General features: G+C 58.8%; 53 protein-coding genes and 4 pseudogenes. 23 read left to right on the forward strand and 34 right to left on the reverse strand.

Annotated elements, in window-relative coordinates:
* Positions 1-194, forward strand: a pseudogene (locus tag DYI20_RS08755) (IS256 family transposase); the annotation flags it as partial.
* Between the two features lie 35 nt (positions 195-229).
* Here DYI20_RS08755 and DYI20_RS08760 read toward each other — a convergent pair.
* The 3 genes and pseudogenes from DYI20_RS08760 to panC all read right to left on the reverse strand — a co-directional run.
* A pseudogene (locus tag DYI20_RS08760) lies at positions 230-445 on the reverse strand (DDE-type integrase/transposase/recombinase); the annotation flags it as partial.
* A 276-nt stretch (positions 446-721) separates the two neighbouring features.
* Positions 722-2,641, reverse strand: coding sequence for a M13 family metallopeptidase (locus DYI20_RS08765; protein ID WP_122549327.1), 1,920 nt, complete (start codon positions 2,639-2,641; stop codon positions 722-724).
* Positions 2,634-3,524 (reverse strand): pantoate--beta-alanine ligase, encoded by an 891-nt coding sequence (gene panC, locus DYI20_RS08770; RefSeq protein WP_110101589.1) that lies wholly within the window; start codon positions 3,522-3,524, stop codon positions 2,634-2,636. Before panC ends, DYI20_RS08765 begins: the two co-directional genes overlap by 8 nt.
* A 205-nt stretch (positions 3,525-3,729) precedes the next feature.
* On the opposite strand from panC, the gene DYI20_RS08775 reads away from it, so the two are divergent.
* Positions 3,730-5,403 carry an amidohydrolase gene (locus tag DYI20_RS08775; protein ID WP_183145621.1) on the forward strand — a complete coding sequence of 558 codons (1,674 nt, stop codon included), beginning with the start codon at positions 3,730-3,732 and terminating at the stop codon, positions 5,401-5,403.
* Here the strand turns inward: DYI20_RS08775 and DYI20_RS08780 are convergent.
* Positions 5,400-6,482: a thiamine pyrophosphate-dependent enzyme gene (locus DYI20_RS08780; protein WP_244924676.1), complete on the reverse strand. Its 1,083-nt coding sequence runs from the start codon at positions 6,480-6,482 to the stop codon at positions 5,400-5,402. The two genes, DYI20_RS08775 and DYI20_RS08780, sit on opposite strands and share 4 nt — an antisense overlap.
* 216 nt (positions 6,483-6,698) lie before the next feature.
* A pseudogene (locus DYI20_RS12625) lies at positions 6,699-7,034 on the reverse strand (thiamine pyrophosphate-binding protein); the annotation flags it as partial.
* A gap of 172 nt (positions 7,035-7,206) precedes the next feature.
* Between DYI20_RS12625 and DYI20_RS08785 the strand changes: the two are divergent.
* Positions 7,207-8,361, forward strand: coding sequence for a helix-turn-helix domain-containing protein (locus DYI20_RS08785; RefSeq protein WP_166769942.1), 1,155 nt, complete (start codon positions 7,207-7,209; stop codon positions 8,359-8,361).
* Between the two features lie 4 nt (positions 8,362-8,365).
* Here DYI20_RS08785 and DYI20_RS08790 read toward each other — a convergent pair whose 3' ends face one another.
* Complete coding sequence (locus DYI20_RS08790; protein ID WP_166769941.1) at positions 8,366-9,319, reverse strand: C-terminal binding protein; 954 nt, start codon at positions 9,317-9,319, stop codon at positions 8,366-8,368.
* Positions 9,320-9,507: 188 nt separating this feature from the next.
* On the opposite strand from DYI20_RS08790, the gene DYI20_RS08795 reads away from it, so the two are divergent.
* Positions 9,508-10,854 carry an MFS transporter gene (locus DYI20_RS08795; protein WP_122549332.1) on the forward strand — a complete coding sequence of 449 codons (1,347 nt, stop codon included), beginning with the start codon at positions 9,508-9,510 and terminating at the stop codon, positions 10,852-10,854.
* A gap of 94 nt (positions 10,855-10,948) precedes the next feature.
* A complete protein-coding gene (locus DYI20_RS08800; RefSeq protein ID WP_122549333.1) occupies positions 10,949-12,193 on the forward strand; it encodes a M20 family metallo-hydrolase in 1,245 nt (414 codons plus the stop codon).
* Positions 12,194-12,388: 195 nt separating this feature from the next.
* On the opposite strand, the gene DYI20_RS08805 is transcribed toward DYI20_RS08800, so the two are convergent.
* The 14 genes from DYI20_RS08805 to DYI20_RS08870 form a co-directional block, all read right to left on the reverse strand.
* Positions 12,389-13,819: an APC family permease gene (locus DYI20_RS08805; RefSeq protein WP_122549354.1), complete on the reverse strand. Its 1,431-nt coding sequence runs from the start codon at positions 13,817-13,819 to the stop codon at positions 12,389-12,391.
* A gap of 98 nt (positions 13,820-13,917) precedes the next feature.
* The gene (locus DYI20_RS08810) at positions 13,918-14,838 is read right to left on the reverse strand and encodes a Rossmann-like and DUF2520 domain-containing protein (protein WP_110101594.1); all 921 of its coding nucleotides are present in this window, start codon (positions 14,836-14,838) and stop codon (positions 13,918-13,920) included.
* Positions 14,835-16,394, reverse strand: a complete 1,560-nt coding sequence (locus tag DYI20_RS08815; RefSeq protein WP_147472548.1) for a PH domain-containing protein — start codon at positions 16,392-16,394, stop codon at positions 14,835-14,837. The genes DYI20_RS08810 and DYI20_RS08815 overlap by 4 nt, the downstream gene beginning before the upstream one ends.
* 7 nt (positions 16,395-16,401) lie before the next feature.
* Positions 16,402-17,166, reverse strand: a complete 765-nt coding sequence (locus tag DYI20_RS08820) for a PH domain-containing protein (protein ID WP_122549335.1) — start codon at positions 17,164-17,166, stop codon at positions 16,402-16,404.
* A 63-nt stretch (positions 17,167-17,229) separates the two neighbouring features.
* A complete protein-coding gene (locus DYI20_RS08825; RefSeq protein WP_110099268.1) occupies positions 17,230-17,736 on the reverse strand; it encodes a DUF3180 domain-containing protein in 507 nt (168 codons plus the stop codon).
* Complete coding sequence (gene folK, locus DYI20_RS08830; RefSeq protein WP_110101597.1) at positions 17,733-18,215, reverse strand: 2-amino-4-hydroxy-6-hydroxymethyldihydropteridine diphosphokinase; 483 nt, start codon at positions 18,213-18,215, stop codon at positions 17,733-17,735. The genes DYI20_RS08825 and folK overlap by 4 nt, the downstream gene beginning before the upstream one ends.
* Positions 18,203-18,595 (reverse strand): dihydroneopterin aldolase, encoded by a 393-nt coding sequence (folB, locus tag DYI20_RS08835; protein ID WP_110099266.1) that lies wholly within the window; start codon positions 18,593-18,595, stop codon positions 18,203-18,205. The genes folK and folB overlap by 13 nt, the downstream gene beginning before the upstream one ends.
* Complete coding sequence (folP, locus tag DYI20_RS08840) at positions 18,592-19,500, reverse strand: dihydropteroate synthase (protein WP_122549336.1); 909 nt, start codon at positions 19,498-19,500, stop codon at positions 18,592-18,594. Before folP ends, folB begins: the two co-directional genes overlap by 4 nt.
* A 28-nt stretch (positions 19,501-19,528) precedes the next feature.
* Positions 19,529-20,089 carry a GTP cyclohydrolase I FolE gene (folE, locus tag DYI20_RS08845; protein ID WP_110099264.1) on the reverse strand — a complete coding sequence of 187 codons (561 nt, stop codon included), beginning with the start codon at positions 20,087-20,089 and terminating at the stop codon, positions 19,529-19,531.
* Positions 20,089-22,116 carry an ATP-dependent zinc metalloprotease FtsH gene (gene ftsH, locus DYI20_RS08850; RefSeq protein WP_221040953.1) on the reverse strand — a complete coding sequence of 676 codons (2,028 nt, stop codon included), beginning with the start codon at positions 22,114-22,116 and terminating at the stop codon, positions 20,089-20,091. Before ftsH ends, folE begins: the two co-directional genes overlap by 1 nt.
* 130 nt (positions 22,117-22,246) lie before the next feature.
* Positions 22,247-22,798: a hypoxanthine phosphoribosyltransferase gene (gene hpt / locus DYI20_RS08855; protein WP_110099263.1), complete on the reverse strand. Its 552-nt coding sequence runs from the start codon at positions 22,796-22,798 to the stop codon at positions 22,247-22,249.
* Position 22,799: 1 nt separating this feature from the next.
* A complete protein-coding gene (gene tilS, locus DYI20_RS08860; protein WP_244924675.1) occupies positions 22,800-23,891 on the reverse strand; it encodes a tRNA lysidine(34) synthetase TilS in 1,092 nt (363 codons plus the stop codon).
* Positions 23,888-24,865 carry a zinc-dependent metalloprotease gene (locus tag DYI20_RS08865; protein ID WP_166769940.1) on the reverse strand — a complete coding sequence of 326 codons (978 nt, stop codon included), beginning with the start codon at positions 24,863-24,865 and terminating at the stop codon, positions 23,888-23,890. The genes tilS and DYI20_RS08865 overlap by 4 nt, the downstream gene beginning before the upstream one ends.
* A 37-nt stretch (positions 24,866-24,902) precedes the next feature.
* Positions 24,903-26,288: a D-alanyl-D-alanine carboxypeptidase/D-alanyl-D-alanine-endopeptidase gene (locus DYI20_RS08870; RefSeq protein WP_122549338.1), complete on the reverse strand. Its 1,386-nt coding sequence runs from the start codon at positions 26,286-26,288 to the stop codon at positions 24,903-24,905.
* A 103-nt stretch (positions 26,289-26,391) separates the two neighbouring features.
* Between DYI20_RS08870 and DYI20_RS08875 the strand changes: the two genes are divergently transcribed.
* The gene (locus DYI20_RS08875; RefSeq protein ID WP_122549339.1) at positions 26,392-26,871 is read left to right on the forward strand and encodes an inorganic diphosphatase; all 480 of its coding nucleotides are present in this window, start codon (positions 26,392-26,394) and stop codon (positions 26,869-26,871) included.
* A 175-nt stretch (positions 26,872-27,046) separates the two neighbouring features.
* Positions 27,047-27,709: a hypothetical protein gene (locus DYI20_RS08880; RefSeq protein ID WP_122549340.1), complete on the forward strand. Its 663-nt coding sequence runs from the start codon at positions 27,047-27,049 to the stop codon at positions 27,707-27,709.
* Here DYI20_RS08880 and DYI20_RS08885 read toward each other — a convergent pair.
* Positions 27,706-28,506 carry an HAD family hydrolase gene (locus DYI20_RS08885; RefSeq protein WP_243857775.1) on the reverse strand — a complete coding sequence of 267 codons (801 nt, stop codon included), beginning with the start codon at positions 28,504-28,506 and terminating at the stop codon, positions 27,706-27,708. The genes DYI20_RS08880 and DYI20_RS08885 overlap by 4 nt on opposite strands.
* Positions 28,507-28,583: 77 nt before the next feature.
* A complete protein-coding gene (serS, locus tag DYI20_RS08890) occupies positions 28,584-29,867 on the reverse strand; it encodes a serine--tRNA ligase (protein WP_122549357.1) in 1,284 nt (427 codons plus the stop codon).
* Positions 29,868-29,932: 65 nt separating this feature from the next.
* Between serS and DYI20_RS08895 the strand changes: the two genes are divergently transcribed.
* Positions 29,933-31,012 carry a diacylglycerol/lipid kinase family protein gene (locus tag DYI20_RS08895; protein ID WP_166769939.1) on the forward strand — a complete coding sequence of 360 codons (1,080 nt, stop codon included), beginning with the start codon at positions 29,933-29,935 and terminating at the stop codon, positions 31,010-31,012.
* Here DYI20_RS08895 and pheA read toward each other — a convergent pair.
* Both pheA and DYI20_RS08905 read right to left on the reverse strand, forming a co-directional pair.
* On the reverse strand, positions 30,992-31,912 hold the full coding sequence (pheA, locus tag DYI20_RS08900; RefSeq protein ID WP_110110850.1) for a prephenate dehydratase: 921 nt from the start codon (positions 31,910-31,912) through the stop codon (positions 30,992-30,994). The two genes, DYI20_RS08895 and pheA, sit on opposite strands and share 21 nt — an antisense overlap.
* A gap of 6 nt (positions 31,913-31,918) precedes the next feature.
* Positions 31,919-32,245, reverse strand: a complete 327-nt coding sequence (locus DYI20_RS08905) for a rhodanese-like domain-containing protein (RefSeq protein ID WP_110099256.1) — start codon at positions 32,243-32,245, stop codon at positions 31,919-31,921.
* 44 nt (positions 32,246-32,289) lie between these two features.
* Between DYI20_RS08905 and DYI20_RS08910 the strand changes: the two genes are divergently transcribed.
* On the forward strand, positions 32,290-33,672 hold the full coding sequence (locus DYI20_RS08910; protein WP_122549342.1) for an amidase: 1,383 nt from the start codon (positions 32,290-32,292) through the stop codon (positions 33,670-33,672).
* Here the strand turns inward: DYI20_RS08910 and DYI20_RS12200 are convergent.
* Positions 33,588-33,989: a hypothetical protein gene (locus DYI20_RS12200; protein WP_147472549.1), complete on the reverse strand. Its 402-nt coding sequence runs from the start codon at positions 33,987-33,989 to the stop codon at positions 33,588-33,590. The genes DYI20_RS08910 and DYI20_RS12200 overlap by 85 nt on opposite strands.
* Before the next feature lie 2 nt (positions 33,990-33,991).
* The gene (locus tag DYI20_RS08915) at positions 33,992-35,386 is read right to left on the reverse strand and encodes an aldehyde dehydrogenase family protein (protein ID WP_243857774.1); all 1,395 of its coding nucleotides are present in this window, start codon (positions 35,384-35,386) and stop codon (positions 33,992-33,994) included.
* Between the two features lie 224 nt (positions 35,387-35,610).
* On the opposite strand from DYI20_RS08915, the gene DYI20_RS08920 reads away from it, so the two are divergent.
* The 11 genes from DYI20_RS08920 (at position 35,611) to DYI20_RS08970 (ending at position 46,446) form a co-directional block, all read left to right on the forward strand.
* On the forward strand, positions 35,611-36,846 hold the full coding sequence (locus tag DYI20_RS08920) for an ABC transporter substrate-binding protein (protein ID WP_166769938.1): 1,236 nt from the start codon (positions 35,611-35,613) through the stop codon (positions 36,844-36,846).
* A gap of 37 nt (positions 36,847-36,883) precedes the next feature.
* Entirely contained in the window at positions 36,884-37,750 is an 867-nt protein-coding gene (locus DYI20_RS08925) for a branched-chain amino acid ABC transporter permease (protein ID WP_110101610.1), read from the forward strand.
* The gene (locus DYI20_RS08930) at positions 37,747-38,766 is read left to right on the forward strand and encodes a branched-chain amino acid ABC transporter permease (protein ID WP_110101611.1); all 1,020 of its coding nucleotides are present in this window, start codon (positions 37,747-37,749) and stop codon (positions 38,764-38,766) included. The genes DYI20_RS08925 and DYI20_RS08930 overlap by 4 nt, the downstream gene beginning before the upstream one ends.
* Entirely contained in the window at positions 38,760-39,560 is an 801-nt protein-coding gene (locus DYI20_RS08935) for an ABC transporter ATP-binding protein (protein WP_122549345.1), read from the forward strand. Before DYI20_RS08930 ends, DYI20_RS08935 begins: the two co-directional genes overlap by 7 nt.
* A gap of 6 nt (positions 39,561-39,566) precedes the next feature.
* Entirely contained in the window at positions 39,567-40,274 is a 708-nt protein-coding gene (locus tag DYI20_RS08940) for an ABC transporter ATP-binding protein (RefSeq protein WP_122549346.1), read from the forward strand.
* A 53-nt stretch (positions 40,275-40,327) separates the two neighbouring features.
* On the forward strand, positions 40,328-41,200 hold the full coding sequence (locus DYI20_RS08945) for an LCP family protein (protein WP_147472550.1): 873 nt from the start codon (positions 40,328-40,330) through the stop codon (positions 41,198-41,200).
* Positions 41,201-41,305: 105 nt separating this feature from the next.
* Positions 41,306-42,310 carry an NADP-dependent oxidoreductase gene (locus DYI20_RS08950; RefSeq protein ID WP_183145622.1) on the forward strand — a complete coding sequence of 335 codons (1,005 nt, stop codon included), beginning with the start codon at positions 41,306-41,308 and terminating at the stop codon, positions 42,308-42,310.
* 24 nt (positions 42,311-42,334) lie between these two features.
* Entirely contained in the window at positions 42,335-43,540 is a 1,206-nt protein-coding gene (locus DYI20_RS08955; protein ID WP_110099246.1) for an acetyl-CoA C-acyltransferase, read from the forward strand.
* On the forward strand, positions 43,537-44,355 hold the full coding sequence (locus tag DYI20_RS08960; protein WP_110099245.1) for an enoyl-CoA hydratase-related protein: 819 nt from the start codon (positions 43,537-43,539) through the stop codon (positions 44,353-44,355). The genes DYI20_RS08955 and DYI20_RS08960 overlap by 4 nt, the downstream gene beginning before the upstream one ends.
* Complete coding sequence (locus tag DYI20_RS08965) at positions 44,355-45,194, forward strand: SDR family oxidoreductase (RefSeq protein ID WP_122549347.1); 840 nt, start codon at positions 44,355-44,357, stop codon at positions 45,192-45,194. Before DYI20_RS08960 ends, DYI20_RS08965 begins: the two co-directional genes overlap by 1 nt.
* A gap of 22 nt (positions 45,195-45,216) precedes the next feature.
* Complete coding sequence (locus DYI20_RS08970) at positions 45,217-46,446, forward strand: acyl-CoA dehydrogenase family protein (protein ID WP_110099243.1); 1,230 nt, start codon at positions 45,217-45,219, stop codon at positions 46,444-46,446.
* A gap of 148 nt (positions 46,447-46,594) precedes the next feature.
* Here DYI20_RS08970 and DYI20_RS08975 read toward each other — a convergent pair whose 3' ends face one another.
* From DYI20_RS08975 to DYI20_RS08990, 4 genes are all read right to left on the reverse strand, one after another.
* Positions 46,595-47,224, reverse strand: coding sequence for a TetR/AcrR family transcriptional regulator (locus tag DYI20_RS08975; protein WP_110099242.1), 630 nt, complete (start codon positions 47,222-47,224; stop codon positions 46,595-46,597).
* A gap of 72 nt (positions 47,225-47,296) precedes the next feature.
* Complete coding sequence (locus DYI20_RS08980; protein ID WP_122549348.1) at positions 47,297-48,367, reverse strand: acyl-CoA dehydrogenase family protein; 1,071 nt, start codon at positions 48,365-48,367, stop codon at positions 47,297-47,299.
* Positions 48,364-49,539: an acyl-CoA dehydrogenase family protein gene (locus DYI20_RS08985; protein ID WP_122549349.1), complete on the reverse strand. Its 1,176-nt coding sequence runs from the start codon at positions 49,537-49,539 to the stop codon at positions 48,364-48,366. The genes DYI20_RS08980 and DYI20_RS08985 overlap by 4 nt, the downstream gene beginning before the upstream one ends.
* Positions 49,540-49,612: 73 nt before the next feature.
* Positions 49,613-51,163 (reverse strand): class I adenylate-forming enzyme family protein, encoded by a 1,551-nt coding sequence (locus DYI20_RS08990; protein WP_110101618.1) that lies wholly within the window; start codon positions 51,161-51,163, stop codon positions 49,613-49,615.
* A gap of 168 nt (positions 51,164-51,331) precedes the next feature.
* On the opposite strand from DYI20_RS08990, the gene DYI20_RS08995 reads away from it, so the two are divergent.
* A complete protein-coding gene (locus tag DYI20_RS08995; protein ID WP_122549350.1) occupies positions 51,332-51,796 on the forward strand; it encodes a MaoC family dehydratase in 465 nt (154 codons plus the stop codon).
* On the opposite strand, the gene DYI20_RS09000 is transcribed toward DYI20_RS08995, so the two are convergent.
* The 4 genes from DYI20_RS09000 to DYI20_RS09015 are packed head-to-tail and all read right to left on the reverse strand — an operon-like array spanning position 51,784 to position 54,738.
* The gene (locus DYI20_RS09000; protein WP_208392270.1) at positions 51,784-52,449 is read right to left on the reverse strand and encodes an HAD family hydrolase; all 666 of its coding nucleotides are present in this window, start codon (positions 52,447-52,449) and stop codon (positions 51,784-51,786) included. The genes DYI20_RS08995 and DYI20_RS09000 overlap by 13 nt on opposite strands.
* Entirely contained in the window at positions 52,442-53,203 is a 762-nt protein-coding gene (gene fabG / locus DYI20_RS09005; RefSeq protein WP_110099236.1) for a 3-oxoacyl-ACP reductase FabG, read from the reverse strand. The genes DYI20_RS09000 and fabG overlap by 8 nt, the downstream gene beginning before the upstream one ends.
* A gap of 54 nt (positions 53,204-53,257) precedes the next feature.
* Positions 53,258-53,779, reverse strand: coding sequence for a thioesterase family protein (locus tag DYI20_RS09010; RefSeq protein WP_110099235.1), 522 nt, complete (start codon positions 53,777-53,779; stop codon positions 53,258-53,260).
* Complete coding sequence (locus tag DYI20_RS09015; protein WP_122549352.1) at positions 53,776-54,738, reverse strand: NADPH:quinone oxidoreductase family protein; 963 nt, start codon at positions 54,736-54,738, stop codon at positions 53,776-53,778. The genes DYI20_RS09010 and DYI20_RS09015 overlap by 4 nt, the downstream gene beginning before the upstream one ends.
* 85 nt (positions 54,739-54,823) lie before the next feature.
* On the opposite strand from DYI20_RS09015, the gene DYI20_RS09020 reads away from it, so the two are divergent.
* Positions 54,824-55,144 (forward strand): transposase, encoded by a 321-nt coding sequence (locus tag DYI20_RS09020; RefSeq protein ID WP_122549353.1) that lies wholly within the window; start codon positions 54,824-54,826, stop codon positions 55,142-55,144.
* A pseudogene (locus DYI20_RS12465) lies at positions 55,141-55,363 on the forward strand (IS3-like element IS3501 family transposase); the annotation flags it as partial. The gene DYI20_RS09020 and the pseudogene DYI20_RS12465, both read left to right, overlap by 4 nt.

Consider the following 55,363-nt stretch of genomic DNA (forward strand, 5'->3'; position numbering starts at 1 on the left):
TGAAACTCTTGTGGCTAGCGATCTGCACGATCGAGGACAAACGCGCACGCCAACGAGCCAAGGAACGCGGCAAACCCGCCAGCCAGCGCAAAGCCGCCGGCAGACTCGTCGAAGGACAAGTCACCACAAACTGGAAACAGGCACTAGCCCAACTCGCGGCAGCCTACCCCGACCGAATGAACCCATACCTGTAAACCCAACCCCCGTACACAACAGAATTGACAACCTCGGGTTTTGAGGTCATCGACGAACCCCGATCCGCGTGCACCACCTTGGGAATCCCATAGACGCCAAACACGGTTTGCATAAATTCCTCCCCCAGACCAGCAGATTCGCGGGCATGAACGACACAGCCAACAATCATCCGAGAGAAGATATCCAGCATCACATAGGCGTCGTAGTAGATGCCCTTGACTGGGCCCGCCAACTTCGTGATGTCCCAGGTGATATGCCGACATCCGCATATCTCGTGTTATGCCGAGGTGTGGGTTATGCCGATACCTGTGACAGATCGCCGGATTCATGCGGGTGTTGGGCAGAAACTATCGGCATAATCATTGGACCGTGTTGGACTTGTACTCCATTCATTTTGGAGACAAGGAGAGCCAATCATGGTGGTTATAGGAAAATCGAGCCGAGTACAGGTGTCCGGCCCGATGGAAGCATATGTTGCGGGTTTCGAAGCTGAGCTGAAGAGATTAGGATTCACTCATCTAGAGCACTACCAGATGCTCACGCGCTGGTCCTCGTCCAGCCACATGTCATCCCCGGGTTGGGTTCCGAAGGCCCGGTGGAAACTGTCGAGGTTTTTCACCACCTGGTTGCACCGGAATTCATTGGGCGAGTGTGGGTCGGCGCTGATCCGGGTGATCATGGTTTCCCGTCGGGTCAGTTGCCGCCACACGGTGGCCCAGGCGATGAAGAATTCGCGATCGATCTCTTCGGTGGTCTCGCCCAGGTAGAGTTCCAGGGCCTGGTGGGCGATGCCCAGTCCACCCAGATCGCCAATGTTCTCGCCCAGGGTCAGCTCGCCGTTGACCTGGTAGTCGGGGGCTTCGGCCGGGTGGAGCTGATTGTACTGGTCGACCAGCTGTCCGGTGCGTTGTTGGAAGGCTTCCCGGTCGGTTTCGGTCCACCAGTCGTGCAGTGACCCGTCACCGGCGTAACGGGATCCCTGATCGTCAAATCCGTGGCCGATTTCGTGACCGATCACCGCACCAATGCCACCGAAGTTTTCGGCTGCCGAGGCCTGCGGGTCGAAAAACGGCGGTTGCAGGATGGCGGCGGGAAACACGATGGCGTTTTCCACCGGAGAGTAGTAGGCGTTGACCGTTTGCGGGGTCATGTGCCACTCCTCGGGGTCGGGTCCTTCCTCGATCTTGGCCAGGTCACGATCGAAGTGGAAGGCCGAGGCTGAACGCACCGAGCGCATCAGGTCGTCGTGGAAGACCTCCATGGCCGAGTAATCCTCCCACTTCACCGGGTAGCCGACCATCGGGTTGAACTGCTCAAGTTTTTCCAGAGCCCGCTGGCGAGTTTCGGAGCTCATCCAGTCCAGGGAGCTAATGGAGTTGCGGTAGGCCTTCAGCAGGGTGGCCACCAACTCGTCGATGGCTTCTTTATGACCGGCCGGGAAGTGTTTGGCCACATACAGCTGGGCGACATCTTCACCCACGGCACCGTTGACGAAGGAGACCGCACGCTTCCACCGGGCCTTGACCTCTTGGGTGCCGGCCAGCTTCCGGCCGTAGAAATCGAAGTCTTCATTCACCAGGTCGTCACTCAAATACGGCGCCGAAGAAGAGATGACTTGGAATTGGAGCCACAGTTTCCAGGTGTCCAGTGGCTCATCGTGGAGGAGCTGGTTGATGCCGGTGAGAAAGTCCGGTTGCCAGGCCACCACTTCGGAGAAGTCATCGGCACCCAGGGCGGCCAGATAGGTGTTGGCCAGTCCGAAAACCTCGGTCAGATCCTCCCGGGTGAGCAGGTTGTAACGTTTCACCGCATCGCGCACGGCCACCACATCCCAGTGGTAGCCGGCGATCTTTTTCTCCAGATCGACCACGGCCGCGGCTGCGTCGCCGGTTTGGAGGTTGTCTCCCCCGATTCCGGTCAGGGAGAACATCGCGGCAATGTGGTCCTGATAAGCCTGCAGGATCTCGGCGAATTTCTCATCGCGGTAATAGGACTCATCGGGAAGGCCGATCCCGCCCTGGATCAGGTGGAGCAACATCCGTCGCGGGTCCCCGGCGTCCTGCATCGACCCGGCCGCGATCAGCCCCGAGATGCCCTGGCGCTGCAGCTGGGCCGAGAGGGCCACAAACTCTTCGGGGGTGGAGACGTTTTCGATCTGGCCCAGTTCGCCGGCAATGGGTTCCAGCCCCCGGGCTTCAATGGCCTCGGTGTCCATAAAGGCCCGGTACAGCGCTGCGATGCGGGCGGTGGGTTGATCAGCGGGGAACCGGGTGGCACTGGTGTCCAGCTCGGCGTCTTTCAGGATCTCGTGCACGGCCTCTTCGGCCTCGTCGCGCAGTTCCATAAAGGCCCCGTAGGCACCCTGGTCGGCAGGGATCTCGTGGGTGTTCAGCCAATCACCGTTGACGTGGCGGTAGAGGTCTTGGCGGGCGGATATCTCAGTCACGGGGTCTCCTTTGCGGGGGTTCTAACATCATGTTGTCGATCAAGCGCACCGGTGGCACCCAGGCGGCCACCAGGGCCAGGGCCGGGGTGGCCAGGGGTGCGGAGAGGTCTTCGAGGGGTTGTAGCGTGGCCGGGTCAACGACCTCGAGGTAGTCGAGGGTGACCTGTTCCTCGGCAGCCACTAACTCACGAGCGCGGTCCAGATCCAGGCGGTGGCCGGCTTCGGCTTGCTCGCGCAGAAAATTCAGTCCCTGGGAGAGTCCGCGAGCACGTTCGCGACCTGATTCATCCAGGCGTTGGTTGCGCGAGGACAGCGCCAACCCGGAGGGCGCCCGCACCAGATCCACGGGCACGATCTCGACCGGGATATTCAGTTCCTCGGCCATCCGGGTGAGAATCGCTAGTTGTTGGGCGTCTTTGCGACCGAAATAGCTACGGAAGGCGGTGCCGGGCTCGGGGCGGAGGATATTCCACAGTTTGGTCACCACGGTGCAGACTCCGTCGAAGTGTCCCGGTCGGGAGGCACCTTCGAAAATCCGTCCCATCTCTCCGGCTGAGACGCTGACCATCGGTGGCAGGATCGGATACATCTCCTCCACCGACGGCGCAAACATCACATCGGCCCCGTAGCGGGTGACCAGCTCAGCGTCACCGGCTAGATCGCGGGGATAGTTTTGGTAGTCCTCGTCCCGGTCAAACTGCAGTGGGTTGACGAAGTTCGAGACCACCACCAGCTCGTTCTCGGCCCGGGCGCGTTCGAGCAGGGCCCCGTGGCCATCGTGCAGCGCGCCCATAGTGGGCACCAGACCCACCGAGGCCACGCCGGTGATGGCGGCGCGAGCCTGGTCAATAGTCTTCACAACGGTGACACTCACGCCTACCATGCTAGTGGTTAGTGCGACTCCCTCACGGTGACGTCGTCGCATTAATATGGCTAAATTCTAGGCTGATGCATAACTCAAAGTTCTAGCGCCCTTGCACTTGAATATTGCGTTCAAGGTCATGACTGAGTTGACTATTGTCAACTGTCATCGAGCTCCACGTGTCAAGTTCGTCTTGACCGTGGATATATTGCCAGGAGGCATAATCGTGTTTTCCCCAGTAGTCCTGTATAACGCAAACATTTTGACCCAAAATGCAGAGCGCCCGGTAGCAAACCGTATGGCATGGTGGAATGGCAACATCATCGGTGTTGACGAAGAGATCGATTTCCTGTTCGATGGCACCCCTGCCTCGCTTTCGACCGTGGAAAAGATCAATGCCAAAGGAGCAACAGTCCTTCCCGGCTTCAATGATGTCCACGCCCATTCAGTGTGGTACGGACAAACCCTCATCGAAGTAGATTTGGCTTCTTGCTATGACGCAGGTGATGTATACGCAAAGATTCGTGATCATGCTAAATCTTTGCAAGAAACAGACTGGGTTATTTGCTCTAATTACAACCCCTATCAGCTGTCTGGGGAACGCCCGAGCGTCGATGCTCTCGATCAAGCCAGTGAGTACCGCCCGGTTGTTCTAAAACACGCTTCAGGACACGCGTTAACCGTGAGCTTGGAGGCTCTCAAACGAGCTGGCATTGAAGAGTTCCCTAAAAGCCAGCCAACTGGCGGAGAGATTGTAACCGATCGGGAAGGCCGAGTCACCGGCCTGCTCGACGAGAACGCGATGAGGTATATCAATGATCTCCTCCTACCTGACCCGGATGCAACGCTTGCAGATGCTTTAGGCGCGGCTTCAGAACAATATGTCGCGGAAGGAATCACCTCCGTGACCGATGCCGGTATTGCTGGGGGCTGGATCGGCCATTCGCCCAGAGAGTTTGGTGCCTACCATCAAGCCTTGGAATCAAACAGGCTGCTACATAACAGGCTGCTACATAGAACACAAACAATGATTACTATGGATGCACTTCACAGTATCCCCGGAAGCCAATCTGATCCTGACGTGCTTGGACTTGACGCAGGTGTCCGCACGGGTGTTGGCAACGAATGGCTTCAGATCGGGCCGGTCAAACTCTTTACTGATGGCTCTCTCCTAGGGGCGACTGCTGCTATGACAGAGGAGTATGCGCATTGCCCACATAATCATGGGTACCTACAGGACGAGCCGGAGGTCATGCGCAACAAGGCCTTGCAAGCGGCTGCCGGCAAGTGGGCCCTTGCCCTTCATGCGATTGGCGATGCAGCAGTAGATTTCGCGATTGAGACTATTACAGAAGCCCGAGCTCTCTATGGTCCCGCTTGCATGCCAGATCGTATCGAGCATGGTGGCTGCATTCGGCAAGATCAAATCGAGAAGATGGCGCAACAAGGAATTGTCCTCGTTCCCCAAGCCCATTTTGTCGCCACATACGGTGACACTATGACGAAGAACCTTGGTACCGCAAGAAGTCAACTATCTTACCCGGGAAAGTCACTGTTAAACGCAGGGATGGTGCTTCCTGGCAGTTCAGACCGTCCAGTAGCGCACGGAGCACCAATGTCAGTTATCCAGTCGTTCGTTGAGCGCCTTACGGAAACCGGGAAACCGTACGGTCCAGCTGAAAGAGTCAGCGTCGAAGAAGCACTAAAGGTCTACACTCGGGGATCCGCCTGGGCAACTGGTTGGAACGGGCGCAAAGGAGTTATCTCTACAAATTATTTGGCAGATTTTGTTCTCCTAGAGGAAGACCCCCGTATCGTCGACAGTAGCCAGATCTCTCAAGTCGGTATCAAAGCAACCGTGGTTGGCGGTAAAACCGTGTACGGAAATTTATCTGCCTAGTACTCAGCTCCACTTGGAGACATCATTTCAGGATCTTGAACAAGATGGATTAGAACAGGGCCATCTTGTCCTAGAGCCTTGGCTATCTCCTCGTCCAAATTCGAGTTATCGCTGATACGAACACCGTATCCTCCATAACTACGCATCAGTTCTGCAAAATTGGGATTGGTCATCCCCGTGCCAGAAGGACGGTTTGGGTACCAACGTTGTTGGTGCTCAACGATAGTGGCGAAAACAGAGTTATCCACGACGACGAAAATAGCTTTGGATTTCTGGGCTACAAGCGTGGCAATTTCTTGGCCATTCATCATGAAATCGCCATCTCCGCAAACTGCCAGAACAGTTGCATCTGGTTTGATAAGAGACGACGCAACAGCAGCAGGCACTGCCATTCCCATGGCCCCATTTCTCGAAGCCACTAAAGAATTGGGTACCGTGTGCGAAAGCAGTCTATGCCCCCAAATAGTGGCGTTACCGGCCCCGTATGTAATGACTCGATCTTGAGGAAGGCCCTCTTCTAGTTTCTTGAACGCTCTCTCAATGTCAACCCCAACAGAAGGAACCGGTTGCCCTGTTTCTGAGCTAAAACGTTCATGCGACCTTCTGAGGTCTTGGGTTCGTTCCGGCCCTCGATTCCCACTAATCCCGTCAAGCCCTTCCACGCAGTCAATAAACTCCTTAGGACTCAAATGGATCAGCTGGTCCACGCGTCCTGCGTGTTGGAGCACATCAGCATCAGAGTTAATGAGGACAGTCGTGGCACCAAAGCCCACCGTGTAACCCTCAGACATCACATCAGACCGAACGGCACCGACGCCAATCATCAGATCGCACTCTCTTAGCGCCTCAACTACGCTCTGACGACGTCCATAGCCCAGCCAGCCAACATAGGCAGGATGGTCATTTGGAATGGCATCATAGTTACGCCAATCCGCCACCACCGGAATGTGTTGCTCAAGACTCCAATCAGCCAATCGCTGACCGGTGTCACCAAAGAAATTATCGCCTCCAACAACGACCAAGGGGCGAGCTGAAGCACGTACTTTCTGAGAGAACTCTTGAATCGCGCTGTCGCTCATAATTGAGTCTGAGGAGGCTCTTCTAGGAGCCGGTTCTCTCTCCACGACTTCGCGAAGTAGGTTCTCCGGGAGGCCAACGACGACGGGCCCCGGGCGCCCAGACTCAGCGATCTGGAATGCCTGGCTGACTATTTCTCCCGCCTGGTCGGGATCTTCAATGGTAAAAACTCGCTTCACCGTTGACCCGAACCAATTGTCAATACTGAACTCTTGAAATGACTCTCGTCGCCGATCCGAAATTGGGACAAGCCCGATGAAGCAGACAAGTGGCGTCGCATCCTGGTATGCACAATGAGCCGCAATGAAGAAATTCGCAGCACCGGGCCCACGCGTGACCATAACTACGCCAGCTCGACCTGTAAGGCGTCCCTCAGCAATGGCCATGAACCCGGCCCCGCCTTCCTGACGGCAAACGACGTTGTTTACCCCCGAATCAAACAAGCCATCTAGCACATCTAGGTAGCTCTCACCGGGAACCGAATAGACTCGCTCCACTCCATGTTCTACCAGCGTCTCGACTATCAAATGCCCTGCAGAACGTCCAGAAGTCATAGCATCCACCTACTAAAATAGTGCGTGAATCATTTCACACAATGAATAGTCTGCTTGATACGTCATCATGCCAGTCGTTCCGGCCACAAGCATCAAGCATTCGAATACTCGTATCTATTCTGCGTTGTGTGGTTGCACAATCTATCGTCCGCACTTGAAGATCAGGAAAGTTATGACCAATGAGAACTTGCTCAGCACGCCCATCCCGTCAGACACCCAGCGTTGGAATAACCTACTCGAGCAATTGAACGTTGACCGCCTGACGAAGGCATTCTTAGACAAGCTGCGCACGGTTCCTGAATATCAAGAGGGAAGACTGTCGAATACAGAAATAGCTAAGACTGCGAAGAGCACTTTCTACGCACTCATTCAACATATGCAGGGGCAGGGCAACTCTGCGAATCTTGACGTGAAAGCTTTTGATCTAGGAGTCCTCCGTGCTCGTGTGGGTATACCCTCCTCGGCAATGATGAGCGCCATTCGCTTCGACTATACGATTTTGTGGAACGCCATAATTAGCCTGGCGCATGCCGATGACGCTTTGTTATTACTTCGCCACGCAAACTATGTTTGGCAAGTCGTCGACGTTTATGCCCAAAAAGCAAGAGAAGGTCACGCTGCAGAAAAGGAACAGAGGGAGCATCACACTCGGCTTAACCAACAAGCACTTGTGACGGAACTGCTCGAAGGTTCGGGAACCAACAACAAACGCACTCAGGAAATCTTAACCGAACTAAATCTTCCCACGGAAGGTGAACTGATACTGATGAGCGCGTCAGGGCATGAAACGTCTTCGCTCAAGAAATATGCCATCGATAATGCACATCTCAGAGATTCGGCCATCCCATTCAACCGGGGAGCTACCTTTCTGCTACTCATTCCCGGGTATCTATGGCACATTCGAACTGGCATACCCCAGCTCCGCGAACAATACCGCTGGGCTTTCTTAAAGATCACCGACACAAGCGAGCTCTCGAAAGCAACAGCACTAGCGACTGAATTGTCAAAAATTCCGCTCAGTAGACCGAACGTCACTCGAACTATAGAGGACTGGGTAGCTCTCGTCCGAGCCCGCCTTCAAGGATCCCCTCTTGAACACGCGCTAGACATAGACCGTGACTTATCGAAAGCCACCGAGGTCGAAAGCTATGCCGTCAAGGAAACCGTCGAGACCTATCTAAGGACAGGTAGCGTCCAAAGGGTAGCTGACTCTATGTACTGCCATAGGAATACGGTAACGAATCGATTGAGGAAATTTTATGACCTCACAGGAATTGATGTAACCGTTCCAAAGAACGCAGCACGAGCTGTCATAGCTTGGCTATGACGCGTTACCCGTTGACCAGAGTGTCTGGCTCTGCTCCGCCTAATACTTTCGCCACATTCTCGGCAGGAATCTCGACATAATCTCGTAACGTAACGCGACTGCGGAAAGCAACGTGTGGCGTAATCAATACCTTCGGGTGAGAAATAAGAATGTTATTTGCAGAGGGTGGTTCCTCTTCTAAAACATCCAAGAACGCCCCCGAAAGGTGTCCCGAGTTCAAGCCGGCCAACAAATCTGGTTCATTCACCAACCCCCCACGGGCCACATTTATCACGTAGGCACCCTCTGGCATAAGACCAATTTTTTCCTCATTCAAGAATCCGCTGGTCTCTTCAGTGAGCGGAGCGTGAATGCTTAGAATATTCGAATTTCTTAGCAACCCATCGAGTGATTCATGACGATGAACTCCATTCAACCAATCCTCAGGCTTGACGTATGGATCGTAGGCATGCACTTCTTTGAAAAAGGGAGCTGCTAGCTCTACAAGCTTCCTTGCGATCGAACCAAGACTGTACACCCCGAGACTCAATTCGCTTAACCTTGGTACGACAGGTAGCCCAGAATATGTCCACTCGCCCTTTTCTACCGTTTCCAATGAAGGCCGCAGGGCACGAGTCATAGCTAATAATCCAGCCATTGCATGCGTAGCAACTTCCTCTCGAGACACAGGAGGCATATTGCAAACCTTGATGCCCTGCGCTGTGGCCTGCTTCAGACTAATTGTGTTGACGCCGACTGAAGTCGTGGCGATACATTGAAGATTTGGAAGCTGTCGAAGTGTATCTTCGCTCAAAGGAATGAAACCGATTATCAACGCTTCGGTGTCCGGCGCGACATCGAGTAATACTTCTGGATCTACCGTATCTACGAAAACAACGTCGTGCCCCTTTGCCCTCAGGAACTCAATAGCTGGCTCGGGGTTTAGCGCCGCAAGGTTTGTAACCGTAACCTTACCCATTGTGCTCTCTTTCCCTAGTTCTATGGCGTGCATCCAGCATGGCAAATTAGACCTTGTGCTTGCGCACAAGAATGACCTAGATCACAAGTGATCACGCCTAGTGCCATCAGTTCCATCAAGGTGCCATCCTCTTAGAAATATCATTTGAAGATTGTCTCCAACTTTGGTGACGTGAAAAGAGGTGCAAGATGGTTGCAGACCAATCTAATGTAGCTTCTCATCGGGCTAACGCAGAATCTGAAACACTTAACGCAATTCCAGAGAAAGAAGCTAAGAAGGCTTCAATTGGGGCGCTCGTAGGAAATGCTCTCGAGTGGTACGACTACTTTCTTTTCAACACCGCAGCCGCCTTGGTGTTCAACGTTCAGTATTTTCACACCGAAGACCCTGCGGCGGCTGCTTTGGCTTCGTTCGCGACGCTAGCGGTAGGTTTCCTCGTGAGACCAGTTGGCGGCTTGCTTTTCGGGTGGCTAGGCGATCGGGCTGGGCGAAAATCTGTACTCATCATCACGGTTACGGGCATCGGTATTGCAACTGGCTTGATCGGGTTCCTGCCAAACTATGTCAGTATAGGTGTTTGGGCGCCGATCATTCTGGTGATCTTAAGAATGCTACAGGGTCTCTTTATCGGTGGAGAATGGTCCGGCGCCATGACCCTTGCCGTGGAAAATGCCCCTCTAAAGTTGCGAGCTAAACTTGCTGCACTACCTCAGCTTGGCTCGCCCATCGCCACCCTTCTTTCTTCAGGAATGTTTTTCGGACTGACCCTGCTTCTCAGTGCAGACAACTTTGATTCCTGGGGATGGAGAATTCCATTTTGGCTAGCGATCCCTCTACTCCTCGTTTCACTCTGGATTCGCTCGTCTATGCACGAGTCTCCCATCTTCAAGAACTTGCAGGAGACTGATCAGAATGCGAAAGCTCCTCTACGCGAAGTCTTCACAAGCGCCTGGCGAAATGTTCTTGTTGGGACCATGGCAGTTTTGCTCGGTACAGCAGGCTTCTATATCGTGACCACCTTCGTGATCAACTACGGAACACGTGTGATGGGGGTCGAACGTGACATAGTTCTTTTCGCCACTTTTATCGGGGCTTTTTTCCAAATTGCCTCCATCTTCCATGCAGGTCGTTTGGGACAAAAGTATGGTGCAACCAAAGTTGTGGTCTGGGCAGGCATAGCCACAACGATCGTGGCGTTTCCCTGCTTCATGCTCATACAGACCGGCAACCCTGTGCTTTTGACAATTGGTGTGATCATCCCGATGTCGAGCCTGACCTATTCGTTCGCGGCCGCAGGACCAATCATGACTGGCCTTTTCCCTGCTCGAGTTCGTCTGTCCGGCGTGGCCGTTGCCTACAACGGCACCCAGATCGTGTCTGGCCTCACGCCGTTTATTTCGACAGCTCTAGTAACCGCAGCTGGGGAACACTGGTGGCCCGCAGTTACTCTGCTCATTGTCCTGTCGTTGTTGAGCGTGGCCGGAGCCGTGCTGGTTCCACGCTTCAGCGAACAATACGAAGGTTACAAACACTAGGGATGTCTCTCCAGGTACCCACCTCAGAAATCAATAACATCGAGATCCGAGCCACCCTGATGGGCGGAACTCAAACCTTCGGTCAGGAGTTGTCATGAGCGAACAACGCGACTTTCTCCGGGATTTTCACACCATGTCATCCTTTGGCGCCACTGCGGGAGGCGGCGTGGATCGACAAGCCGGAACCAGTGAGGATCTCGAAACACGGTCGTGGTTGCGTGAGGTGTTCGCTGAAACGGGACTGACCGAAGTACAGGATCAGATCGGGAACCAATTCGGGGTCGCTGAGTTGATCCCGGGAGCGCCTTACCTACTGGTGGGATCACACCTGGACTCGCAGCCACTGGCTGGTCGGCTCGATGGCGCCTACGGTGTGCTTTGCGCAGTGCACGCAGTGCACAACACCTTGAACCGCTTACGTGCTGAAGGGAAAACCCCTTCAATGAACCTGGCGGTAGTGAACTGGTTCAACGAAGAGGGGTCCCGCTTCACGCCGTCGATGATGGGGTCTTCGGTGTATACCGGGAAAATGGACCTCAGCGATGCCCTGGCCACCAGCGACCGGAACCTGGTCACGGTGAGTGAGGCGTTGCAAGACGAAAAGGTTCAACGTGTCGATCAGGGCCCCGAGGCAGTAGCCTATGCAGAGATCCACATCGAACAAGGCCGCAACTTGGAGAACTCCGGCAACACTATCGGGCTGGTTCATGCGACCTGGGGTGCTAAGAAGTTCCAGGTGACAGTCACGGGCGAACAGGGGCACACTGGATCTACTCTGATGGCAGACCGTCAGGACGCACTCTATGGGGCAGCACTGATGATCACCGCAGCCCACGACGTGACGGAACAGTTCGACGAAGGACTGTTGCATTCTTCGGTAGCTCAGCTCAGCCTTGAACCGAATTCTCCGGTCACCCTGGCTCGTGAAGTGGTAATGAACCTCGACTTGCGCTCACCTGATAGCACCGTCCTCGAACAGGCTCAGCAGTATCTCGAAGAACAGCGCTCAACGATTGAACAGCGCGCCCAGGTCGAGATTGCCATGGAACTGACTCACTCCTGGGATCTCAACCCCTACCCGCCTCAGGGCGTTGAGCTAGCGCGTGAGGTTGCTGAAGGCCTCGAGCTATCGCACCAAGAAGTCATGACCGTGGCCGGACACGACTCCACCAACATGAAGGATTCCGTGCCGACCGTGATGCTCTTCGTCCCCAGCATTGAGGGCATCTCTCACAACGAAAAGGAATCCACCACGGATGAGGACATGGTTGCCGGTGCGCAGATGCTTTCCGAAGTGGTGTATCAGATGGTCACCGGTTCGCTTGCATCCGACGCTTAAGTCCTAAACAAAGCCGATCATGGCGCCGAAACCCAGCGCCAGCGCCTCGACGTTGGTCAGGGTTTTGGCCAGTGACACCTCATCCTGCTGTGAGCTCATCCGTCCTCCAGAGTGTGTGATCCACTACACTCTAGGCGACGGTTCTGAGTTTCGGGAAGTGTGTCGCTGACTAGTTCCGGAGTCTAGTTCCGCAGTCTAGTTGCGAAGTGAGGCAAGCAGGCGCTCTTCGGCGTCGAGGCCGGGTTTGATCCCTCCGGGTACTCGGACGAAGAAGACGAGACCGATCACCCACCAGATACCGAAGATCAGCCACGGTTGCCAGTCCAGTGCCGAGGGCATGCCGGGCAAATAGACGGTGAACAGCGCGCCGGTGAGCACGATGGAGGTCCACCCAATGACTTCGCCTTTCCAGCCACGGCCGATGTTCAATGGCCGGTCCATGGTGGGTTCTTTACGGCGTAGGAGAACGAAAATCACCGAGACCAAGAAATAGGCGATGATGATTGAGGGCCCACCCGAGTCGACCAACCAGTTCAGCATGATTTCCCCGAAGAATGGCGCCAGGAGCGACAGTCCGCCAATAAAATACAATGCATTGGCGGGCGTCTGGTACTTCGGGTGCAACTTCCCAAACCACGCCGGCAGCATCCCGGTGCGCGATAGCGAGTACACCAAGCGTGAAGCACCCATCAGCAGCGAATTCCACGAGGTGAGGATACCGGCGATACCTCCGGCGATCAGAATATTGGCCAGGATTTGGGAATTGAACAGGGTGCCAAAGGCGTCAGCGACGACGATGTCTGCAAGAACAAGATCGTTAACGTTCATGGCTGAGGAGGTGGTCAAGACCACCATGGCATACCACGCCGTCGCCATCAGCACGGAAATCACGACGAGCCAACCGATGCGCCGAGGAGGCACATTAACTTCTTCGGCGGTCTGCGGGATGACATCAAAGCCGATGAAAAGAAATGGCATCGCGATCAGAACTGCAAATATCCCTGCAATTCCAGGCGTAAATAGTGGTTCCATGTTTTCGGCAGATCCACGGGTGACCGACCCGAAGATCATCAGCACGCCCACGGCAACCAGAAAGATCACCGTGAAGTTCTGGGCGATAGAAGCCGGTTTAACTCCTCGCACGTTCAACCAGGTAATGATGATCGCAGCGACAACCCCTAGTAGCGCCCATGATAGATGTACTTTGTCACCGGCGACGTCCCACAGAGGAATCTGAGAGATCTCTGGGATTATATATGCGACGGTCCGGGGAAAGGCGACGGCTTCAAAGGCGACTACGGTCACATATCCTCCGGCAAGCGCCCAGGAAGCGATGAATGCTCCGCGTGGGCCCAAAGCACGTAACCCGTAGTTGTGGATCCCACCGGCTTTAGGCATTGCGCTGGTTAGTTCAGAGTAAACAAGACCTACCACAGCCATAATGGCGCCACCGATCAGCACTGCGATGATCGCGCCCATCGTGCCCGCTTGATCTAACCAACCGCCGGTCAGCACCACCCACCCGAAGCCGATCATGGCGCCGAAGCCCAGGGCTAACGCGTCGAGATTGGTCAGAGTTTTTGCCAGCGATACATCACCGGTTCGTTGCGAGCCCGATCCGGACATCATGCCTCTTTCAGATAAACACCCTCCATGCTAATAGTGACCTATATTACACAGTTGCTCGAATATGTGTGACCGTATTCATATATTGAACGTCCTAGCTACCCCAGGATCTGCTGCAGTGCGGTGAAGGTCTCGGTGCTGATGGCCCCACGGGCGTGGGCACGGCGGGCAGTGGCCAGCGACAGTGAACGGTAGCTGGTTAACACCTCAGCGAGCTCGGGGTGGGCTTCGGCGACGGCACTCAGGGCGTTCACGTGGTCGGCTACGGTGCCCACGTCACCGCGGGCGACCGGGCCGGTGAGCGCCTGATCGCCAGAGCTCAGCGCATTATCCAGAGTGGCGTTCATCAGTTGCCCCAGGACCGCCGAGGTGTCCTCGATACCGATGGATTCCAGGATCTGGGCGGCTTCGGCGGTGAGGGTCACCAAGTGGTTGGAGGCGTGGGAGAGCGCGGCGTGGTAGGTGGCCCGGTGCTGTTCAGGCACCACCACCGGGGTGCCACCGAGTTCGGTCACCAAGGCTTGGGCAATCGGCAGGGTAATGGGATCGGCGGTGATGCCGAAGGCCGTGCGGTGCAGTCGGGCCAGATCCAGGCTGAGTCCGGTGAAGGTCATCGCCGGGTGGATCGCCATCGGGATCGCGCCCTGGCTTCTGATCGGCTCGAGGACCGCTAAGCCGTGACGGCCGGAGGTGTGGACCATCAGGTGTCCGGTTTGCACGTGGCCGGCGGTGACCAGCCCGGCGACCAGCTCCCCTAGCACGTCGTCGGGGACGGCCAAGAGCACCATTTCGGAACGGCGCAGAATATCGGGAATATCGAGGATGGGAACCTCGGGCAACAGTGATTCGGCGCGGGTTCGGGAGGCGTCGGATACGGCGTGTACGCCGGTGATGGCATGGCCGAGGTCGCGCAGGGCTGCCCCGAGCACCGCACCGACTTTTCCGGCGCTGATCACCCCGATGCCGAGTCGGCCCGGTGCGCCCGCGCTGATCCCCGAGGCTGGCTCGTCGACGGTCACTGAGCGTTCTCCAGGGTTTTCTCGGCTTGGTCGGTGGCGTTGTCGAACCGTTGCAGTTCGGTGTCATCCATCCACCGGTCGCGGTCGGAGTAACGTCGGGCGATGGCGGCCACGGATTCTTCGAAGTGGGCCAATTGCACCCCGACGGCCAGGTCCATATGCTTCAGGCCGACGTCCACCGGCCCGGAAGCGGTCGGGAAGGAGATGGAGACCAGTGAGCACCAGCGAGCGCGGATGCCTTGGGCCAGTGAGGTGGACTGGATGCGGTCGTGCGGTAGCAGCGTGAGCGCGCGGTTGAATCGCCCAGAGCGTAGCAACAGCAACGACGGTGTCAGCGCAAAACCGTGCCGACGGAACTGGAAGGGCATCAGCCACCAGGATCGGCGGGGCGCGTTGATGAAACCGCCACGGTTGCCCTTGGAGTCTTTCAAGCCCGCGATCACGACCTGGTCCATTCGATCAACACCGGGGTCCGGGGCCAGGATGGACAGTACCCGGAACACATCGTCCAGACTGCCGACCGGTAGCACTGTGGATTTGACCGAATCACCCGCGGCTAAACCGTAGCCGGCGGTATTGATTTTCAGCTCGTACCAGCCAAAGATGCGCCACAGTAGAGGTTGCCGGATCCCGACGGCCTGCACACGCCCGGGAGGTACGGTCTGGTTGACGGTCTGGACCAGACCGTAGGTGATTTTCAGGCCGTTGACACCGCGCCACACCGTGTAACCGTAGTAGGTGATGGCCGGAGCGATGCCACCGACCGCGGCAAGAAACACGGACAGTGGCAGCAGACTGATCCCGATGACGGTAATGATCCCCAAGATCGCGGGGTCGGTACCGAAGATCACCAGCGCGACAATCATGGCGAGCGCATAGAGGACCACGACCGCGAGGGGGAAGACCAGCGATGCCATGAGCGACGATCCGAAGAGCCTAACGGTGCTGATCCGTAGCATCGGTACCAGATGTTCGTCGTCCAGCATCGGTGCCACCGGTTGACCGGGGTCTGCTGGTTGTCCGCTAGAGGGCTGTGCGGAAGGACTCGAGCCATGCTGGGCGCCAGAGGCTTTGCGCAGAATTTCAGAACGGAGTTGAGTGGCCTCGTCGTTCTTAATGAATTGCAGGGTCAGAGCCGTGGCATCACCATCGGCAGCTTCCACGGTCAGCTCGGCCAGCCCGAAAATCCGTGCCAACAATGGTCGACGAATTTCGACAGCCTGAATCCGGTCCAGCCGCATCCGCCGGCGGGAGACAAAAAGCCATCCCTTGACTCGTTCTACCGCGTCATCGGTAATCCGAAACTTGTGGAACCGCCAGGAGAGGTAGGGGAAGATGATCAAGGCGGCGATCGCCAGCACGATGATCCCCAAGATGATGAACACACCACCCTCCATGTCGCCAACCTCCTGCAAGAACGTCAACACCTGCAAGCCGAGATTGACGATGATGAAGAAGAAAACCACCAGGATAATCGATCCGGCCGAGGCGATCGGTGTCAACGGGTGCATGCGACGCCATGGTGGCTCGGCCCCCGAATGGTGCTGCTGCGACATGGTCACCTCACAATCCAGCCAGGCGGGCCTGGCCACGGGCGGTGAGTTCTTCGCGCAGTCGTTCTGCTTCCTCCAGGGGAACCCCCTCAAGGACGGAGCTCGAGGCCGCGGTGGTCAGGGTCAGGTCGCAAATGTTGAAGTGGCGTTGCAGTGGTCCACTGTTGATGTCCACGTACTGCAGGCGACCGTAGGGGACCGCCATCACCCGACGAATCCATAGTCCGCGCTTGGTCACCACATCGTCCTCACGTTCGGCGTAGCCAATGGCCCGCACCTGACGTGGGATCAGGAAAAACTTGACGATATAGCAGATCAGCACCCCGGCGGGAAGGACCCAGAACAGTGCGAACCAAGACCCGACGTCCTCGAATTCAGCGAGGACAAAGGTCGCCACCACCGCCATGGTCCCGGTAATCGCCAACCAGGCCAGCAGGGAAAAGATCGAGTGGATGTAGCGAACCGTGATCAGCTTGGATGAGACGGGAGTGAAGTCCACCCCGAAATCGAGTTTTTTCTGCCCGGATCGGTCAGCCCGGTCGGGGTCCGAGAATCTCGGTGGTGGGGATTGGGCGAGAACGTGAGCCACCGAGGATTTGGGCGCTTGGGCGACCGGCTGTTTCCGTGCAGGCGCGGGCTGCTGGCGCTGATCGTCGGGCGGGGGCGACGACTGGCCCCCAGGCCGGGGTGGGTACTGTTGGTCTTCAGGAGAGGATGGCGGTGGCGTTTTCGGCCGTTGCGGTGGACGGGGCGGATACTGCTGATGATCAGCCATACTGGTCCGTTCTTTCCGTTCGGTTCTTGTCCGGTGGGTGCTTGCGGTCTTAAGGGGACAACATCAGGGCAGGTTACGACCGGCTTGAGGTAGCCCGGGCGACCTCGGCGGAGGATCGGACCGGTCATCCGATTCATCATCGGGCGGAATCTTACACCATTGCTCGACGACGAGGCCGATCACCGTCACCGCTGCACCGGTGACCACCATCATCATGGCATCTACCGTGGTTTGAGAGCCAATACCGGCCGCGGGGATCCGATCGATGAGAATCCCGATGTGCCATCCGGCGATCACCATTCCGGTGTAGGCGGTGGCTTGGGCGAGCACCACAGTTCGGGCCGCTGCCAGAGGATTCATCCGGGCCGCCGGGGGTTTCTTCCGATCGCGCAACACGCGGATCCCGAGCACCATCAATAACGCCGCCACAGCGGTCAGGGTGATCACCGCGGCAATACCCAGCACCGGCACCGGTAGTCGGTAGGCGGTGGTGAGCAGAGTGCCGATCCAGCCGATCGCGGCAGCGATGACCAGGGTCAGCACCAATAGGCCGGGCCGGGTGGTCTTCATAGACGGTGCACCTCATCGGCATCGGTAGCAGCTTGGATCAGCTCGGTGATCGGTGTGCCATCCAGCGTGGCGTCGGGGTCGATCCAGCTCCAGGGCACCAGCACGAACCCGCGTTCGTGCGCGCGCGGGTGCGGTAACGTCAGCTGAGGATCAGCGCGGTGTTGCTGATCGTAATCGATGACGTCAACGTCCAGGGTCCGCGGGCCCCAACGCACCTCGCGCCGGCGATGGGCGCGCGCTTCCAGATCGTGGCCAAAGGCCAATAACTCCTCGGCACTCAGTGTGGTGGTGATGATGAGGGTTTGGTTGAGAAAGTCGGGTTGTTCCACCGGTCCGACCGGTGTGGTGCGCGCCAGTGGCGAGGCCTGCACCGTCAAGATCTGGGGATGGCCTTTTAGAGCCACGACGGCCTCAGCTAGCTGTCGACGTGGATCGTGGAGGTTAGCCCCCAGCGAGAGCACCGCGGTTACTGGTTCCATGCCCGTCCACGCTCGATAGTGACGCTCACATCGGCAAAATCCGCCGGCACTGGAGCTTGCGGCTTGTGCACCGTGATCTTGACGTGTTCCACCAGTGGCTGTTCTTCCAGCAAGGTGCTGGCGATCTGCACACCCAGCGTTTCGATCAGGTCATAGGCCTGTCCGGAGATCAGTCGCTGGATCGTGGTGGCCACCTCGGCGTAGTCCACCGTGTAGTTGACCTCGTCGTAGGTGGCGGCCACCGACACATCCAGACTCAGCTCGGCGTCGACGATGAAAACCTGACCGGCCTGTTTTTCAGAGTCCAAAACCCCGTGAAAACCGCGGCCACGCACCCCGGTGAGGGTGATCAGATCGTCGTGGTGTTTGTCTTCGCTCATCGAGCATCCGCCCAGGCGGTGGCGACCTTCACGGCGTCCAGATTAGTGGGCACATCGTGGACCCGCACCGCCCAGATCTTACGCTGGGCGACCAAGGCCGTCACGGCGGCGGTGGCAATATCGCGCTCATCCACCGGACGTGGTTCGCCGTGGCGGTTAGCCAGTACAGTGCCCAAGAACCGTTTGCGGGAGGCGCCAACCAACACCGGATAGCCCAGTTGCTCTATAGCCTCCAGCTGGCCCAAGAGCTCCCAGTTGTGCGCGCCCAGCTTGGCGAAGCCTAAGCCCGGATCGACGATCAGCTGGTCGCGACAGACCCCGGCGTTGGTGAAGGCCTCGATGATCTGGCCTAACTCGGCCACGACCTCGGCAGTCAGGTCCTCATACTCTGCTGCATCGTCCATGGTGGTGGCATTCCCACGGTTGTGGGTGAGGATGTACTTGGCCCCGGTTTCGGCGATCAGGTGTGGCATCTCGGGATCGAAGTTCAGTCCGGAGACGTCGTTGATGATGATCTCGCCGTAGTCCATGGCCGCCCGCGCGGTGGCGGCGTGGCGAGTATCGACCGAGACCAGCACGCCGGCCTTGATCAGTGCCTCCACCACCGGCAGAATGCGCTGCTGTTCCTCCTCGGCGGAGACCTCTTGGCGCCCCGGCGCGGTGGATTCGCCACCGACGTCAACCAGGTCGGCACCGGCGTAGTGCATGCGCAACCCGTGATCGATCGCCGACTCCACGGAGAAGTGTTCGCCTCCATCGGAGAAGGAATTATCGGTCACGTTCAGAATTCCCATGACCAGGGTGCGGGAGGTGTCCAACTCGGAGAACGTGGCGCGGTGAACCTTGCGCACCACGCTGAGCGGTCCGGTGGAAGGCCCGGTTCCGGGCACGGCTGCCATACTCATGTTCGTCCTTTCAACGGTCTGCCGGTGGTTACTTTCGCAAGATCAAGCTCATGGCTTCAGAGCGAGTGGAAGCATCGCGCAATTGTCCGCGCACCGCTGAGGTGACGGTCATGGCTCCGGGGGATTTTACGCCCCGCATCGACATGCACAAATGCTCTGCTTCTACTACCACAATAGCCCCGCGCGGGTGCAGATGAGTCATCAGCGCTTCAACCAGCTGATCGGTCAGGCGTTCTTGGACCTGTGGGCGCCGGGCGTAAACATTGACCAGCCGGGCCAGCTTGGACAAACCGGTCACTTTGCCCGACTCCGAGGGGATATAACCAATATGGGCCTGACCGTGGAAGGGCAACAGGTGGTGTTCACAGGTGGAGTAGAAGGCGATGTCCTTGACCAGCACCATCTCGTCGTGGACCAGGTCGAAGGTCTTTTCCAGCACCTCGCCAGGTTCTTGGCCCAGTCCTCCGAACATTTCGGCGTAGCTACGTGCCACGCGCGCCGGGGTTTCCCGTAGCCCGTCGCGGTCGGGATCTTCGCCGATAGCTTCTAGGATCTCACGCACGGCGGCTTCAATGCGCGGCAGGTCCATTAGCACCCCTGCGGACTCTCGCCGGGGCTGTCATTCGGCAATCCGTCGCCAGGTTGGACCAACGGGTTGAGGGTATCGGAGTGCCGTTCCGGATCCTCACCGGCTTGTTGAGCGGCCTTCTTTTCGGCCTCAGTCTGGACCGGTGGAATATCGGAGACCGGACGATCTTCATTGAACAGCCACAGCGGACGCGGGTCGCGTTTGCGCACCGGTGCGAAGATTTCGTCCAACTCGGCTCGGTTCAGGGTCTCCCGGCTGAGCAACTGGGACGCTAACTCATCGAGCACGTCCCGGTTTTCGGTCAGAATCCAGTGGGCCTCGGCGTGTGCATTGTCTAATAGGCCACGGACCTCCTCATCAACCACCGAGGCCAGCTCATCGGAGTAATTGCGGTTGGGCTCTTGTTGGGCGTAGGCATCCTGGTTGGCCGAGCCCAGCTTCACGGTCCCGATCTTGGCCGACATGCCGTAGTCGGTGACCATTTTGCGCGCGGTTTCGGTGGCCTTCTCAATGTCATTGGAGGCACCCGTGGAGGGGTCGTGGAAAATAATCTCTTCGGCCACCCGTCCACCCATGGCATAGGCCAGCTGGTCGAGTAGCTCGTTGCGGGTGACCGAGTACTTATCTTCTTCCGGGATCACCATGGTGTAGCCCAGCGCTTTTCCGCGCGGAAGGATGGTGACCTTGGTGACCGGGGCTGAGTTGCGCAATCCGGCCGCCACCAGCGCGTGCCCGCCCTCGTGGTAAGCGGTGACTTTGCGCTCGTGTTCTTTCATCAACCGGGTGCGTCGTTGCGGACCGGCCATCACGCGATCGACGGCCTCATCCAACGCGCGGTTGTCGATCAACTGCGCGTTAGAGCGGGCGGTGAGTAGCGCGGCCTCATTGAGCACATTGGCCAGATCCGCACCCGAGAAACCCGGGGTTTTCTGAGCCAGGGTCTTCAAGTCCACGTCGTCGGTCATCGGCTTGCCTTGGGCGTGGACGGTCAGGATCTTCAGCCGGCCTTCCAGATCGGGGGCCTCGATGGGAATCTGACGGTCGAAACGACCCGGACGCAACAACGCCTGGTCCAAGACGTCAGGACGGTTGGTCGCAGCGATCAGGATGACGTTGGTGTTGGCGTCGAAACCGTCCATTTCCACCAGTAGCTGATTCAGGGTCTGTTCGCGTTCGTCATTACCGCCACCGATACCGGCGCCACGGTGACGACCCACCGCATCGATCTCGTCGATAAAGACAATCGCCGGGGCGTGATTCTTGGCCTGTTCGAAGAGATCGCGCACGCGGGAGGCACCGACACCGACGAACATTTCCACGAAGTCCGAACCCGAAATCGAGTAGAACGGCGCTTCGGCCTCGCCGGCCACGGCCTTGGCAACCAGGGTTTTACCGGTCCCGGGAGGACCGTAGAGGAGTACACCCTTCGGAATCTTGGCACCCACCGCCTGGAACTTCGCTGGCTCGGTGAGGAATTCTTTGATCTCGTACAGCTCGTCGACTGCCTCGTCGATACCGGCGACGTCTTTGAAGGTCACCTGTGGCATGTCCTTGTCGACCATCTTGGCCTTGGACTTACCGAACTGCATGATCTTGCCGCCACCACCCTGCATGCGGGAGAGAATGAACCAGAACAACAGGGCAATAATGATGAACGGGATCAAGAAGCCCAACATGGACAGGAACCAGTTATTTTGCACCGGTTCGTCGGTGTAGTCCTCCACGTTGGACTCGGCAATGGTGTCCATGACCGTTTCAGCGCGGTCGGTGGAGTAAAAGAAGTAGACGTCAGTGCCGACGTCCTGACCTTCGTGCTCGTAGTTGTCACGCAGGGTCAGATCCACGCGGTGGTCGTTATCGGAGACTTTGGCTTGCTCTGCTTTATCGTCTTTGAGTAGCTGCACACCTTCGGAGGTATCCAGCTGGGTTTGGGTTCCAGAGGTCAGCACTGGAACCACGATTAACAGCATCAGCACAGCGAGCACGATCCAAATGATCGGGCCCTTGAAAATCTTTTTGACGTTCACTCAGTCTCCTTACCCCCGCGCGCAGAACGCGTACTCGCCCTAGCATATCGGCAACGTCAACTTGGGGTGGAGTTTGGTTGACACGCTTTCGCAACAAGTGGACAGCGACGCCAGGGGAATGACAGTCCCCTTAGGAGTACACGTGCGGAGCCAGCGTAGCCACCAGCTCGAGGTTGCGGTATTTCTCCGCGTAATCGAGCCCGTAGCCGACGACGAATTCATTGGGGATATCGGCGCCGACGTATTTAACGTCGATGTCGACCTTCAATGCATCCGGCTTGCGCAACAACGTGCAGATCTCCACCGACGCAGGGCCACGAGATTCCAGATTGGTGCGCAACCACGACAAGGTCAGCCCCGAGTCGATAATGTCTTCCACGATCAGCACGTGCCGACCCATCAGGTCGGTTTCCAGGTCCTTCAGGATTCGGACCACACCGGAGGATTTGGTGCCCGACCCATAGGAAGACACCGCCATGAAGTCCAGGGTGACGTGGGAGGTCATGGCTCGAGACAGATCGGCCATCACCATAATCGCGCCCTTAAGTACGCCGACCATCAGTACGTCTTTATCGTGATAGTCCTCGTCGATCTGGGCTGCCAACCGCGCCACGGTGTCGCGCAATTGCTGTTTGTCCAGTAAGACGTGCAGGAGGTCATCCTCGATGTCTTCTACTTTCATCTCAACTCCGTGACGAGGGGACAGTGAACAGTTCTAGTGTGTCATATTCGCCGGGGTTTTGGCCTCGGTTCCGGCGCGCGGCTACCCCGCCTGCCAGCTGAATAGGCCCGGCCGAGGAACCTGGACGCGCCCGGGCTAGCTCCATCACCGCCAGCGTGCGCTCTCGAGACGGCCGTGTGCCGCCCAGTTCGGTGACTGCCTTGCCGATGACCCGGTGCCCCAGCGCGGCGGGAAGGTCTCGGACGGCCTGCAGGTCAAAGCGGATGGTTACCTTGTCTATCTGGGCCAGCATTCGGTAGCGCCGGTGTGCCTCAGCTTCCAAATACGCGGCGTCTTCGGCAGCAATGGCTGCGGTGGCCAGGAGCCCGGAGCGCACCGTGGGACCCAGCTGTTCCAGCCCGGGTAGCACCTGGTGGCGGATCCGGGCACGTAGGATCCGCGGATCGGTGTTCATCGGATCCTGCCACGGCTCGATTCCTGCCCAGTGACAGATCTGTTCGGTCTCAGCCCGGGAAATCCCTAAGAAAGGGCGCACCACATGCAACGGGTGGTTTAACTCACTATAGGTGGTGGTTTCGGCGATACCGGCCAGCGAGCGCGGACCGGACCCACGCACCAGGCCCAACAGGACTTGTTCGGCCTGATCATCGGCGGTGTGTCCCAGTGCCACGGCCTGGGCCCCGGTGGTGTGAGCACCCTGGGCAAAGGCTTCCAGGCGCCCCAGTCGAGCGGTGGCTTCCAGTCCCCCGGTTCCGGTTTCCGGCAGATCAAGGGCACGGGTGATCACTGGCTCGAGCCCGAGTCTGGTCGCGATTGTCGCCACCGCGGCAGCGACCTCGGCAGTACCCGACTGAAGCTGATGGTCGAGGCTGATCACCCCAAACCGTCGGGTGTGGTCTGCTCTGGTCTGGCATAGCGCCGCGACGACGAGTAAGGCCATGGAGTCGGCCCCACCCGAAACTCCCAGCAGCGTCAGTGACTGGGGAGGGGTAAGTCGTTGCAATTGCGCCAGCCCTCGATGCAACGGTTCTGGCCACCGGCCGGCGGGCGGAAACGCGCCGGTCAACTGCGGGCGGGTCTGCCAGTGGTTCACAGGGCCTCAGTGCGGGCAATCCAGGCCGTAGCGTCGTGCAGTTCCGCCTCGGTGGGCATGTAGCGGGCGTCGGTGAATACGCGGTTGAATCCATCCATCCCGATCTGCGCGACCACCGCCTGCACGAATTGTTGACCGTTTCGATATTGCGCGGCTTTCGCGTCCATGCCAATGAGTTTGCGGAACAGGGCACCCAGCGGACCACCGGGCGGTTTGCGGTCGTTGAACCGGCGCCGAATGGTGTGCTTGGTGGGGACCAGACTGGTCGAGACGGCATCCATGACCACATTGGCGTGGCCTTCCAACAGCGACATCACACCGTTGACCGTCGACATCTGCGCTTTGATGGCATCTCGGCCATTCAGGGCCTGATCGGGGTCGGTCATCATCACCAGCAATGAGGTGACGGCCTGTTGTAAGTACTCGGCCAGCCAGGGTGCTGCGGCAAATTGCACGCGGTGGGTTTGTTCATGCAGGCACACCCAGAGGCGGAAGTCCACCGGATCGAGGTCGAGCTCGCCTCGGATCATCGCGGTATTCGGGGCCACCAACGCCAGCCGACCTCCCCCGGCCGGTCCGGGGACGAAGGGGTCATACTGACCCAGAATCCGGGTGGAGAGATAACCCAGCACGGTGCCGAGCTGCACCGAGGCGGTGGCCCGCGAGGCACCGGCAAAGATTCGGGAGGTGTATAGCGGGTTGCGAGCTTGGACGGCTTCGAAGCCGGGACGGGTCATCTCCACCAGGCCGGTTGCCGTGGAGCGGGCCCAGCCGGGGCGGTCCAACACCAGCACCTGCGAGTCATCCAGACCGCGAGCCACGTCCAACCCGGTGAGCTGTTGCACGGTCTCCACCGAGGTCTTGGCGGCCGCATGTAACCCGGCGACTTCGGCCCGGGCTTGCCGGGGTGAGAGGCGCACTCCGGGCCGGGCAGTGGCGCGCGCGGTGGTGGCCGCCAGGTCTACATCGATCATCTCCATAAGACCATCACAGCACACTCAGCTGAAAGAATCAGCAACCACAACTGGTCAGCGCGGTAGTCAGCTGGTCCAGGTCGCTACGGGCATCCAGGATGCCTCCCCCACCGATGTCTTGCGGCGAGATCAGCACGAAGTACACTGGCCGGCCATCTTGCGTGGTCGTGATTCCCGACAGGGTCACCGAGGCCGCTAGCGTCCCGGTTTTGGCCCGCACGGTGCCTGCGGTGGGCCCCTCGTCCATGCGGGTGGCCAACGTCCCGTCGGATCCGGCCACGGGCAGCCCCTCATCAATCGGGCTCAGTTCCGGGGTGGTGGAGATCGTTTCGACGATCTCCACCAGATCCGAGGCGGTGGTGAGATTATGTGACGACAGCCCGGAGGCATCAGCGATGGTGGTGTTGCTCAGACCGTGTTCGTCGACGGTCTCGGTGATCATCTGTTGGACACCGGTCACGTTGGGTTCAAAACCGCTGGCCATGGCAGCTTGCCGGGCCAAGACTTCCATGATTTGGTTATCGGATTCTTTGATGCCGTAGGCGAGTTGCTCGGCTACGGTGGCCGATTCCGCGCTGGCCAGTTCCTCACCGTCCACGGTCTCGGTGGTCACCGATTGCTCGGCCAGGGTGACGGTGAGATCGGAGTCTTCTGGCAGCGCCTCATCGAGGTGTTGCTGGAAGGTGCTGGCCACAAAGCCGGCCGGATCGTGAACGCGATCGGTCCCGGAGGACTTGTGGGCCCGGGCGCCGAAGGTGGCAATTGGGGTGACCTGGGAGATATTGCCCGAGGTCACCATGCCCTCTTCTTCCCAATCCGGGTGAAGCTGTTGATAGTCGGCCACCTCGACGGCTACCGTGTACTCCCCAGTGGCTTCTCGTGCCTCCAGAGCAGCCAAGGTGTCCTCGGCGAGGGTTTTCAACCCGGCTCGTCCCGCAACGGCCCGGTCATCCGAGTCCTCCACTCCCATCAGCGCGTCACCGCCGGCGTGGATGGTCAGCTGATGATCCGTAACGCTCACGGTGGTGGTGAAACGGTGTGCGGGGTCCAGGTGATCCAAAATGGCCACACCGCTGATGAGTTTCAGGGACGAGGCCGGCGTTCGGATGTCATCGGCGTGCCGGCTGTAGAGCTCGTCGCCGGTGTAGCCATCCACCACCATCATGGCGATGTCTGCTGAGCCGGTGCCGCCCAGCTGGGATTCCAAGGCCTGCGGGTCGATGGCTGAGGTCTCCTCGACCTGTTGGAGATAGTCGGTGAAGGCTACCTCGGCGTGGTTCATCGTCTTTTGTGCGATGGTCAGTTTCGGAGCGCTCAATGCCGGGGTGGGAGTGATCAGGAGCCCGGAGGCCACCGCAACCGTCGTCAGGAAAGCCAACGGGACCAGCGCGAAACCGCCCAACGCGAAAGATAATTTGGACATGCACGCTCCCCCGTTTTCTGTGGGCAGTAAAGTTTGATAAGCAGGAGATGAACCCGATTCCGGGTCATTGGACCTCTAGTAGTTTATAGGAGAACTCAGCGCCATGAACCACGATGTGACCGTCGAAATCCCCTCCGGTTCCCGGGTGAAATACGAGATCGATCATCAGACCGGTCGAATCCATTTGGACCGGTTGCTGTTCACCTCGATGCAGTACCCGACTCACTACGGCTATTTTGAAAACACCCTGGGCGAGGACGGCGATCCGCTGGACGCGTTGATCTATCTGCCCGATGTGGACTTGGTTCCCGGCGTGGTGGTCGAAGCCCGGCCGATCGGTATGTTCTCGATGACCGATGACGGCGGTGGCGACGATAAACTGTTGTGCGTCGTCGATGATCCACGCTTCGAGCACATTCAGGACATCCAAGACGTCAGTGACTGGCTGAAGTCAGAGATCGAGCACTTCTTCACCCACTACAAAGACCTGGAGCCAGGCAAGTGGGTCAAGGCTGATGGCTGGAAGGGCCGTGACGAAGCAGAGGCAGAATTGAAGGCCTCCATCGAGCGTTACCACCGTTAATCACCTCACGCCGAACGGTTCTTCCGACACAGCTTAAGAAGCCTCCCCGTCAGAAAAAAATGTTTATACTCTGGAGTTACCACTTATTGATGGTTTTCCAGAAGGATTTACCTCAATAAAGGTTCCAGCATTTATTTTTTGAACTTCCGGCTCTTAAAACAAGAACGGACCACACATGTACGTTGTATCGATCGCCGACCGACCGCGGGGCTCCGCCTCCTCGCACCTGGATTTGTTGGCTGAACGTGTGCGAAATCACACGCCCGCAGATCAGCCCGACATGATCGTGATACAGCGAGACTCCGAACGCTTAACCACACTGTTGACCGATACCCACGCTGTGATTGACACGGCCTTGCACGCATTGCGCCTGGGTCAGCTCAGCGTCGGCATCGGGATTGGTCGTCTCGATTCCTCCGATCAAGAACACCTCGCCGGGCCAGGCCTGGATGCCTCCCGGCAGGCACTACTGGCGGCAGCCAAGCAGGGCCAGATCGCCCCGGTGCGAGTCCACGTCGCCCAGCCCAGCCTGAATTTCGACTCAGCTCGGTTTGCCGAGCATGCCCAGTCGGTCTTACAACTATTGGGGCACACCATTTCCCGGCGCTCCGTGGCCGAATGGGCCGTGATTGACATGATGACCCCGGGAATGCGAGGCCAGCAACGCGATGTTGCCGAGGCTCTGGGCATCACGGTGCAGGCTGTCTCGCAGGCGATTAAGCGCTCACTGTTTAAGAGTGAACACCAGGTGCGGGCAGCCATCGCCGCTCACCTAGAGGCTTGCTACGATCACCTCTACGATCACCACGCGCTGGCCGAGCACGGTCACCGGGTTTAGAGTAACGATTCCAAAACCAGCGCCAGCCCGTCGTCATTGACGTGTTCGGTGACTTCATTCGCGATCCGTTTGACCCGCTCGGGTGCCTGCCCCATGGCCACGCCGCGCTGCGCCCAGGCCAGCATCTCGGTGTCGTTGTACCCATCTCCGACAGCCACCGTCTGATCTTGGTCGATACCCAGCTTCTCCCGGAGCGCTTCCAGACCGGAGGCTTTGGAGATGCCGGCGGCTGCCACATCCAACCAGGCGTTATAGCCCACCGAGTAGGCCACCGAGGTCAAGCCGATGGACTCGACAGCTTCACCAAATTCTTCGACCGAGGAGTCCTGAGAAAACACGACGAGACGCACCGCGGTGGCCTCACACAGTTCTTGGAAGCTCACGCCTCGGGCGCGGACACCAAAACTAAAGTCTTGGAACCGCTCAGTGGACAGAAACGCACCGGATTCGGTTTCGATCGCGAATTTGGCCGAGGGGATCCGGCGCTTGACTTGTCCCAACACCGGGGCAGGGTCGAAGGTCTGCCGGTCAATAACCTGGTAGCCACGGTCAAACTCGGAGCCTAGTTGAAGGGTGACCCCACCGTTGGAGCACACCGAAAATCCGTCCGTGAGTCCAATGTTTTCAATAACCGGCAGAGTCGCGCCAAGAGATCGTCCCGTTGCGATCATCACGTGATGTCCGCGTGCGATCACCGCCTGCGCGGCCTCGCGGACTCGAGGAGACATATGCCCGTCGTGGTCGACCAACGTTCCATCAACATCCAGGCATACCATCTTCGCATCGGATTCGATCATGGATCCAGCTAACCATACCTTTCAAACTGCGGGTAAACAGCTGGAAACCAGCCCCGCCCGAGGGTTTAGGGCGCGGATTAGTCCGTAGCCAGCACCGGCAGAACGTCCAGCCCCAGGTAGGGGCGCAAGGCTTCGGGAACCGTCACTGAGCCGTCAGCGTTCTGGTGGTTCTCCAGGATGGCGACCAGCCAGCGCGTGGTGGCCAGGGTGCCATTAAGGGTGGCTGCTGTCTGCGTACCGGCCTTGTTGCCCTCATCGTCAAATAACCGGTGCCGAACATTGAGTCGCCGGGCCTGATAGGTCGTGCAATTCGAGGTCGAAGTCAGCTCGCGGTAGGTCCCTTGCGTAGGGACCCAGGCTTCACAGTCGAATTTGCGGGCCGCCGATGTGCCCAGATCGCCGGCAGCGGTATCGATGATGCGGTAGGGCACCTGGATTTTAGCCATCATCTCACGTTCCCAGTCCAGCAGGCGCTGGTGTTCCTTAGCGGCCTGGTCCGGGGTAGTGTAAACGAACATTTCCAGTTTGTTGAACTGGTGAACCCGGATAATACCGCGGGTGTCCTTACCGGCGGCCCCGGCTTCGCGACGGTAGCAGGTCGACCATCCGGCGAAACGACGTGGCCCTGCGGACAGATCCAGAATCTCATCCCCGTAGTATCCGGCCAGCGACACTTCGGAGGTACCCACCAGGTAGAGGTCGTCGCGCTCCAACCGGTAAATCTCATCGTCGTGTTCAACGTCGAAACCGGTACCGTTCATGGTTTCGGGACGCACCAGAGTGGGAGTAATAATCGGGGTGAATCCTGCCTGAATCGCCTGGTCCAGTCCCATCTGCATCAGCGCAATTTCCAACCGGGCACCCACGCCGGTCAAGAAGTAGAACCGGGAGCCCGAGACCTTGGCTCCCCGTTCCATATCGATCGCACCAATCAGCTCACCGATCTGCAAGTGATCTTTCGGCTCGAAGTCGAACTGGCACGGGGTACCGACGGTCTCGAGGACCGCGAAGTTTTCTTCACCGCCGGAGGGGATACCCTCGCTAATCAGATTCGGGAAAACCGTGACGAGCCGGTTGAGCTGTTCGTCAGCGTCATTGGCGGCAGCTTCGGCCTGCTTGACCTGGGCTGCTAGTGATTTGACCTCATCGAGTAGGCGTTGCTTTTCCTCCCCGTGAGCGCCGGCGACTTTTTTACCGAACGCTTTTTGCTCAGCCCGCAACGACTCGAACCGTTGCAGAGCGTCTCGACGGTTTTGATCGGCAGCCAGGATGTCATCCACCAGGGATTGCTGGTCACCGCGAGCGCGCTGCGACGCTTTGTACAGATCGGGGTTCTCGGTGAGGTGTTTGACGTCAATCACGCTCACCAGGCTACCGTATTCTCGACGATGACCATGAGCGTTGCCCACCCCGTAGTATGGGCTTTATGCGACCAGCTCAGATCATCACCAGCATTGCCCTGGGCGTTGGCGCCATCGCACCGTTGGGGTGGGCCCTGAAATTGCGCAAGGATCTCCATGAGCGTGAGGAACACATCACCGCCCTCATGAATCAATTGCAACGGGTGTACGAGCTACCGGAGGTCTCCACGGCGCTGCAAGTGCCCGGCCATATCGGAGTGGTGATGAATCCTCATAAGGAGGAGCTGGTCGAGGTGCTGGCAGCCGTACGTCGTGCCGCCTACCTGTTAGGTGTGGAATCGGTCGAGCATTACCCCACCCAAGAAGACGACCCGGGCGTCCAGGCCAGCCGGGACGCCCTGAACGACGGCGCGTCCCTGGTCATCGCGGCCGGCGGTGACGGGACGGTGCGAGCGGTGGCCGAGGCGCTCGTGGACACTGAGGCCGATCTGGGCATTATCCCCGTGGGCACCGGAAACTTGCTGGCCCGGAATCTCGATCTGCCCTATAACGACATCGAACGGTGCGTCGGCCTGGCGTTGCAAGGCACCACTCGCGCGATCGACACGATCGACCTGACCGTTGAACGCACCGACGAATCGGTGCTGACCTCCACCTTCGTGGTGATCGCCGGGGCCGGCATCGACGCTGAGATCATGTCCGATACCCGTGACGGCATCAAACAGGCCGCCGGCTGGCTGGCCTATGGAGAGGCCGGGATGCGTAAGCTCCCGGGCAAACGCAAACCCATCTGGGTCTCGATTGATGATCAGCCCGCCCGTCGATCCAAAGTACGCTCGGTGATGATTGCCAACTGTGGCATGCTCCAAGGTGGCATCCGCATGGTGCCACACGCCAGTATCTACGACGGGTTACTCGACGTAATGCTCCTGGCCCCGCGCAACCTATGGGACTGGGCCCGGGTGGCGCTCAACGCAATCTCCAAAAATCACGCGCCCTTGCGCGCCGTGGACACCATGCAGGGTCAAAAATGTGTGATCGAGTTGGCCGAGCCCATGATTTCCCAACAGGACGGCGACGCCACCGGCACCGCGCGCCGGATCACCGCCACGGTCAATCCCGGCTCATTGCGCGTCCGGTGCTAACAGTTGACGCACCCAGGCCTGACCTCGTTGATACGCCTCATCGCTGAAGTGCTCATCGATCTGGTAGTGGCGCCGATCCGCCCGCGGATATGATCCCAAGAACGTGATCTGCGGGAACATCCGGTACAGCGCAGCCAAACTGGCCCCCACGCGCTGATCGGCCAGGTGCCCCTCCAGGTCGATCGAGAAAAAGTACTGGCCTAACCCGGCCCCGGTGGGGCGGGACTCGATCCGGGAGAGGTTGATCCCGCGGGCGGAAAACTGTTCCAGAATCTGCATCAACGCACCCGGACGATCTTGTGGCAGTGGCACCACCAGCGTGGTTTTATCCGATCCGGTGGGCTTTCCCGGGCTACCGGGGCCGGAGACCACCACGAATCGAGTGACCGCTCCCGGGGTGTCTTCAATGGCCGAGGCCAACACGTGCAGTCCTAGTTCCTGCGCCAAATGCGGGGCACACACCCCGGCCTGTCCGGGGTGTAGCGCCCGAGCTCCGGCCGCGGTGGACCCGGCCGGCACAAATTCCGCGTGCGGGATGGTCTGCTCGGCCCAGCCCCGCACCTGCGCCCAGGCGTGGGAGTGGGTGGTGACCTCCTGGACTGCTGACAGCTCGCGGGCGTCAGGGCTGACCAGTACGAAGGTGATCGGCACCAACACTTCACGGTAGATCTGCAAGGAACCGGCCGCGATCGAGTCTAGGGTGGCGCTGACCCCGCCCTCCACGGAGTTTTCGATCGGGACGACCGCGGCATCAACCTCGCCGCGGCGCACCATGCTCAGGGCACTCATCACCGAACCGGCCGCCACGGCCTGATCGTCCTCGGTGATCACTTGCCGCAACGCGGCCTCGGTAAATGTGCCTTCCGGCCCCAGGAAGGCATAACGCTGTGCTGCGGTCATCGCTGGTTATTTCACCTGCGGTTCGGCATCGCCATCGGCTTCCATCGGCTTACCGGCTTCGAACCACGCGCCGTTACCCCCAGCGACATTGAAGGCCGTGTACCCCTGGGACTCCAGGTATTCGGCCGCCTTCGCCGACCGGCCCCCGGTCCGGCAGATCACGTAATAATCCTCGTCGGGGTCCAGCTGCTCCAAACGGACGGGTAGATCGCCCAGCGGTACGTGGATCGCACCGACCGGTCGCCCCACCTGGAATTCATAGTCCTCGCGCACGTCCAGGATGGTGGCATCATCGGGAACATCGTTGACACTAACGGTTTCGAAAAGACTCATGATCCTAGCCTACTGAGACGGCGGGATTCGTTACAGTAAGAGTCATGAACCATCTTTCCGCCGTGGAACTTCGCGATCAGTTGAGCGCATCAGCCGTCAGCACCACCGAGGTGACCAAGTACTACCTGGAACAGATTCGCTCCCGCCCCGAACTGGGCGCGTTGAGCCACGTGAATGAAGACCTAGCCCGTGAACGTGCGGCCGCCCTCGACGAGCTACCGGTCGATCACCGCGCCGGTCTGCACGGGATCCCAACTGCCTTCAAGGACCTGGTGCGCGTGGCCGGAATGCCCACCCGGTTTGGCTCCCGGGTCTTTGCCGATGCCGTGCCCGAACCCAGCAATGACCCCTCAGCGGAGCTACTGACCGAAGCTGGCACCGTGCAAGTGGGCAAAACCACCGTCCCGGAGTTCGGGCTCTCGACGTATTCGGAGAACCTGATCGATCCCCCGGCGCGTAACCCTCGCGATATGGAAACCACCCCGACCGGATCCTCTGGCGGGGCCGCCGCTGCGGTGGCTGCCGGACTGTTGCCCCTGGCCCCCGGGACCGACGGCGGTGGTTCGATCCGCATCCCGGCCGCGGCCACCGGACTGGTCGGCCTGAAGCCCGGCCGTGGCACACTCAGCTGCGATGATCAGCGCGAGACGATTACCAATCTCAGTGTCACCGGCCCGCTGGCACGTACCGCCGCCGATGCGGCACTACTGATGGATGCGTTCATGGATCCCACCTCCGTAGCACCGGGCCGGTACTTGCACGCCGTCCAGCAGGGTGCTGAAGGCCTAGCCCCGATGACGATCGGCGTGACGACCGCCTCCCCCTTCCACCCCGATCTGCAGATCTCCTTGGCCCGAGGCGCGGTCGAGGCCCTGACCCAAGCGGCCAGCATGCTCACCCAAGATGAGCACCTGGTCACCGAGCTGGATCTGATTTACTTTCCGGGCTACCACGAGAACTTCCAGATTGTGTGGACCTCCGGGCTACACCGGGCGCCGATGCCCACCACCGAAGGCCTGGACGATTTGGCCGAGTACTTCTTGACCAGTACCGCCAACCTCAGCGCCGACCAGATTGCCGAGGCCGAAGGCAACCTGACCCAGTGGGCCCAGGACACCCGGGCTGAACTAGGACAAACCGATATTGTGCTCACCCCGGTGTTGGCCTTCCAGCCACCGAAAATTGGCGCTTTCCGCGAGCTGGACCCGCAGGCCAACTACGACTATCAGTGCCGGTTTACGCCCTATACCTCGATGATCAACGTCATGGGGCTACCGGCCATCTCTATTCCGGTCACTGACCAGTGGTCCGTCCAGGCCATTGGCCGGCCCGGAACCGAAGCTCAGCTTTTGGCCCTGGCTGCCAGGATGGAGGTGCTCAACCCGAGCAACGCCACCAAGAATAAGCAACCCGACGAGGAACGTTGATCACCCCGGTGGGCTGAGGACCGATCGGCATCCGTCTCCGTCTCCGAGCCCTGTGTCGGGGTATTGGCAATCACCGGATAATCCCCGGCCAGGGTTTCCTGCGGTGAACCATCACCCCACGGACCGGCCAGTGGTTGCTCCGCGTACGGGTTATCACCGAACGGGCTAGGTGTTTCCGCTATCTCGTCGTGAGCCTCACCCCGCCTCGGCAGGCCCCGTTCGGCGGGCTGAGTAGGATCATCGAGCCATTCGTTCGGCTCGGCGTCATGATCCTCCGGCTCTTCCGGCTGCTGGGAGGGGTACCACGACTTCGCCATGACTACAGCACCCGCTTGGTGAACTGTTTCTTCGCCCACCCGTAAGGCGGGTAGACCGCCTTGAGGGTATCGAGCTGATCGGTCTTGGACACCTCAGCCCGAAAATGGGTGAAGGTATCGAAACCGTATTTGCCGTGATAATTACCGATCCCCGAAGGACCCACACCGCCAAAAGGCAACCCCGGCACCGAGATCTGCAACAACGGTGCATCAAAACCCATCGACCCAGCAATCACCCGCTCTTCAAATTCCCGACGCACCCGAGCCCGGTCGGTGAACAGATAGGCCGCCAACGGATGCGGACGCTCACCAATGAATGCCATAGCCTCATCGATATCCTTCACCGTCACAATGGGCAGAATCGGACCGAAGATCTCCTCGGCCATCACCGCGGTGTCCGGTGCAACGCGAGAGATCACCGTCGGCGCCAGATAACGCTCCTCGATCGCATATCCACCCCCGGTAATCAGCTCCGCTCCCGCATCGAGAGTCTGCTGTAACATCTCAACCAATCGCTGAGTGTGTTCCGGAGAGATCAAACGACCATAATCCAACGAACTTTCCGGGCTGGACTCATAAAACTCGTCGATAACGTCAGGCAGTTCCGCTTCCAGCTTGTCCCGCATCTGATCACCCACAGCCAGCACATAGTCCGGAGCCACACAGGTTTGACCGGCATTGACGAACTTCCCCCAAGCCAGCCGTTTAGCAATGGTCGCCACCGGACCGTCGGAGACCACCGCCGGAGATTTACCACCCAGCTCCAGAGTCACCGGGGTCAGCTGTTGAGCGGCCGCCTCGTAGACGATCCGTCCCACGCGCTCACCACCGGTATAAAAAATATGATCCCATTTCTCTGCCAACAGTGCCTGCACCACCTCGGCGCCACCCTGCACAACCGCCACCGCGGAAGGATCCAAGTATTCGGGAATCAACCGGGCCAGCACGTCCGCGGTCGCCGGGGCCTTTTCGGAGGGCTTGAGCACCGCCGTGTTACCGGCCGAGACCGCGGCCACCAGGGGTGCCAACACGAGCTGGACGGGGTAGTTCCAGGGACCAATAATCAGCACCTGTCCCTTGGGCCGCGGTCGAATCGTGCCGGTGGCCGGTTGATACGCCAGCGGCATCCGCACCGATTCTGGCTCCATCCAGTCACTGACGTGCAGAATTGCGTGGTCGACCTCATTTTTGATCACCGAAATCTCGGTCACCGTGGATTCAAAGGGCGCTTTGCCCAGATCGTGATACAGGGCTTGTTGCAGCTCCTGAGTGTGGTCGCGCACCAACGCTTTGATGCCTTTGAGCTGATCCAACCGGAACCGTCGACTATAGGCACGGCGAGAAGCAGTCACCTCTCGCATCTGACCCACCAGGGCCTGAACTTCCGAAACCTTCATGGCGCCCATCCTATCCATTAACCCTGTGAGATGACCGGAATCGGTGGAGAAATCGTTGAGTCACAACCGGTCACGACACATCGTCATGATTGTGATTGACATCACAGAAGCGGTCTGGGTACGATCTTCTTTAACTTGACATCAAGTTCATGTTTATGACGTCATTCACGTGCGGCGTGACTGACGTCGGCCTCCATCCACTCTCACGAACAGGGTTATCAGCGATGTCACTCTTCACGAATTCACAAAAGCGTCTTTCTCCTCGTCGATTCAGCACCAAACTGAAATTCTTTGGTTTCACCGCGGCGACCGCAATTGCCTTGACCGCATGTGGCGGAGAAGGCGATGGCTCAGAGACCATCGTCATCGGTTACTCAGGCCCACTGTCCGGCGGTGCGGCGCTCTATGGTGAAAATGTTCAAGCCGGTCTTGAAATGGCTGTTGAGGAACTCAACGAACAAGGTGTCGAAATTGACGGCACCGAATACAGCGTTGAACTGCGCTCTCTGGACGATGAATACTCGCCGGCCACCGCAGCAACCAATGCCCAGCGCCTGGTGGAGCAAGACGGCGCGCCTGTCGTGGTCATTCCGCACGCCGGTGGCATTAACGCCGCCCAGGAAATCAACACCAGCCGGTCCGAGTTCTTGCTCGCTGCCTACAGCTCCGATCCACGGATCACTCAGCAGGACAACGAGCTCACCATGATGAGCACTATTCCGTTTACCGCCTACGCTCAGCCTTATACTCAACACTACCTTGATGACGGAGCCGAAACCCTTGGCCTGCTTGCTACCGCCAGTGAATATGGTCAGCAGTGGACCGACATGATCACCGAAACATGGGAAGAAAATGGCGGTGAGGTGCTCAGCAACAACAACTTTGACTACGGTTCGGTGACCGACTTCTCCACCAACGTGTCACAAGCCTTGGCGCAGGACCCGGACGTCCTGCTGGTCGGTGGACCGTCGCAGCCCACCGCGCTGGTGATTGAAGAAGCCCGCGAACAGGGTTATGAGGGCGGATTCATGGTCATGGACCAGGCGAAGTTTGAAGAAATGGAGATCTTCACCGATCCGGAAAACCTGCATAACTCAGTTGGTCTCAATCCAACCCGTGAATATGACGAGCCCGGAACGGATGCTCTCGTCGACAAGTTTGCCGAGAAGGTCAACGATGAGCGGCCCATCAATGCCGAAGTCGCCATGAACTACCAGGCCCTGGGCATCATCGTCACGGCTATGGAAGTCTCCGGTAGTACCGACGATCCGACCGCCGTTCGGGAAGCGATCCCCGAAGCCCTTGACCAGGTTGACGATGCGTTCCGCGTTCAGGAATTCCCGTCCGATGTCACCCCTGAAGGAATGTCGGTAGCAGGTCATGGCCACGGCATCTACATCAACGAGGACGGCGACTACGAAAACTTTGAACTGGATTGGTCGGTCTTCGAATCGGAATAAACCGGCGCCCAGACCATCCCATTGAGCAGGAGCTTATATGGAACTTCTCGTCCAACAATTATTCAACGGGCTCGCGACCGGTGGCGCCTATTGTTTGGCAGCAATCGGCCTCACGCTGGTCTTCGGCGTGTTGAAAATACCGAACCTGGCCCACGGGTCCCTCTACATGTTGGGGGCTTACCTGACCTTCTTCTTCATGACCTCGGTCGGAGTTCACTATGTGCTAGCCATTATTTGCGCAGCAATCGTGATGGGACTCGTCGGCGTGGTCCTGGAGCGCATTGTCTTCCACCCACTCAGAGACTCCCCACATACCCATCACATGATCGCTGCCGCCGGCGCGATGTTCTTCTTCACCGCGCTGGTTCAGCAGGTATGGGGCAACGATTTCCACCGGGTGGATTCCCCACTCACGGGACGCCTGACCATTCTCGAGGCTCAAGTGACCTGGCAACGCATCGTTGTCGTACTGGTCGCGGTGGTCGTGATGATTATTCTGACCTGGTTCATCAAGAAAACCGCCGCGGGCCAATCGATTGAAGCCATCGAGCAAGACCGTATCGGCGCCTCTCTGGTGGGGATCAACCCCAACAGAGTGTCGATGATGACCTTCGCACTGGCCGGTGTGCTGGTCGCCATCGCCGGTGGCCTCATGGCCCCGGTCAGCTCGATCTCTCCCTTCATGGGAGAAACCATCATGGTCAAGGTCTTCGCCATCATTATTCTCGGTGGCCTCGGATCCATCCCTGGCGCCATCATCGGAGGCTTCGGCCTCGGCGTGGCCGAAGCCTTATCCACCACCTACATTTCCGCAGCTGCCGGTGAAGTCATCGCCTTCGTGCTCCTGGTGGTTGTCCTGGCTGTGAAACCCACTGGTCTCTTCGCGCATAAGGGGGCACGATGAAACTGACACTACAAGGAATAGGCATGATCGCCGTGGCGGTCGCATTACTCTTCGCGCCCCTGGCACTCACCGAGAACCAATACCTTCTCCGCGTACTCACTCAGGCGCTGTGTTATGCCACCGCCGTCTACGGTCTCAACATCATCTTGGGTTATACCGGGCAGTTGTCTCTGGCCCAGGCAGGTTTCTTCGGGATCGGCGTGTACACGGTGGCTCTACTGACCGCCGAGCACGATTGGCCCTTCTGGGGTGCATTCTTTGTCGGAATGATCCTCACTACCGTTGTTGGATTTATCGCCGGGCTCTTCGCGTTGCGTACCCGTGAGGCGTATTTCGCGGTCTTTACGATGGCACTCGGGTTGATCATTTACATGGTCCTGTCCCGCTGGACCAGCGTCACCGGCGGCTACGACGGCGTCCGCGGGATCAAGTTCCCAGAGAATATTGGGCCCATCGATTTCTCTGAACCGACCGTGTTCTACTTCTTAATGGTACTCGTCGTGGCATTCTGCATTTACCTGACCTATACGCTGAAAACCTCGAATGTCGGCCGCACGCTCTTGGCTATCCGCACCTCTGAAGATCTGGCCAGCTCCATCGGCATCAACGTTGGGCTCAATAAGCAACTGGCATTCACCGCCTCAGCCGGCCTGGCCGGCACCGCGGGCGGTCTGTTCGCCAGTGCTCAGGGCTTTATCGAGCCCGAGGTAGCCCATATCGACCTAACCTTCGAACTCTTGATGTTCCTGCTCGTGGGTGGCATGGCCACCGTGATGGGGCCGTTGATCGGCACATTGCTCGTCATGGCGCTGTTCGAGCTCTTCCAGGACTTCCAGTCCTACCGTTTCCTCTTCCTCGGCCCGATCATCATCGCGCTGATCATCTTCATGCCACAAGGACTCATCGGCAAGCTCAATGAACTCATCGCGCGTCGCCGACGGCGCAAGACCACCGCAGCGCCCCAACAATCACAGACGACACAACACACGGAGAAGGAGAGTGTCTCCTCATGCTGATCGAAGTACGTGGCCTAACAAAAACCTTCGGAGGGATCCACGCTGTTGAGGGCGTCGATTTCGAAATCCACGAGGGCGAGATCACCGCGATCATCGGACCGAACGGGGCCGGGAAGTCCACCGTCTTCAATCTGCTGTGTGGGTTTCACAAGCCCAGTGGTGGGCAGGTGATGTTCCGGGGAAAGGATATTACCGGCAACAAACCCCATGTGACCTCCAAGGCTGGCATCGCCCGCACATTCCAGACCACGAAACTCTTCGAGCAGAACACCATCGTTGAGAATGTTCTGGCGGGATGTGCTGCCCAAACCTCCTCCACATTATTGGGTGCCGTGCTGAGGACACCTCGATTCCGGCGTGAAGAGCGGGAAAGTATGGAGAAAACTCTCGAGCTTCTCGACTTCGTGTCCATTGCCGATTACAAGGATGAGATCGCTGGGAATGCTCCGCAAGAAGTTCAAAAGCGAGCAGCCGTCGCGCTGGCTTTAGCGACAAATCCGTCGCTTCTGCTTCTTGACGAGCCTGCCGCCGGCATCACTGAAGAAGAAACCACACGATTCGGTGAGCTGATTCGCAAAATCTCCTCCAGTGGTATCACGGTGGCGCTTGTTGAGCACAAAATGTCGTTGATTATGAGTCTGGCCGACCGAATCCTCGTCTTAGAACGAGGTCGCAGAATTGCCTGGGGTACGCCCGATGACGTGCGCAATGACCCTCAAGTCATCGCAGCCTATCTCGGGACAGATTCGTCGGATACCTCAACCACCGTAGACACACCAAGCACCGAGGGCTAAAACATCATGCTAGAAATCAACAACATTCATGTCGCCTATGATTCGGTCGATGTCTTACACGATGTGAGCCTGAGAGCGGAGCAAGGGCAACTCACCCTGGTCTTAGGGGCGAACGGGTCGGGAAAATCCACCTTGTTCCGGACGATCTCGGGGCTAATCCGCCCCCACACCGGTAGCATCGAATTTCTTGGAGATTCCATTGTCTCGCTGAGTTCGAATCGTATTGTGCGTGCCGGGATCGCTCAATCGCCGGAGGGGCGGCATCTGTTCCCGATGCTGTCGGTAATGAAGAACCTTAGTCTGGGCAATTATGTGTTGCGTAGCAAGAAGGCCGAGTACGACGAGCTCCTCGACCGGGTATTCCAGCTCTTTCCCATCCTGAAGGAAAAGAGGAACCAAACGGCCGGTTCTCTCTCCGGTGGTCAGCAACAGATGGTCGCTATTGGCCGGGCTTTGATGTCCAACCCCAAGTTGCTCATTTTGGACGAGCCCTCCATTGGTTTGGCGCCACTGGTCACCGAGCAAGTCTTCGAGGCGGTGACGGAGATTAACAAGTCCGGGACCGGGGTGCTTCTGGCCGAGCAGAACGCCCGATTGGCCTTGAAGATTGCTACCTATGGGTATGTTCTTGCCGAAGGTCGCGTCGTACTGTCAGGTCCTGCCCACGATCTGCGCGACGACCCGGAGGTTCAGAAGGCGTACTTGGGCCTCTGAGCCACCCGTGCCCTCACTCACCGTGACCCCGGCACGGTATAAACTGATGAACTATGGCAAAACGATCAAAAGTAGTGGTCATGATCTTCGCGGTCGCACTATTTTTGGTTGGCATTTTCGTGGCCTACCAGTTCATCCGGGGACTCATTCAACCTCTAGATACCCTGCGTGATCCCTTCCCCGATCAACGCCCCAACCCGGCCCCGATCGAAGAAGGAACCCCAGGGCCGATCAATATTTTATTCGTTGCCTCAGCCTCCCGCGACGATACCTCCGAGGCTCTGGAGGAGAACTTGGAGGACCGGGCGCAATCGCTGTTCGTCGTCCACCTGACGAATTCTCGTCGTTATGCCCAAGCGGTGGCTTTCCCACCCCAGCTCAAGGTTCCCGACCAGCCCTTCACCCTTGGTGAAGCCATGGGTGCCACCCGTGAAGTCTCAACGCTGGTGGCATCCATCGAAACTCTTGTGGACGTTCCCATGGACCACGTCGTGTTGCTCGACCTGAACGCCCTGGCACCTCTGGCCGAAATCACCGGCGGATTTCCCGACCCTGACAGCGAGGACGCCGTGCTTGAACCCAAACAGGTCGGCACTTTAATAGACGACAGCATCACCGAGCACGGCATGTCCCCGACACAGACCGAAACGGTGATGACAGGAATGCTCCAGGCCCTGTCCGAATCAGAGGTGCGACGCAATCCCGGAGTCGCCAAAGACGTAGTAGAGCTTATGCAGGAGAACATGGTGGCCGATAACGGCCTGGACTCCTCCGAGCTGCGCACGCTGATGCGTTCCACCTCTGCCTTGGGAAACATCACCTGGTGCCCTTTGGCCACCGGCGATGGGGGTCGGCAGGCCAATGCGCAGAAACTGGTGGAATTACGCGAACGCTTCCGCAACGACACCCTGGCTGAGTGCTCTTAAAACCGCCTCGGAGGTTCCATACTCCGTCCCAGCCCATAGTTGAATCCGACCTCAAGTTCAGGCTAATCTGTGAGATGTAGACCACAACAGAACGGATTCTTAGCTATGTCGATCACCGCGACGTCAGTCTATTTAGCACAGCGCCCCGAGGGGTTGCCTGATGAGTCGACCTGGGAGATTCGCCAGCACGAACTCCCCACCGAGCTCAACGAGTCAGAAATTCTGGTCAAGGTCAATTACCTCTCCTTGGATCCAGCGATGCGTGGCTGGCTGAACGATGTGCGTTCCTATGTTCCCCCCGTACAGATCGGGGAGATCATGCGCGCGTTGGGCACCGGTGAAGTTCTCGAGTCCAATAACCCCAACTTCTCCCCCGGCGATCGTGTCCAGGGTCTGTTCGGCGTCACCGACTACGCTATCTCCGATGGCCGTGGCGTAACAGGCATTGACCTGGATGTGGCCGCTGAACCCACCTGGTTGGGTGCTCTCGGCATGCCGGGAATGACCGGGTACTTTGGTCTGCTCGATGTCGGAGAACTACAGGATGGCGACACCGTGCTGATCTCAGCAGCAGCCGGCGCCGTCGGCTCGGTGGCCGGCCAATTGGCCAAAGCCCGCGGGTGTCGGGTGATCGGTATTGCCGGTGGCGAAGAGAAATGTGCCTGGTTGACAGAAATCGGGTTCGATGAAGCCATCAACTACAAGAACGAAAAAGTTCTGTCCCGACTCAGGGAGGTCGCTCCCGATGGCATCAATGTGTTCTTCGATAATGTCGGCGGCACGATCCTGGATGCTGGTCTCGCCAATCTCGCCCGCGGTGCCCGTGTCGTGATCTGCGGAGCCGTCTCCACGTATAACGACCCCACTCTCGCCCCGGGACCCAGCCGGTACATGTCGCTGCTGGTCTTCCGTGCACGTATGCAGGGCTTCGTGGTCTTTGACTACCGTGATCGCTACCCCGAGGCGGTCGAAGCGATTGCGGCCCACATCTCCAATGGTTCCCTGGTTGCCCGCGAAACCGTCGTCGGCGGTGGCGTACGGGGCTTCCCCGAAGCTTTGTTGGGCCTATTCCAGGGCGTCAACACCGGAAAACTCGTTCTCGAAATCTAATTCTGCGCAGAAAGGCAACACATCATGACAGAAGCGGTTATTGTTTCCACCGCCAGGACTCCAATTGGTCGAGCCTATAAGGGTGCATTCAACGACACCCAAGGCCAGGAACTTGCCGGCCACGCGATCGCGGAGGCGGTCAAGCGTGCCGGTATTTCACCCGAAGAGATCGACGATGTCGTCTTCGGTTGCGCGCTCCAACAAGGCTCTACCGGCAACAACATTGCCCGCCAGGCTGCTCTGCGCGCCGGCCTGCCGAACACGGTAGCCGGCATGAGCGTGGACCGGCAGTGCGCCTCCGGCCTGATGGCCATTGCCACCGCAGCCAAGGAAATCATCGTCGATGGATTCGACGTGGCCGTCGGTGGTGGGGTGGAGTCCATCTCACTGGTCCAGAACCAGCAGATGAACACCTACCGTGCCGAGGACCCGTGGCTGGTCGACAACGTGCCCGACACCTACATGCCCATGCTACACACTGCTGAGGTGGTGGCTGAACGCTACGGCGTAACCCGTGCCCAGCAGGATGAGTATGCACTGAGTTCCCAGGAGCGCACCGCCGCCGCCCAGGCCGCCGGTCGCCTCGATGACGAAATCGTCCCGCTACCCTCGACCAAGTTGGTCCTCAATAAAGAGACCGGCGAAACCTCCACCGAAGAGGTTGAGCTCACCAAGGACGAGGGTAACCGTCCGTCCACCACCCTCGAGACCCTGCAGGGGCTGAATCCGGTGCTACCCGATGGCACTGTCACCCAGCACTCCACCATTACCGCCGGTAACGCCTCGCAACTGTCCGACGGCGCCTCCGCTTCGGTGCTGGTCAGCGATAAGGTCGCTAAAGAACGTGGCCTGACTCCCTTGGGCACCTACCGTGGCATCGCCGTGGCCGGTTGCAAACCTGATGAAATGGGTATTGGCCCGGTCTTCGCGATCCCGAAGTTGCTCAAACAGCACAACCTGGATCTCAACGACATTGGCCTGTGGGAACTGAACGAAGCCTTCGCTTCTCAGGCCGTATACTGTCGCGACAAGCTGGGCATCGACCCCGAGAAATACAACGTCAACGGTGGCGGTATCTCTATTGGTCACCCCTACGGCATGACGGGGGCTCGTCTGGTCGGTCACGCTCTGTTGGAAGGTCGCCGTCGCGGTGTGCAGTACGTCGTGGTGACCATGTGTATCGGTGGTGGCATGGGTGCTGCTGGACTGTTCGAGGTGAACAACGCATGAGTCAAGAAGTACTGACCGACATTCGCGACGGAGTCGGCATCATCACCCTGAACCGACCGGAACGTCGCAACGCCCTGAACCACGCTATGCTCACGGGGCTGGCCGATGCCCTGGAGGCCTTCGCAACCGACGATAGCGTCGGCGCGGTGGTGCTCACCGGCGCCGGTGGTGCCTTCTGCTCCGGTGGCGATGTGCAAGGTTTCGCTGAGCAGGGTGGTGAAGGTGGTGGAGCCACCGAGATCGACGACGAGGCAGCTCAAGCCCAGTTGGAAGCCCAGCGCACCACCACCGGCCGGATCTACTCGTTCCCGAAACCGGTCGTTGCCAGCCTGCCCGGTGCCTTTGCCGGAGCCGGTGCTGGTCTCGCGTTGGCCGCCGATCTGCGAATCGGTAGCGAAAAGACCGTGTTTGCCACCGCGTTCGCCAACGTGGGGCTCGGTGGAGACTTCGGTGTGGCGTGGTTGCTCAACCAGCTGGTGGGTCCAGCCAAGGCTCGCGAGTACCTTTTCCTGTCTCCGAAGTTGCGTGGTCAACAGTGCTATGAGGCAGGTCTGATCAACCAGATTGTAGCTCACGAGGTCATCGATGAGTCTGCGATCGCCATCGCCTCGCAACTGGCCTCCAGCTCATCGCCGGCACTGCATGCGATCAAGCAGAACCTGCTGGATGCTCCCACCGTGTCCTTGGATGAAGCCATGCAGGCTGAGGTCTACCGGCACAAAGCCACCGGCCTGACCGCAGAGCACCAACGCGCGGTAGAAGCTTTCGTCACTAAGCAAGCACCGGAATTCAGCACGGGCTGGGTGATGGACTAATGACCACCCCGTTCACCGATCAGGTGGCGATCGTCACCGGCGCGGGTGGCGGCATTGGAGCCGCCCTTGCTCAGGCGTTGTTGGAGGCCGGCGCCCGGGTGTTGCTCACCGATCTAGACCAAACCAAGCTCGATGCTCAAGCCGAGGCACTGGCAACTACCTACCACGACCGTTTTGTCACGGTCGCCGGCAACGCCGCCTCACTGGAGGACATTCGAGGCTTCCGCCGTACCGCACACGAAACCTTCGAGGTCGAGGCCATCGACCTTTATGTTGCCAACGCCGGCATCGCTGGCGCTGCTGGCCTGGAAGTCAGCGACGATGACTGGAATAAGGCCATCGAGATCAATGTGATGGCCCACGTCCGGGCAGCGCAGGTCTTCGTCCCCGACTGGATCGAGCGTGGGAGCGGTCATTTCCTCTCCACTGCCTCGGCGGCCGGTCTGCTGACTCAGATCGGTTCGGCCGTGTATGCGGTCACCAAGCACGCAGCGGTGTCATTTGCGGAGTGGCTGTCGATCACCTACGGACATCAGGGGATCGACGTCTCCTGCCTCTGTCCGCTGGGGGTCAATACCAACCTGCTGATGGACTTGGCCTCCGCCGATGATGCCTCCCGGGCTGCTCACCAGTCGGTGACCGCCAGCGCCGAGGTGCTCAGCCCCGAGCAGGTTGCCGAGCATACCCTGGCTGCCCTCGAGCGGAAGGACTTCTTGATCCTGCCGCACGAACAGCTCAAGACCTACATCTCACGCAAAAACAGCGACTACCCACGCTGGATGGAAGGGATGCGCCGGTACCAGGACACCCTCCTTGCAGCAACCACATCAGACTCATAACACCCCACAACAGGAGAACATCATGGATTTCAGTTTCTCAGATCGTTGTCAGGATTACCGGCAACGACTCCTCGACTTTATGGACGAACACATCTACCCAGCCGAGCCGGTCTTCGAACAACAGATGCACGAATCCGGGGATGACAACTTCCACCCACCGATCATGGAAGAGCTCAAGGCCGAAGCCAAATCCCGCGGTCTGTGGAACCTGTTCCACCCCCACGCCAATGAAGAGTGGGGTAGCCCGGGCCTGTCGAACCTCGACTATGCTCCCCTGGCCGAGATCATGGGCCGTAGCCCGGGCTTGGCTCCCGAGGCCACCAACTGCAATGCTCCCGATACCGGAAACATGGAAGTTCTGGAGCTGTTCGGAACTGAGGAGCACCGCGAGCGCTGGCTCAAACCGCTGCTGGCTGGCGAGATCGCTTCAGCCTTCTGCATGACCGAGCCCGAGGTGGCCAGCTCCGATGCCACTAATATCCAGCTGCGGATGGAACGCAACGGTGATCACTACATCCTCAACGGCCGTAAGTGGTTCGCATCCAACGCCCTGCACCCGCTATGTCGTGTGCTGATCGTGATGGGTAAGACCGACCCTGAGGCTGATACGCACCGCCAACAGTCGATGATGGTTGTCCCCATCGACGCACCGGGTGTCACCGTAGTCCGCGGTCTGCCGGTCTTCGGCTACATGGATCGTGAGGGTCACGCAGAAGTGACCTTCGAAAACGTCAAGGTTCCCGTAACCGACCTGCTGGCCGGAGAAGGCGACGGCTTCAAGATCAGCCAGGCCCGCTTGGGCCCGGGACGCATCCATCACTGTATGCGCACCATCGGTGCCGCCGAGCGTGCCCTAGATCTGATGATCACTCGTGCCCAGAGTCGCGAAACCTTCGGTCAGCCACTTTCCGAGCGGGCCAACATCCAGGACTGGATTGCCGAGTCTCGCATTGAGATCGAAATGAACCGGTTGCTGGTGCTTAAGGCCGCCTGGCTGATGGACACCGTGGGTAACCGTGAGGCGCGCACCGAGATTGCCGCGATCAAGGTGGCCGCCCCGAACATGGCCTTGAAGGTCATCGACCGGGCGATTCAGGTCCATGGTGGTGGCGGTGTCACCAATGACTTCCCGCTGGCCGAGTTCTGGGCTGCTCAGCGCACCCTGCGGTTGGCCGATGGCCCTGATGAGGTCCACAAGCGCACCATTGCTCGCATGGAACTCAAGCGTCTACGCGACACCGTAGCGAAATAATAGCCTGCAGACAGTCGAGGCCAGAATCAGATCCCGCACCGTGCTGGGATTCTGCTTCTGGCCTCTTGGTTTAACGACATGGGTGCCCTCGATCAGCGCAGACACCAGGGCACCAGAAAAAAGAACGATTCAGAGAGAAAAGAAAAACTTAGTCCTGATCGATGCTGGCGTGATCGATGCTGAGCGCGCCACACCACATGCGAGTGGTGGTCGCCACCAGCTCATCGATGGTGTAGTTCGTAGCGTTCAGAGCAAAGTTGAAGTATGCCAGGCGGGAGACCATCCCAGACAACGCACGAGAGGCAAGAATGGGATCTAGGTTGGCATCAGCAAGTCCGCGTCGCTGTAACTCTTCGATCGAATGGGCATTGCGTTCAATAAAACGCATGCCCCGCTCGTAGCGAAGCTTCATAAAATTCGGATCAACCTGGGCAACTTCTTCCATTAGTCCCATAAGCTTTGCGTTGGACTGGTAAGACTCGAAATAATGGCGGTTGCTGGCTTCAATAACCTCGGCCGGATCGGCACCTTCGGTATCTCCCACCGAGAGGTGCAACATCTCGTTCTTGGCCGTTTCCATCAGAGCCTCGAAGATTTCTTCTTTCGAGGTGAAATACGTATAAAAAGTCCCGGTCGAACAACCGGCTTCGACGGTGATATCGGTCAGCCGTGCATCCAAATAGCCGTCACGTTCGAACACCACCCGCGCTGCCCGCAACAGCGCTGCCCGAGTCTTTTCACCGCGTGCAGTACGTGGCTTTAACGTTGACTCTGGCATCGGTGGCTCCTTGGACTGGGGATGGTGTTCGAACGATGTAGACTTGTGCGACTCTACAACAGGTGCCGCACGCTACAGAGTGATATCGACCAACGGCGCGAGGTCTTCGCGGTGGGTACCGGGGGTGCCCAAGCCCAGCTGGTCGGCTTTAGCCCGCTTCAAAAGCAGGTGAATCGGGAACTCCCAGGTCATCCCATTACCACCGTGGAGCTGGACGGCTTCCTCAGCAGCCTTGACCGCCACGTCCGCGTTATAGGATGCCGCCACCGCGGTCGCGATGGGCAGATCCTGATCGGCATCGTTCAGCACTCCGGCTGCGTAGCGAGCCGCGGCCTGTGCGGAGGTCACCTGCAGATACAGATCGGCCAGCCGGTGCTTGATGGCCTGGAAGGAACCGATCGGGCGAGCGAACTGGATACGGGTCTTCACGTATTCGACCGTGGTGGTCAAGCACTGATAGGCCACACCGTACTGTTCACTGGCCAGTAGCGCCGTGGCACTGCGCAATCCGAAGTCCACCGCCGCCACGGCCTGGTCGCCACTGGCCAGCACGGTACCTTCTCCAAGACCAGACACGGTCGCCAGGGGCCGGGACATATCCAGGCTGGTCACCGGTTCAACGGTGGCCTGCTCAGCTTCGATGAGGTGCAGGTTCACGCCATCGGCCGAAGCCAAGGGCACCAACAGCAAATCCGCACCCCAGGCACCGGCTACCGGGGTAACCGAGCTACCCGCCTCAACGGCAGACCAGTGTCCAGCACGAGCGCTGAACGGTAGCACCAAGGCAGCGGTCTTTTCGCCGCTGGCCAGCTGTTCCAACGCGTCACCAGCCTCGAGGTGGTTCAACACCTGGGTGGCCAACACCGAGGAGGTCAAAAACGGCACCGGTGCCACCGCACCACCGAGTTCTTCCAGCACGGTGGCCGCTTCACGTGGTCCGCCACCAAATCCGCCGTGGTCCTCGCTGACCAACAGACCGGCCAAGCCAATCTCACCGGCCAGAGCGTCCCACAGTGCAGTGTGCCAGGGCTGGGGGTTGTCGTAGAGATCGGCGACATCAGCCGAGCTCAAGTGTCGCGACAGTGCATCTTTGACCGCATCGCGCAGGTCGGTTTCATCTTCGGTATACAGCAAATTGGTCATCGTGGCACATCCTTGAAGGGAATTCCTTTATCGGGGCGAGCTTCTTGGGGCAGACCGAGTACGCGCTCAGCTACCACATTGCGCATGATTTCTGAGGAACCGCCTTCGATCGAGTTCCCCTTGGCACGCAGGTAGCGGAATCCGGCATCGCGACCCAAGAAATCTGCCTTCGTGGGACGACGCAGCTCCCAATCCTCATAGACCAGGCCTGCATCCGGATCGAGCTCGAGGGCCACACCGGTGACCGCCTGAGCCTGAGTGGCAAAGGCCAACTTCAGCGCCGAAGATTCTGGTCCGGGCTGACCAACTTCCAGTTGTTGGCGCACTCGCTCACCCACCAGCCGGGTGACTTCGGTTTCCACCCACCAGTGCAAAATCTCTTGTTGTGCAGCGGGGGTCCGTAGTTGCGGGTTCTCCCGCCATTGACGAGCCAACAGCCCAATCTGACCGGCTTCACGATCGGCCCCAGCACCAATGGCAACACGCTCATTATTCAGCGTGGCATTGGCGACCCGCCAGCCTTCGCCGGTCTCACCAACACGGTCTGCATCAGGAATCTTCACATCCTGCAGGAAGACCTCGTTGAACTCGGCTTCACCGGTGATCTGGCGTAAGGGGCGGACCTCGACTCCCGGGTCTGACATATCAACCAGGAAGTAGGTCATGCCGGCGTGCTTGGGTACCTCAATGTCAGTACGGGCTACCAGAATCGCCCGCTGAGCCTGGTGGGCCACCGAGGTCCAGACCTTCTGACCGTTGACCGTCCAGGTATCTCCATCCAACACCGCGCGGGTAGACACCGCGGCCAAGTCAGAGCCGGCACCGGGCTCGGAGAAGAGCTGGCACCAGATTTCTTCGCTGGTGTAGAGCGGGCGCAGGTACTTGTTCTGCTGCTCTTCGGTACCCTTAGCGATCAGGGTCGGAGCGACCATACCCAGACCAATGCCGTTACCGTTGGTATCTGGGCCAGGTGCGCCGGCTTCTGCCAGGCGAGTATTGACGAAGTCGTTGTACTCGCGCGGTAGGCCCAGGCCACCGTGTCCCTCAGGGAAATGCACCCAGGCGAGACCGGCATCAAAGCGGGCTCCGAGGAATTCTTGAACATTGGAGGTATCGTGTTCGGCCAGGAGGCGATCTATCCTCTCGGATAGCAGCTGGACGGGATCAGTCACGAGACACTCTCCCTTCTTTCTCTATGTTGTGTGTATCCGTTGGGGGTCTATATTGCGGTCATCTAGAGATGGTCTAGGACCGTTGCGGGGCGCTGGAGACTCGCACGCCCTGGTCACGGAGCTCATCCCGGTCGATGGCGCGTTTCAGGATTTTGCCGGTCGCCCCCTTGGGCAGCGACTCCACGAAATGATAGATCCGCGGAATCTTGTAGTGCGCCAAATACTCGCCCAGCCATTCCTTCAATGCGGGCGCATCGGGGGTCGCATCGGGGCGCAAGGTAATCACCGCGGCAATTTCTTCACCCAGATGCTCGTCGGGCACCCCGGCTACGGCGACTTCCACCACATCCGGATGGGTGTAGAGCACTTCTTCAACCTCGCGCGGGTAGACGTTGTAGCCACCCCGAATGATCAAATCCTTTTTCCGGTCCACAATGAAGACATAGCCATCTTCATCAATCCGTCCCAGGTCACCGGTGCGGAACCAGCGACCGGTGAAGGTCGCGGCGGTCGCATCAGGACGGCCCCAGTATTCTTTCATCACAACCGGGCCATCGAGCGCGATCTCACCGATCTCATTCACGCCCAGCTCTTGGCCATTATCGTCCAAGATGGTGACGTCGACGCCTTCCACCGGCAGACCGATACTGCCTTCTTTGCGGGTCGCATGGGGCCGGTTTCCGATGCCGTACCCGGTGGTTTCGGTCAGACCGTAGCCTTCAATAACATCTCCGCCGAAGGCTTGATAGAACTTCTTAGCCACCTGGATGGGCAGAGCAGCTCCACCGGAGGTCACCTTCTGCATGTTCGAAAAGTCCTCGGGGCGGTAGGGATTCGGTACGTGCAACATCGCGTTCCACATGGTCGGCACCCCGGATGCTGAAGTGAGTTGGTGCTTGACCATCATCTCCATCATCCCGTGCGGGGTGAACGGGCGAAGTAGCGATAAGCTTGCCCCGCCATGAAAGACGGTGTGCATCACCGCTACTTGTGCAAACACATGGAACATCGGCAACCCCGTGCCCAGACTGTCCGAGGAGCCCAACTCGTTGGTGGTTGCGGCCATGCGACCGCAGGCCATGATGTTGTTGTGCGTCAGCACCGCACCTTTCGGACGTCCGGTGGTCCCGGAGGTGTACAGAATAGCCATCGGGGTTCCATCGGCGAGATCGGCGGGATCAGCCAGGGAGTCGGCGACCAGATCGTCAAAAACCCCAGGCTCCAGGAGCCAGGTGGAGACATCTGTGGCCTCGGCAGCTTTCTCGAGTTGTTCGAAACCTTTGCCGTCTTCCTTCCACCCCAAGGCCAACACAGGTTCTGAGTCCTCGATGAAGTACTGCAGTTCGCGAGCGGTGCAGGCTGCGTTGACGGTCACCGCGATAGCGCCCAGCGCAGCCAAGGCGTGATAGGCCAGCACGAACTCCGCTGAGGTGGGTACCACGAAAAGGACCCGATCCCCCGGTTGGATGCCACGGCGCTGAAATTCCGGGATCACACCGCTGATGTTGCGAGCGAGCCGGTCATACGACCAGATACGTTCGGCCTCATCGACCCCTTCACGCAAGGCGTTGGCTTCAGGTTGTTGCTGGGCGTGATTCCAGATGATGTCTACCAAATTGGTCATGGCGGTCCTTCTCCACATTAAGATGTGATCTACCTCTCATACAGCTTATATCGAACTTGAGATCAGATTCAAGACAACTGCGCAAGAGAAAAATGATCCATTGAATCCGAGTTCAGGTTCACTTAACATGAAGGTGATATAGCTCACCTACGAGAAGGAGATATCACGATGGTAGAAGTCACCACCGTCAGCTCGATCGCCGAACTGAAAGAACTCCAGGGCAAGGAACTGGGACCTACGGAGTGGTACACGGTTGATCAGGATAAAGTCAACGCTTTCGCCGATGCCACCGAGGATCATCAGTGGATCCACGTCGATGTCGAACGCGCCAAGGCCAGCCCGTTGGGTGGCACCATTGTTCACGGGCTGTTCACGCTGTCGCTGGGCCCGTATTTTTCTGAGCAGCTGATTCGGCTGGAGGGCTTTACCCACACCTTGAACTACGGATATAACAAGGTCCGTTTCCCCCATCCCCTGCCGGTGGGGACCCGAATTCGCGTGACCTCGACAATTTCTTCGGTGGAAGAAGTCGGCGAGGGTTCAGCCCAGGTCACCACCGTGCAGGTGTATGAGGCCGAAGGTATTGAAAAGCCGGTTTGTGTTGCCGAGGCCCTGGGACGTTACACAGAGTAATTACTCAGCAAGTCGCTCAACTGAGCGCGAGTGCTGGTGGCATCGGTATGGCGGATGGCTCCCATCCCCAACCGGGCCGCTGCATCGAGATTGTGCTGAAGATCGTCAATCATCACCGTCTGTTCAGGAGCTACCTCGAGCTTCTGGCAGGCGGTGAGGTATGCCACGCGTGAGGGCTTGCGTGCGCCGATGACTCCGGAGATGGTGACCGCATCGAACATGGACTCCAGATCAAAGCCAGCATAGGTATTGTCGCCGAAAGAGTTTGACAATAAGCCGGTCGGGACACCGGCTTGACGAATTTCTGCCACGAGGTCGATGGTCTCCCGGTCCGGGTGGAGGTAAGACTGAATCTCCTCAATGGTCCCGCGATCAGGCACCTGCAGTCCGTGCTCCGCCAGTTCCTCGTGGTAGCCCTGTTCGAATTCGGCCGCGGAGATGCGACCTTCTTCGTGGGCACCGAGCAACTTGGCAGAGGCGGATCCTTTGGTACCCAGGATCTTCAACGGCAGGTCACGGTTACCGTACTTGTCTCCGAAAGCTTGGAATCCTGCCAGCAACGAGGTGGTCAGCACTCCGCCGAAGTCAAACATCACGGCAGAGTACTGACCAGAGCTGGCACCATCAGATGGTGTCGGCTGCTGATTAGTCAAAGGGACCGCCACCTGCATAAATAACCTGACCGTTCACGTAGCCAGCGCCTTCGGAAATCAGGAAGGAGGCCAGGTGGGCAACGTCGTCGGGCTTACCGCTGCGGGCAACCGGGATCTGCGCAACGGTTTTTTCAATAAATTCGTCGAAGCTGATACCAATGCGTTCGGCCGTGGCAGCGGTCATATCCGATTCGATAAAACCGGGGGCAATTGCATTGGTGGTGACACCGAATTTACCCAGCTCGATCGCCAGGGTCTTGGTAAAGCCCTGCAGACCAGCCTTGGCAGCGGAGTAGTTGGCCTGACCACGACTGCCTAAGGCTGAAACACTGGAGAGATTCACGATACGACCGAAGCCAGCCTCCGTCATATACTTCTGGGTTTCGCGCGACATCAGGAAGGCACCGCGCAAGTGCACACCCATCACGGCATCCCAGTCGTCCACGGTCATCTTGAACAGCAGGTTGTCGCGGATGATGCCGGCGTTGTTGACCAGCACGGTCGGGGCGCCGAGCTCATCGGCAACCTTGGCAACAGCGGCCTTGACCGAGTCTTCATCGGAGACATCAGCGCCGACGGCCAGGGCCTGGCCACCGGCGGAGGTGATGGCATCGACGGTCTTCTGGGACTGCTCTTCGGCCAGATCCAGCACCGCAACTTTCAGGCCATCAGAGGCCAGACGCTGGGCGATGGCTGCACCGATGCCGCGACCGGCACCGGTAACGATGGCAACGCGTGGTTCAGTAGTGGACATGGGGTACTCCTTCAAATCGAGTTGGAATCGTGGAAAATCAGGGGGTCCGGGGGGCTAACGGAGCTTCAGGCTACCGGAATCCGGAGCCAGCCAGCTGAGCTGACGATCGTGGGCCAGTCGCTGGTCGAGTTTGTCACCGAGCTCGTCATTCCAGGCGGTCGAACGCCGCGTGGACATATCGACGTGAATATCGGCGAATTCGGCCATCGAAGCCACGTCGCCGGTGGTGAGGTTCGCAGCAATGGCCACACCGCGCAAGAGTTTCGCGTTGCGGTCCACCAGGCGCACATAGCCACCGAGTTTGGCACCGATCTGAATTTCATGGGCGAAGGTCACGTGCTGTTCCAGCGTAAAGGTGCTGCGTCCATGGGTCTGGATGTAGTCGGGGGTGATGCCCATGGACATCAGACCGTAGTGCAGGGTGTGCATCAAGAACTCGTAGTGCCCCAAGACGTTGACGTGATCGTTGTAGTCACGCCACCGTTCGGGGGCGGTCACAGAATAAACCTGCTCGAGCTCTCCCAGCTCATCGAGAGTGGGAATGTAGATGCGCTGGGAGGATGCCTCGGTGCTCATGCGCGCAGGACCACCTTTCCGGTCGCGGTGCGCGTTTCCAGAACTTGTAGGGCTTTGCTGGCCTCAGCGAGATCAAAGACCGGGCCGAGCGGTGGCACCAGACGACCGGCGGCCAGGTGCTCTTCCATATCGGCGAACTGCTCGGCAATAAAGCCGGGCTTGTTCAGCCCAAAGGCACCCCAGCCGACACCGACCACCGAAATATTGTTCAGCAGCAGGCGGTTGACCTTGACCTCGGGGATGGAACCGGCGGTAAAGCCGATAACCAATAGTCGACCCTCCGGCTTCAGGGCGCGCAACGAGTCGGTGAAGCGGTCACCTCCAACCGGGTCCACCACAATGTCCACGGAAGACCGGCCGAGTTCCTCGAGGAAATTCTCGGAGTTCACCACATGGTCGGCGCCGGCCGCGCGGGCGATCTCGGCCTTCTCTTCGGTGGAGGTCACGCCAATCACCTCGCGAGCGCCGAAAGCTTTGGCGATCTGAATCGCGGAGGTACCGATACCGCCGGCGGCACCGTGAACGAGGACGGTGTCCTCGGAGCTCATCGCCCCGCGACGGCGGAGCGCGAACTGGCAGGTGCAGTAGTTGAACAAAAAGGCTGCCCCCTGCTCAAAGCTGATGTTGTCCGGGAGTTTGAAGGTCAGGTCAGCCCGGGCGGTGACTTTCTCGGCGAACCCACCGAGCAAGCACAGCGCTGCCACGCGGTCTCCGGGAACCAGTCCGGTGAACTCGGGGGCGTCGAGGACTTCGCCGGAGACTTCGGCTCCGGGGATGAACGGCAAATCAGGCTTCATCTGGTACTGCCCGCGCGTTTGAAGCAGTTCCGGAAAGGCCACCCCGGCGGCCTTGACCTGGATCAGTACTTCCTTATCGGGGTCAGTGACAACGGGGTCATCGACCTCGTTCAATTCGATGGCTTCGGGTCCTTCTAGTTGTGTGATCTGTATCGCACGCATACACCAAACATAGATGAACTTGAGTCCAGATTCAATAATGAAGTGTCCCAGGTTTTGTTCCGTCCTAAAATGAGAGGATAGAACTATGCCAACCAAATACCCGCAGTCGTTTAAAGATCGTGCCACGCGCATGGTGTTTGATCGGCTTGAAGATGAAGACGCGCCGAGCCGGTATGTGGTGATTCGTGAAACCGCGCCCAAGCTCAGTATCGCGACAGAGACGTTGCGTCGTTGGGTGGAACAAGCTGAAGTGGATACCGGTCAGAAGTCAGGGGTGTCCACGGATGCCCAAGCGCAAATCCGGAAGCTGAAGCGGGAGAACGCGGAGCTGCGCCGGGCTAATGAGATCCTCAAGACGGCGTCAGCTTTTTTCGCAGCGGAACTCGACCGCCCCACGACGAGATGATTGCTTACATTGAGATGTTCAGGGATCGTTTCGGAGTCGAGTCCATCTGTCGTGTTTTGGGTGCGACAGACCGTGGGTTCATCACCTCAGGCGGCTATCGGGCGGCGAAAGCCCGTCCTGCCAGTGATCGTTCGCGTCGGGATGCAGCCCTGATCCCAGTGGTCAAAGAGCTGCACCAAGCCAATTATGGGGTTTATGGGGTGGGCAAAATGTGGCATG

This window comes from Auritidibacter ignavus, from assembly GCF_003703835.1.
GTDB lineage: Bacteria > Actinomycetota > Actinomycetes > Actinomycetales > Micrococcaceae > Auritidibacter > Auritidibacter ignavus.

Bases quoted from the DNA above. Each gene is read 5' to 3' on its own strand.
- panC (WP_110101589.1), bottom strand. From the start codon at position 3,524: ATGGTAGGCGTGAGTGTCACCGTTGTGAAGACTATTGACCAGGCTCGC.
- DYI20_RS08780 (WP_244924676.1), bottom strand. From the start codon at position 6,482: ATGAGCGACAGCGCGATTCAAGAGTTCTCTCAGAAAGTACGTGCTTCA.
- DYI20_RS08785 (WP_166769942.1), top strand. From the start codon at position 7,207: ATGACCAATGAGAACTTGCTCAGCACGCCCATCCCGTCAGACACCCAG.
- DYI20_RS08790 (WP_166769941.1), bottom strand. From the start codon at position 9,319: ATGGGTAAGGTTACGGTTACAAACCTTGCGGCGCTAAACCCCGAGCCA.
- DYI20_RS08795 (WP_122549332.1), top strand. From the start codon at position 9,508: ATGGTTGCAGACCAATCTAATGTAGCTTCTCATCGGGCTAACGCAGAA.
- DYI20_RS08800 (WP_122549333.1), top strand. From the start codon at position 10,949: ATGAGCGAACAACGCGACTTTCTCCGGGATTTTCACACCATGTCATCC.
- DYI20_RS08805 (WP_122549354.1), bottom strand. From the start codon at position 13,819: ATGTCCGGATCGGGCTCGCAACGAACCGGTGATGTATCGCTGGCAAAA.
- DYI20_RS08815 (WP_147472548.1), bottom strand. From the start codon at position 16,394: ATGTCGCAGCAGCACCATTCGGGGGCCGAGCCACCATGGCGTCGCATG.
- DYI20_RS08820 (WP_122549335.1), bottom strand. From the start codon at position 17,166: ATGGCTGATCATCAGCAGTATCCGCCCCGTCCACCGCAACGGCCGAAA.
- DYI20_RS08825 (WP_110099268.1), bottom strand. From the start codon at position 17,736: ATGAAGACCACCCGGCCCGGCCTATTGGTGCTGACCCTGGTCATCGCT.
- folK (WP_110101597.1), bottom strand. From the start codon at position 18,215: ATGGAACCAGTAACCGCGGTGCTCTCGCTGGGGGCTAACCTCCACGAT.
- folB (WP_110099266.1), bottom strand. From the start codon at position 18,595: ATGAGCGAAGACAAACACCACGACGATCTGATCACCCTCACCGGGGTG.
- folP (WP_122549336.1), bottom strand. From the start codon at position 19,500: ATGAGTATGGCAGCCGTGCCCGGAACCGGGCCTTCCACCGGACCGCTC.
- folE (WP_110099264.1), bottom strand. From the start codon at position 20,089: ATGGACCTGCCGCGCATTGAAGCCGCCGTGCGTGAGATCCTAGAAGCT.
- hpt (WP_110099263.1), bottom strand. From the start codon at position 22,798: ATGAAAGTAGAAGACATCGAGGATGACCTCCTGCACGTCTTACTGGAC.
- DYI20_RS08865 (WP_166769940.1), bottom strand. From the start codon at position 24,865: ATGATCGATGTAGACCTGGCGGCCACCACCGCGCGCGCCACTGCCCGG.
- DYI20_RS08870 (WP_122549338.1), bottom strand. From the start codon at position 26,288: ATGTCCAAATTATCTTTCGCGTTGGGCGGTTTCGCGCTGGTCCCGTTG.
- DYI20_RS08875 (WP_122549339.1), top strand. From the start codon at position 26,392: ATGAACCACGATGTGACCGTCGAAATCCCCTCCGGTTCCCGGGTGAAA.
- DYI20_RS08880 (WP_122549340.1), top strand. From the start codon at position 27,047: ATGTACGTTGTATCGATCGCCGACCGACCGCGGGGCTCCGCCTCCTCG.
- DYI20_RS08885 (WP_243857775.1), bottom strand. From the start codon at position 28,506: ATGATCGAATCCGATGCGAAGATGGTATGCCTGGATGTTGATGGAACG.
- DYI20_RS08895 (WP_166769939.1), top strand. From the start codon at position 29,933: ATGCGACCAGCTCAGATCATCACCAGCATTGCCCTGGGCGTTGGCGCC.
- pheA (WP_110110850.1), bottom strand. From the start codon at position 31,912: ATGACCGCAGCACAGCGTTATGCCTTCCTGGGGCCGGAAGGCACATTT.
- DYI20_RS08905 (WP_110099256.1), bottom strand. From the start codon at position 32,245: ATGAGTCTTTTCGAAACCGTTAGTGTCAACGATGTTCCCGATGATGCC.
- DYI20_RS08910 (WP_122549342.1), top strand. From the start codon at position 32,290: ATGAACCATCTTTCCGCCGTGGAACTTCGCGATCAGTTGAGCGCATCA.
- DYI20_RS12200 (WP_147472549.1), bottom strand. From the start codon at position 33,989: ATGGCGAAGTCGTGGTACCCCTCCCAGCAGCCGGAAGAGCCGGAGGAT.
- DYI20_RS08915 (WP_243857774.1), bottom strand. From the start codon at position 35,386: ATGAAGGTTTCGGAAGTTCAGGCCCTGGTGGGTCAGATGCGAGAGGTG.
- DYI20_RS08920 (WP_166769938.1), top strand. From the start codon at position 35,611: ATGTCACTCTTCACGAATTCACAAAAGCGTCTTTCTCCTCGTCGATTC.
- DYI20_RS08925 (WP_110101610.1), top strand. From the start codon at position 36,884: ATGGAACTTCTCGTCCAACAATTATTCAACGGGCTCGCGACCGGTGGC.
- DYI20_RS08930 (WP_110101611.1), top strand. From the start codon at position 37,747: ATGAAACTGACACTACAAGGAATAGGCATGATCGCCGTGGCGGTCGCA.
- DYI20_RS08935 (WP_122549345.1), top strand. From the start codon at position 38,760: ATGCTGATCGAAGTACGTGGCCTAACAAAAACCTTCGGAGGGATCCAC.
- DYI20_RS08940 (WP_122549346.1), top strand. From the start codon at position 39,567: ATGCTAGAAATCAACAACATTCATGTCGCCTATGATTCGGTCGATGTC.
- DYI20_RS08945 (WP_147472550.1), top strand. From the start codon at position 40,328: ATGGCAAAACGATCAAAAGTAGTGGTCATGATCTTCGCGGTCGCACTA.
- DYI20_RS08950 (WP_183145622.1), top strand. From the start codon at position 41,306: ATGTCGATCACCGCGACGTCAGTCTATTTAGCACAGCGCCCCGAGGGG.
- DYI20_RS08955 (WP_110099246.1), top strand. From the start codon at position 42,335: ATGACAGAAGCGGTTATTGTTTCCACCGCCAGGACTCCAATTGGTCGA.
- DYI20_RS08960 (WP_110099245.1), top strand. From the start codon at position 43,537: ATGAGTCAAGAAGTACTGACCGACATTCGCGACGGAGTCGGCATCATC.
- DYI20_RS08965 (WP_122549347.1), top strand. From the start codon at position 44,355: ATGACCACCCCGTTCACCGATCAGGTGGCGATCGTCACCGGCGCGGGT.
- DYI20_RS08970 (WP_110099243.1), top strand. From the start codon at position 45,217: ATGGATTTCAGTTTCTCAGATCGTTGTCAGGATTACCGGCAACGACTC.
- DYI20_RS08975 (WP_110099242.1), bottom strand. From the start codon at position 47,224: ATGCCAGAGTCAACGTTAAAGCCACGTACTGCACGCGGTGAAAAGACT.
- DYI20_RS08980 (WP_122549348.1), bottom strand. From the start codon at position 48,367: ATGACCAATTTGCTGTATACCGAAGATGAAACCGACCTGCGCGATGCG.
- DYI20_RS08990 (WP_110101618.1), bottom strand. From the start codon at position 51,163: ATGACCAATTTGGTAGACATCATCTGGAATCACGCCCAGCAACAACCT.
- DYI20_RS08995 (WP_122549350.1), top strand. From the start codon at position 51,332: ATGGTAGAAGTCACCACCGTCAGCTCGATCGCCGAACTGAAAGAACTC.
- fabG (WP_110099236.1), bottom strand. From the start codon at position 53,203: ATGTCCACTACTGAACCACGCGTTGCCATCGTTACCGGTGCCGGTCGC.
- DYI20_RS09010 (WP_110099235.1), bottom strand. From the start codon at position 53,779: ATGAGCACCGAGGCATCCTCCCAGCGCATCTACATTCCCACTCTCGAT.
- DYI20_RS09015 (WP_122549352.1), bottom strand. From the start codon at position 54,738: ATGCGTGCGATACAGATCACACAACTAGAAGGACCCGAAGCCATCGAA.
- DYI20_RS09020 (WP_122549353.1), top strand. From the start codon at position 54,824: ATGCCAACCAAATACCCGCAGTCGTTTAAAGATCGTGCCACGCGCATG.